At 56.7% G+C, this 57,671-nt stretch carries 49 protein-coding genes and 1 other RNA gene (2 of these 50 running past the window's edge); 26 read left to right on the forward strand and 24 right to left on the reverse strand.

Features of this window, described 5'->3' with window-relative positions:
• A protein-coding gene (locus AC1RKG_RS19105; protein ID WP_493183592.1) for an ATP-binding protein crosses the window boundary here: on the forward strand, positions 1 to 234 show its 3' end. The gene continues 1,173 nt to the left of window position 1, outside the view; only the last 234 of its 1,407 coding nucleotides appear in the window; the start codon falls outside the window, past its left edge; the stop codon is at positions 232 to 234.
• 6 nt (positions 235 to 240) lie between these two features.
• The gene (locus AC1RKG_RS19110) at positions 241 to 771 is read left to right on the forward strand and encodes a GNAT family N-acetyltransferase (protein ID WP_128865169.1); all 531 of its coding nucleotides are present in this window, start codon (positions 241 to 243) and stop codon (positions 769 to 771) included.
• Positions 772 to 775: 4 nt separating this feature from the next.
• Here the strand turns inward: AC1RKG_RS19110 and AC1RKG_RS19115 are convergent, their stop codons facing one another.
• The 9 genes from AC1RKG_RS19115 to AC1RKG_RS19155 all read right to left on the reverse strand — a co-directional run bounded on the left by AC1RKG_RS19115 (position 776) and on the right by AC1RKG_RS19155 (position 14,871).
• Positions 776 to 1,741, reverse strand: coding sequence for a quinone oxidoreductase family protein (locus tag AC1RKG_RS19115; RefSeq protein WP_149573844.1), 966 nt, complete (start codon positions 1,739 to 1,741; stop codon positions 776 to 778).
• Between the two features lie 135 nt (positions 1,742 to 1,876).
• Positions 1,877 to 5,161, reverse strand: coding sequence for an autotransporter outer membrane beta-barrel domain-containing protein (locus AC1RKG_RS19120; RefSeq protein WP_493183593.1), 3,285 nt, complete (start codon positions 5,159 to 5,161; stop codon positions 1,877 to 1,879).
• Positions 5,162 to 5,401: 240 nt separating this feature from the next.
• Positions 5,402 to 8,281 carry an aminomethyl-transferring glycine dehydrogenase gene (gene gcvP / locus AC1RKG_RS19125; protein WP_187961880.1) on the reverse strand — a complete coding sequence of 960 codons (2,880 nt, stop codon included), beginning with the start codon at positions 8,279 to 8,281 and terminating at the stop codon, positions 5,402 to 5,404.
• 86 nt (positions 8,282 to 8,367) lie between these two features.
• A complete protein-coding gene (gene gcvH, locus AC1RKG_RS19130; protein ID WP_020828494.1) occupies positions 8,368 to 8,754 on the reverse strand; it encodes a glycine cleavage system protein GcvH in 387 nt (128 codons plus the stop codon).
• Between the two features lie 44 nt (positions 8,755 to 8,798).
• Positions 8,799 to 9,896 (reverse strand): glycine cleavage system aminomethyltransferase GcvT, encoded by a 1,098-nt coding sequence (gene gcvT, locus AC1RKG_RS19135; RefSeq protein ID WP_048760857.1) that lies wholly within the window; start codon positions 9,894 to 9,896, stop codon positions 8,799 to 8,801.
• Between the two features lie 549 nt (positions 9,897 to 10,445).
• Positions 10,446 to 11,648 (reverse strand): FAD-dependent 2-octaprenylphenol hydroxylase, encoded by a 1,203-nt coding sequence (gene ubiI, locus AC1RKG_RS19140; protein WP_149573831.1) that lies wholly within the window; start codon positions 11,646 to 11,648, stop codon positions 10,446 to 10,448.
• Between the two features lie 86 nt (positions 11,649 to 11,734).
• On the reverse strand, positions 11,735 to 12,913 hold the full coding sequence (ubiH, locus tag AC1RKG_RS19145) for a 2-octaprenyl-6-methoxyphenyl hydroxylase (protein ID WP_493183594.1): 1,179 nt from the start codon (positions 12,911 to 12,913) through the stop codon (positions 11,735 to 11,737).
• Positions 12,914 to 12,917: 4 nt separating this feature from the next.
• Positions 12,918 to 14,231 carry a Xaa-Pro aminopeptidase gene (pepP, locus tag AC1RKG_RS19150; RefSeq protein WP_020828498.1) on the reverse strand — a complete coding sequence of 438 codons (1,314 nt, stop codon included), beginning with the start codon at positions 14,229 to 14,231 and terminating at the stop codon, positions 12,918 to 12,920.
• A gap of 61 nt (positions 14,232 to 14,292) precedes the next feature.
• Positions 14,293 to 14,871 carry a YecA/YgfB family protein gene (locus tag AC1RKG_RS19155; RefSeq protein ID WP_041414927.1) on the reverse strand — a complete coding sequence of 193 codons (579 nt, stop codon included), beginning with the start codon at positions 14,869 to 14,871 and terminating at the stop codon, positions 14,293 to 14,295.
• 321 nt (positions 14,872 to 15,192) lie between these two features.
• On the opposite strand from AC1RKG_RS19155, the gene zapA reads away from it, so the two are divergent.
• The 3 genes from zapA to AC1RKG_RS19170 all read left to right on the forward strand — a co-directional run bounded on the left by zapA (position 15,193) and on the right by AC1RKG_RS19170 (position 16,383).
• A complete protein-coding gene (zapA, locus tag AC1RKG_RS19160; RefSeq protein ID WP_012146623.1) occupies positions 15,193 to 15,522 on the forward strand; it encodes a cell division protein ZapA in 330 nt (109 codons plus the stop codon).
• Positions 15,523 to 15,563: 41 nt separating this feature from the next.
• A non-coding RNA gene (ssrS, locus tag AC1RKG_RS19165) (6S RNA) lies at positions 15,564 to 15,746 on the forward strand.
• Between the two features lie 28 nt (positions 15,747 to 15,774).
• Complete coding sequence (locus AC1RKG_RS19170) at positions 15,775 to 16,383, forward strand: 5-formyltetrahydrofolate cyclo-ligase (RefSeq protein WP_048760863.1); 609 nt, start codon at positions 15,775 to 15,777, stop codon at positions 16,381 to 16,383.
• 206 nt (positions 16,384 to 16,589) lie between these two features.
• On the opposite strand, the gene serA is transcribed toward AC1RKG_RS19170, so the two are convergent.
• Entirely contained in the window at positions 16,590 to 17,828 is a 1,239-nt protein-coding gene (gene serA / locus AC1RKG_RS19175; RefSeq protein ID WP_020828501.1) for a phosphoglycerate dehydrogenase, read from the reverse strand.
• A gap of 324 nt (positions 17,829 to 18,152) precedes the next feature.
• Positions 18,153 to 18,809 (reverse strand): ribose-5-phosphate isomerase RpiA, encoded by a 657-nt coding sequence (gene rpiA / locus AC1RKG_RS19180; protein WP_020828502.1) that lies wholly within the window; start codon positions 18,807 to 18,809, stop codon positions 18,153 to 18,155.
• 202 nt (positions 18,810 to 19,011) lie between these two features.
• On the opposite strand from rpiA, the gene AC1RKG_RS19185 reads away from it, so the two are divergent.
• Positions 19,012 to 19,905 (forward strand): LysR family transcriptional regulator ArgP, encoded by an 894-nt coding sequence (locus tag AC1RKG_RS19185; protein WP_020828503.1) that lies wholly within the window; start codon positions 19,012 to 19,014, stop codon positions 19,903 to 19,905.
• A gap of 438 nt (positions 19,906 to 20,343) precedes the next feature.
• Here AC1RKG_RS19185 and AC1RKG_RS19190 read toward each other — a convergent pair whose 3' ends face one another.
• The 3 genes from AC1RKG_RS19190 to AC1RKG_RS19200 form a co-directional block, all read right to left on the reverse strand.
• Positions 20,344 to 21,075: an oxidative stress defense protein gene (locus tag AC1RKG_RS19190; protein ID WP_071888896.1), complete on the reverse strand. Its 732-nt coding sequence runs from the start codon at positions 21,073 to 21,075 to the stop codon at positions 20,344 to 20,346.
• Positions 21,076 to 21,197: 122 nt separating this feature from the next.
• Positions 21,198 to 21,815 (reverse strand): arginine exporter ArgO, encoded by a 618-nt coding sequence (argO, locus tag AC1RKG_RS19195; RefSeq protein ID WP_493183595.1) that lies wholly within the window; start codon positions 21,813 to 21,815, stop codon positions 21,198 to 21,200.
• 122 nt (positions 21,816 to 21,937) lie between these two features.
• Positions 21,938 to 22,756, reverse strand: coding sequence for an IclR family transcriptional regulator (locus AC1RKG_RS19200; RefSeq protein ID WP_020828506.1), 819 nt, complete (start codon positions 22,754 to 22,756; stop codon positions 21,938 to 21,940).
• 362 nt (positions 22,757 to 23,118) lie between these two features.
• Here AC1RKG_RS19200 and AC1RKG_RS19205 point away from each other — a divergent pair, with 362 nt between their 5' ends.
• From AC1RKG_RS19205 to AC1RKG_RS19265, 13 genes are all read left to right on the forward strand, one after another.
• Complete coding sequence (locus AC1RKG_RS19205; RefSeq protein ID WP_115058081.1) at positions 23,119 to 24,672, forward strand: sugar ABC transporter ATP-binding protein; 1,554 nt, start codon at positions 23,119 to 23,121, stop codon at positions 24,670 to 24,672.
• The gene (locus AC1RKG_RS19210; RefSeq protein ID WP_493183596.1) at positions 24,665 to 25,747 is read left to right on the forward strand and encodes an ABC transporter permease; all 1,083 of its coding nucleotides are present in this window, start codon (positions 24,665 to 24,667) and stop codon (positions 25,745 to 25,747) included. Before AC1RKG_RS19205 ends, AC1RKG_RS19210 begins: the two co-directional genes overlap by 8 nt.
• A gap of 15 nt (positions 25,748 to 25,762) precedes the next feature.
• The gene (locus AC1RKG_RS19215; RefSeq protein ID WP_130015842.1) at positions 25,763 to 26,863 is read left to right on the forward strand and encodes an ABC transporter substrate-binding protein; all 1,101 of its coding nucleotides are present in this window, start codon (positions 25,763 to 25,765) and stop codon (positions 26,861 to 26,863) included.
• Between the two features lie 12 nt (positions 26,864 to 26,875).
• Positions 26,876 to 27,736, forward strand: a complete 861-nt coding sequence (locus tag AC1RKG_RS19220; protein ID WP_493183597.1) for an SMP-30/gluconolactonase/LRE family protein — start codon at positions 26,876 to 26,878, stop codon at positions 27,734 to 27,736.
• A 256-nt stretch (positions 27,737 to 27,992) separates the two neighbouring features.
• Entirely contained in the window at positions 27,993 to 28,991 is a 999-nt protein-coding gene (gene yiaK, locus AC1RKG_RS19225) for a 3-dehydro-L-gulonate 2-dehydrogenase (protein ID WP_046372691.1), read from the forward strand.
• A 13-nt stretch (positions 28,992 to 29,004) separates the two neighbouring features.
• A complete protein-coding gene (locus AC1RKG_RS19230; protein WP_122080152.1) occupies positions 29,005 to 29,475 on the forward strand; it encodes a NanQ anomerase/TabA/YiaL family protein in 471 nt (156 codons plus the stop codon).
• A 119-nt stretch (positions 29,476 to 29,594) separates the two neighbouring features.
• On the forward strand, positions 29,595 to 30,890 hold the full coding sequence (locus AC1RKG_RS19235; RefSeq protein WP_044553291.1) for an MFS transporter: 1,296 nt from the start codon (positions 29,595 to 29,597) through the stop codon (positions 30,888 to 30,890).
• Positions 30,890 to 32,368 carry an FGGY-family carbohydrate kinase gene (locus AC1RKG_RS19240; protein WP_493183598.1) on the forward strand — a complete coding sequence of 493 codons (1,479 nt, stop codon included), beginning with the start codon at positions 30,890 to 30,892 and terminating at the stop codon, positions 32,366 to 32,368. Before AC1RKG_RS19235 ends, AC1RKG_RS19240 begins: the two co-directional genes overlap by 1 nt.
• A gap of 9 nt (positions 32,369 to 32,377) precedes the next feature.
• Entirely contained in the window at positions 32,378 to 33,034 is a 657-nt protein-coding gene (gene ulaD / locus AC1RKG_RS19245; protein ID WP_493183599.1) for a 3-keto-L-gulonate-6-phosphate decarboxylase UlaD, read from the forward strand.
• Between the two features lies 1 nt (position 33,035).
• Positions 33,036 to 33,896, forward strand: coding sequence for an L-ribulose-5-phosphate 3-epimerase (locus AC1RKG_RS19250; RefSeq protein WP_044553295.1), 861 nt, complete (start codon positions 33,036 to 33,038; stop codon positions 33,894 to 33,896).
• A complete protein-coding gene (gene araD / locus AC1RKG_RS19255; protein ID WP_209639519.1) occupies positions 33,890 to 34,591 on the forward strand; it encodes an L-ribulose-5-phosphate 4-epimerase in 702 nt (233 codons plus the stop codon). The genes AC1RKG_RS19250 and araD overlap by 7 nt, the downstream gene beginning before the upstream one ends.
• A gap of 400 nt (positions 34,592 to 34,991) precedes the next feature.
• Entirely contained in the window at positions 34,992 to 36,287 is a 1,296-nt protein-coding gene (locus AC1RKG_RS19260) for an MFS transporter (protein WP_265557040.1), read from the forward strand.
• A 15-nt stretch (positions 36,288 to 36,302) separates the two neighbouring features.
• On the forward strand, positions 36,303 to 37,109 hold the full coding sequence (locus tag AC1RKG_RS19265; protein WP_493183600.1) for a substrate-binding domain-containing protein: 807 nt from the start codon (positions 36,303 to 36,305) through the stop codon (positions 37,107 to 37,109).
• Here the strand turns inward: AC1RKG_RS19265 and psrA are convergent.
• Together psrA and AC1RKG_RS19275 are read right to left on the reverse strand one after the other, a co-directional pair.
• A complete protein-coding gene (psrA, locus tag AC1RKG_RS19270; RefSeq protein ID WP_265557042.1) occupies positions 37,084 to 37,983 on the reverse strand; it encodes an L-proline-binding transcription factor PsrA in 900 nt (299 codons plus the stop codon). The two genes, AC1RKG_RS19265 and psrA, sit on opposite strands and share 26 nt — an antisense overlap.
• A gap of 247 nt (positions 37,984 to 38,230) precedes the next feature.
• A complete protein-coding gene (locus AC1RKG_RS19275; protein ID WP_404760910.1) occupies positions 38,231 to 38,968 on the reverse strand; it encodes an SDR family oxidoreductase in 738 nt (245 codons plus the stop codon).
• A 406-nt stretch (positions 38,969 to 39,374) separates the two neighbouring features.
• On the opposite strand from AC1RKG_RS19275, the gene AC1RKG_RS19280 reads away from it, so the two are divergent.
• Positions 39,375 to 40,724 (forward strand): MFS transporter, encoded by a 1,350-nt coding sequence (locus AC1RKG_RS19280; RefSeq protein ID WP_493183601.1) that lies wholly within the window; start codon positions 39,375 to 39,377, stop codon positions 40,722 to 40,724.
• A gap of 79 nt (positions 40,725 to 40,803) precedes the next feature.
• On the opposite strand, the gene mscS is transcribed toward AC1RKG_RS19280, so the two are convergent.
• On the reverse strand, positions 40,804 to 41,670 hold the full coding sequence (gene mscS, locus AC1RKG_RS19285; RefSeq protein ID WP_493183602.1) for a small-conductance mechanosensitive channel MscS: 867 nt from the start codon (positions 41,668 to 41,670) through the stop codon (positions 40,804 to 40,806).
• A gap of 205 nt (positions 41,671 to 41,875) precedes the next feature.
• Here mscS and AC1RKG_RS19290 point away from each other — a divergent pair, with 205 nt between their 5' ends.
• The gene (locus AC1RKG_RS19290) at positions 41,876 to 42,544 is read left to right on the forward strand and encodes a DUF1345 domain-containing protein (protein ID WP_044553305.1); all 669 of its coding nucleotides are present in this window, start codon (positions 41,876 to 41,878) and stop codon (positions 42,542 to 42,544) included.
• A 56-nt stretch (positions 42,545 to 42,600) separates the two neighbouring features.
• Here the strand turns inward: AC1RKG_RS19290 and fbaA are convergent, their stop codons facing one another.
• From fbaA to AC1RKG_RS19310, 4 genes are all read right to left on the reverse strand, one after another.
• A complete protein-coding gene (gene fbaA, locus AC1RKG_RS19295; protein ID WP_020828522.1) occupies positions 42,601 to 43,680 on the reverse strand; it encodes a class II fructose-bisphosphate aldolase in 1,080 nt (359 codons plus the stop codon).
• Between the two features lie 116 nt (positions 43,681 to 43,796).
• Positions 43,797 to 44,960: a phosphoglycerate kinase gene (gene pgk / locus AC1RKG_RS19300; RefSeq protein WP_020828523.1), complete on the reverse strand. Its 1,164-nt coding sequence runs from the start codon at positions 44,958 to 44,960 to the stop codon at positions 43,797 to 43,799.
• A 71-nt stretch (positions 44,961 to 45,031) separates the two neighbouring features.
• Positions 45,032 to 46,048 (reverse strand): erythrose-4-phosphate dehydrogenase, encoded by a 1,017-nt coding sequence (gene epd, locus AC1RKG_RS19305; RefSeq protein ID WP_020828524.1) that lies wholly within the window; start codon positions 46,046 to 46,048, stop codon positions 45,032 to 45,034.
• 323 nt (positions 46,049 to 46,371) lie between these two features.
• Positions 46,372 to 47,331, reverse strand: coding sequence for a LysR family transcriptional regulator (locus AC1RKG_RS19310; protein WP_185959367.1), 960 nt, complete (start codon positions 47,329 to 47,331; stop codon positions 46,372 to 46,374).
• Positions 47,332 to 47,410: 79 nt separating this feature from the next.
• Between AC1RKG_RS19310 and AC1RKG_RS19315 the strand changes: the two genes are divergently transcribed.
• The 5 genes from AC1RKG_RS19315 to AC1RKG_RS19335 all read left to right on the forward strand — a co-directional run bounded on the left by AC1RKG_RS19315 (position 47,411) and on the right by AC1RKG_RS19335 (position 54,135).
• Positions 47,411 to 48,490, forward strand: a complete 1,080-nt coding sequence (locus AC1RKG_RS19315; protein WP_493183603.1) for a tartrate dehydrogenase — start codon at positions 47,411 to 47,413, stop codon at positions 48,488 to 48,490.
• A 379-nt stretch (positions 48,491 to 48,869) separates the two neighbouring features.
• Complete coding sequence (locus tag AC1RKG_RS19320; protein ID WP_493183604.1) at positions 48,870 to 50,468, forward strand: BCCT family transporter; 1,599 nt, start codon at positions 48,870 to 48,872, stop codon at positions 50,466 to 50,468.
• A 41-nt stretch (positions 50,469 to 50,509) separates the two neighbouring features.
• A complete protein-coding gene (locus AC1RKG_RS19325) occupies positions 50,510 to 51,634 on the forward strand; it encodes an aromatic ring-hydroxylating oxygenase subunit alpha (RefSeq protein ID WP_020828528.1) in 1,125 nt (374 codons plus the stop codon).
• Positions 51,635 to 51,678: 44 nt separating this feature from the next.
• Positions 51,679 to 53,127: an NAD-dependent succinate-semialdehyde dehydrogenase gene (locus tag AC1RKG_RS19330; protein ID WP_493183605.1), complete on the forward strand. Its 1,449-nt coding sequence runs from the start codon at positions 51,679 to 51,681 to the stop codon at positions 53,125 to 53,127.
• Between the two features lie 42 nt (positions 53,128 to 53,169).
• Positions 53,170 to 54,135: a PDR/VanB family oxidoreductase gene (locus AC1RKG_RS19335; RefSeq protein ID WP_115058065.1), complete on the forward strand. Its 966-nt coding sequence runs from the start codon at positions 53,170 to 53,172 to the stop codon at positions 54,133 to 54,135.
• Positions 54,136 to 54,177: 42 nt separating this feature from the next.
• Here AC1RKG_RS19335 and AC1RKG_RS19340 read toward each other — a convergent pair whose 3' ends face one another.
• The 3 genes from AC1RKG_RS19340 to AC1RKG_RS19350 all read right to left on the reverse strand — a co-directional run.
• Entirely contained in the window at positions 54,178 to 55,248 is a 1,071-nt protein-coding gene (locus AC1RKG_RS19340; RefSeq protein ID WP_046372679.1) for an ABC transporter ATP-binding protein, read from the reverse strand.
• A complete protein-coding gene (locus AC1RKG_RS19345) occupies positions 55,241 to 57,010 on the reverse strand; it encodes an ABC transporter permease (RefSeq protein ID WP_020828532.1) in 1,770 nt (589 codons plus the stop codon). Before AC1RKG_RS19345 ends, AC1RKG_RS19340 begins: the two co-directional genes overlap by 8 nt.
• A gap of 82 nt (positions 57,011 to 57,092) precedes the next feature.
• Positions 57,093 to 57,671, reverse strand: the 3' portion of a protein-coding gene (locus tag AC1RKG_RS19350; RefSeq protein ID WP_369982361.1) for an ABC transporter substrate-binding protein. The gene runs 477 nt beyond the window's last position; only the last 579 of its 1,056 coding nucleotides appear in the window; the start codon falls outside the window, past its right edge; its stop codon occupies positions 57,093 to 57,095.

The raw sequence follows: 57,671 nt of genomic DNA on the forward strand, positions 1-57,671 counted from the left end.
ACCCTGCGTGACAATGGCCCCGGCGTGAGCCGGGAATACCAAAAACGCCTGTTTGAGCGTTTTTATCGCGTGCCTGGCGTCCAGCAGACCGGTAGCGGCCTGGGGTTAGCCATTGCCAAAAACCTGGCCGATAAAATCGGGGCGCAGCTAAGGATCACCGAAGGGCTTGATGAACGCGGCATCGGGTTTGTCATCGACCTACCGGAAAGTTACCTGATACCGACGGAGAACTAACCCCCCATGACCGATCCCATTTTACTGCAGCAGCACCAGCTTGATGCGCTGTGGCAGATCGACCGCAGTGAAATTATTGATACTCTTTACCGCCTGCAAGACGGGGAGTTACAGCCTTACAGTGACTATTACGATGTACGCGGCTGGGATCCACACGATCGGGAAACCTATACGCCGATCCATGAACAATGCTTTGCCCGCGGCGGGGCATTTTTCGCCCTGTTCGAAAAAGGTCAGATTGTCGCTGCTGCGGCGGTAGATACCTTGCCACGCGGCCCGCAACAGGACTTGCACCAACTGCTGTTTTTCTACGTCGGTGCCGCCCAACGCGGTAAAGGGCTGGGCAAAATCCTGTTCCGCCGTTGTCTGCAGCAGGCCAGAAAAGGCGGGGCTCAGGGGCTGTACGTCTCCTCAATCCCCAATAAAAACACCGTGGATTTCTACCTGTCGCAGGGCTGCCAGGTGATTGATCAGCCGGATGCAGAGCTGTTCGCCCGCGAACCGGAAGATATCCACCTGGTTTGCTATTGCCGCTAGCCGCCTATTGGGCAATACGGATCACCGAACGCACGTCGCTTTTCTTGTTCAGATCCCAGACTTCAGCGATCTCTGATAAGCCGTGCTCCTGGGTTTCGACCGAAATCTGCCCTGCCGCCGCCAATGCCAGGATTTCGCTGGCATATCTTTTCATTTCAGCCACCGGCGGGAAGTTGCCGGTGCCGCTGCCCATGATTTGTAGTTGATTACTGCGCAACACCGCCGCCGGCAGTCGGATATCCGGCCCGGCCATCGATCCGACGTTGACCAAACGTATGCCGCGTCCACCTGCGTAGGAAGACAAATCGTGGTTGTTAAGCGTCGCAAGCAAGGCTTCGGTCGCTGCCCCCCAGATATAATCGACAATCACCTGATAGCCATGCGGCCCCGCTGCGGCGGCGAAAGCCTGTGTCAGTGCAGCCCCTTCCAGTCCAAGATCGACCGTAGCATCAACGTCCAGTGCATCCAGCACGCTCTGGCGGCGACCGGCTGCGACAATTCGTCCCGCCCCCGCCTGACGTGCAGCCGCCACTGCCAGCTTACCTGACGTCCCGGTCGCGCCAACAATCAGCACCGTTTCACCGGGCTGTAACTCGGCACGCCAGTGCAGTGGCAGCCAGGCAGCAAACGCCGGGTTAATCAACGCGGCGGCGGTAGCATCATCCACGCCTTTCGGCACCGGTACCGTCCAGGAGGCGAGGCTACGTTCTGCCAGCGCACCGTGCGGTTGGCGGAAGGAGGCAAAATAGACCCGTTGACCGTCCGGCGCGTAGCCAACGCCATCGGTGCCGGGTACGATCGGCAAGATCTTCGGGCTTGAGTAATGCGTTCCGGCCACTATGGCGCGATCCAGTTGTTTGATGCCGGCCACGCTCACCGCGATCACCGTTTCCCCTTCACGCGCTACCGGTTCGTCGATATTGCCAAACACCGGTGCCTGCCCTAATGCGTTTACGATTGCTGCTCTCATCATGGATCCTCACGCCGTTCAGATGGCCCTGCGGCGATAATTGAAAAGGGACACTGCATCATGCCGTGTCCCTTGATAATACATCTAGCCGAAAAGTGTTATTGAAATTCACTCAGCGGCAAGCTGGTTTAAACATCAGAAGCGCCAGGTCACGGCAACGTTACCCTCTAATGAATGACTGCCCTGGCGTAACAGTTCGCTGGAAACGCCGGCGCCCAAAGAGACCGCCTGGTTGAGTTGATACTGCACACCGGCCTGTGCGGCCAACGTATCACGCCCGGCCAAGGTGCTTTCGCTATCAAAGGCAGAGGCGTTATACCCCACAAATTGAGCGCGCTGGGTCACCTTGTTGCTTAACAACTCATGCTGCCAACCCAGGCGCAAAGTGGCGGACAATGCCTGTGAGCCCTGCAACGGCTGCTGGTACAGTGCCTCCACGCCGAGCGTGCTTTGCAGCGAGTCGGCGTAACGCCCCTTAATCTGCAGCGGCGCGGTACCGAACCCGGACTCTTTGATTGTGCGATGAGTAGTCGCGGTATAGTCCAGCGCCGCGACCGGGCCGAGGCTGAAGGTATCGGTTAACGCAAAATGATAGCCGCCGCCCAAGGTCAATGACCCATTCCAGGCCGTCCAGTGACTTTTGCTGGTACCGCTGATGCCGGCAACATCAAACTGGCGCTTCATCTGATTATCCTCCGCCCCTATGCGGCCCAGACCGTAGGCGAAAGGCCCGGCCATCACGTCCTGCGCATAATTGAACTGCAAGCCAACATCAAATGAGGTGCTGTTCGTACGTGCCCGATCGGCGCTTTTGGCATTGACCGTTTGCCCGCCGACCGCCGCGTGGAACCCGGTGGTCAGACCCGCTACCAGCCCGTTACGTTTCTCGGCACCGAACAGCACGCCATAACGCGATGCGTTGTAACCGGCGATATTGCCCGTATTATTTTGCCAATTGCCACCGCCGTAAGGCAGAGCAAAGCTGATCCAATCTGGCTCGTCGCCGGTGGGTGCCAATGTCAGATTGCGTTCCGGCGCAGTCAATGCCCGGGTTAACTGGCGTTCGCGGTCAAATGAGGTCTGAATCAGGCTGTTATAAGCCGACGGCTCCAGTTGAGCCAACGCGCTATTCACCTGCCGGCCTTCGGGGCTGGAGAAGTCCAGCGCGGTCAGTAACGGCCGCAGGTCATCCCCCGCCGTCGCCGCAGCATGAGCTAACGCCAGACCCACATTTCGTTCATTCGCAGTCTGCGCGTACTGGCTGTAGGCCGATGCGTCACGGGTTGCGCTGATTTGATATTGCCCGGCCTCCAGTGGCGCCACCCGGAAACTCAGCGTCGGTGATGGTGCCTGAACGCTCAGTTGATCGAACTCACCGTTAACCTGGCCCAATTGCAGCAGGGAAGCACTGTTGATCTGCCAGTCCGAGGCATACCAACCTTTGACCGGCAGCAGCTCCAGAGCCCCGCCCAGACTGGATTTGCCGTTGATTTGTACTTGATCCCCCTGCCCCAGACTGTCAAATGTCAGTTGCAAGCGCCCCTGTGGTCCTTGAAGATAATTACCGTTGATTGACAGCTTGCCAAAAGAAGCCCCGGTAGTGAGTAAGCCATTGTTGGTAAACAACCCGGCATCCGACAGCACATAGCGGCTGTTGCCCGCCAACTGGGCGCCCGGTTGGATATCCACGCTATAGACCTGATGGTCGCCGTTCAGCGTGGTTTTCCCGCCTTCGGCCACCAGCGCAAGGTTATCCTTGCCGCGTATATTGCCGTTATAGGTGAAATCAAAACTGTTATCCGCCAGCGCAGTGACCTGCCCCTGCGCATCTGGCTGCAGGCCGAAGGTTAAGCGAGTGAGGCGAGCCTGGTTATTTTCGTCCCGTTGCGCATAATCGGAAATTATGTCGCCCTGAATATCGGCGCCGCGCATCACGTTAATCGCACCGGCCAATGCATTCACCGACTGGTAGATAGCCGCTTTGGCCCCTTTCAACGAGCCGGTGATATCGAAGTTAGACACCAGCGGCGCGGCGCGGTATTGGGACAGGTCGACCCCAGCCCACCGCCAAATATACGAGCCACGGTATTCGGTTTCGTTGCCCAGCAGGTTGTTGCCGAAATCCAGCCTGGCGGCGATGCCTTCTTTACCGGTCGCTTCCAGGCTGCCGCGTTGAATAATGCTGTGGCTATCTCCGTAAGCCACCAATAAGCCGGTGCCGTAATCGCCGTTGGCCTGCACCCGCACGCCAGGTGCAATACTGAGCGTATTCCCTGCGCCATCAATTCTGATACCTGCAGCGGCAACACCATCCGCCAAAATATCGCCGCGCTGCTCGACCCGATTATTACTGCCATAAATGTGCAACCCGACACCCCGGGCTGCGGTATTGGCCTTGCCGTCGATATACCCAGTACCTGCAGCGTTGCGCGCAAAATATCCTTGTTGGTTAACCATATCCAGACCGCTGCCGTACACCGAGTGACCAAAGAAGTTACGGCGGTCGATGCCGTACCCCATGTCCTGCAGCAGCGCCAGCTCGGCTTCCATCATTATGGTGTAATTGCGGTAGTCTTGGTGGCTCATCAAGCTGCGATCCAGTTCAATGTGGGACATGTAATCATCATCCAGATCGCCCAGCACACCGAGAATACGCACCGGAACACCCGGCATGGCGCCTGCCAATACCTCCTTGACGTGGCTACCGGCGAAATAACCCCGATCTTTGCGTACGTCAAAGGCCGAAGGGTCGTCCGGCCCCTCACACTTAGTACACAAGATAGCCTGCCCCGGCTGTGCAGGGTTGCCATTGTCATCAAACAGGTGCGAACTCCAGCTACCGAACGTCGGGCCAAATTGGGTCACACCACCAGCCACACCGGCATCAGCGCTGATGCCTAATGCATGAGCTATTTCATGAAAAATGATGACTTCCAGATCGGCACGGTGATCGGTGGGGATCAGTGCTGGCGAAGCCTGGCCAGGGGTAAAATCCATTTTCCCGATCTGGACGACGGCATGGGCACCGCTGTTCAATTCGCCGGCATCCTGGCCCTGCAACACTGCCTGAAGCTGGGTCAGGCTAAATGCGGCATCACTGACGTCTGGGCTTATCGCTCCCGCATTCTCGTCGTCAAAGGTGCCGACGTTGATTACGCCCGGCAATTTGCCTGGCAGGGGTTTGATAATATCGGCCCAGCGTTGCGCGGCGCTGATCACCTGAGATTTTTTAGCATCATCCAACACCCGGGTGGAGTGTTTTGGAACGCCATCATCATTTAAATAACTGCCATCGGTTGGACCGTAGAAGTTCAGTTTAAACACCGTTTGGCCGCTGTTATTCCGAACGTCATAAGTCTCAATTGCCTGCGCGGAACACAAGGGTAAAGCCGCAACGATTGCGATAGCCAACTTTTTCATAGTGCACTCCCTGTCAGTAAATCTTCCCTGCAAAATAGTTTGCTGATGACAATTTAGCCGCAGGGGTTTAAACGGAAAGTAAACTGGAGAGAGTCTTAAACGATCGGGGTAACAAACTGAAGAAAAATAAAATAACCAGTAATTAATCAAATATATAAGCAAGAAAACCCTCAGGGTTTAGCCATAAAAAAAGCAGCGCATAATGCGCTGCTTCCTGATGGCAAACCTCGCCGAATAAACTTATTCGTAATCGCTCATCGGCACGCAGGAACAGAACAGGTTACGATCGCCGTACACGTCATCCAGACGCTTCACGCTCGGCCAGTATTTGTTCTCACGTACTCCGGCGATAGGGAACACCGCCAGCTCACGGCTGTAGGCGTGCTGCCAATCGCTGACCAGCTCCGCCTGCACGTGTGGGGCGTTTACCAGCGGGTTATCTTCCAGCGGCCATTCACCTTTTGCTACCCGGTCAATTTCTGCGCGAATCGCCAACATCGCATCGATAAAGCGATCCAGTTCAACCTTGCTCTCCGACTCGGTTGGCTCAACCATCAGCGTGCCCGCCACCGGGAACGACATGGTCGGCGCATGGAAGCCGTAGTCGATCAAACGTTTGGCGATATCCATTTCGCTGATGCCGGTTTCTTCCTTCAGTGGACGAATGTCGAGAATACATTCATGCGCCACGCGATGATCGCGACCGGTATACAGCACTGGGTAAGCGTCCTTCAAACGGGTCGCAATATAGTTGGCATTAAGGATTGCCACCTGGCTGGCCTGCTTCAACCCTTCCGCGCCCATCATGCGGATATACATCCAACTGATTGGCAGGATAGAAGCACTGCCGAACGGCGCAGCGGAGACCGCGCCCTGCTGGGTGGTCACGCCGTCGATCTGCACCACACTGTGGCCTGGAACGAACGGGGCCAGGTGGGCTTTCACGCCGATAGGGCCCATGCCTGGACCACCGCCGCCGTGCGGGATACAGAAGGTTTTATGCAGGTTAAGGTGCGAAACGTCCGCCCCGATGTAACCTGGGGTGGTGATGCCCACCTGCGCATTCATATTGGCGCCGTCGAGGTAGACCTGGCCGCCGAACTGGTGAACGATCTGGCACACTTCACGGATGGTTTCTTCGTACACGCCGTGGGTCGACGGGTAGGTCACCATGATGCAAGACAGTTCTTCGCCCGCCTGTTCTGCCTTGACCCGCAGGTCATGCAGATCGATGTTGCCGTTCTTGTCGCAGGCGACCACCACCACGCTCATGCCCGCCATTTGCGCGGAAGCAGGGTTGGTGCCGTGCGCAGAGCTTGGGATCAGGCAAATATGACGGCCCGCTTCATTGCGGCTTTCATGGTAACGACGGATCGCCAGCAAACCGGCGTATTCACCCTGTGCGCCGGAGTTCGGCTGCATGCAAACCGCATCATAACCAGTCAGTTGCACCAGCCACTGCGACAGTTGGCCAATCATTTGTTGGTAACCTGCCGCCTGCTCCGGTGGACAGAACGGGTGCAGTTCGGAGAATTCAGGCCAGGTGATCGGGATCATTTCCGCCGCGGCATTGAGCTTCATGGTGCAGGAGCCCAGCGGGATCATCGCCTGATTGAGCGCCAGGTCCTTGCGTTCCAGACGGTGCATATAGCGCATCATCTCGGTTTCGCTGTGATAACGATTAAACACCGGGTGAGTCAGGATCGGATCCTGACGCAGCATGGCTACCGGGATCGACTGGCTGTTTTTACTCACCGCGGCGTCCAGCGCGTCGATGTCCAGGCCGTGATCGTCACCCGCCAGCAAGGCAAACAGCGTCTGCACGTCTTCACGTGAGGTCGCTTCGTCCAGCGTAATGCCTACGGCACCGTGAATGTCGGTACGCAAGTTGATGCCGAAGCTCAATGCACGTTCCAGCACCGCGGCCTTGTCTTTCACTTCTACCGTCAGGGTGTCGAACCAGGTTTTATGGCGCAATGCCAGCCCGGCTTGTTGCAGCCCGGCGGCCAGAATATCGGTCAGACGATGGATGCGCCCGGCGATGCGTTGCAGGCCCTGCGGGCCATGGTACACCGCATACAGGCTGGCTATGTTGGCCAGCAGCACCTGCGAGGTACAGATATTCGAGTTGGCTTTTTCGCGGCGGATATGTTGCTCACGGGTTTGCATCGCCATGCGCAGCGCGGTGTTGCCGGCGGCATCGCGGGAAACGCCAATGATACGACCCGGCATTGAGCGTTTGAATTCGTCGCGACAGGCAAAGAAGGCGGCATGTGGGCCGCCGTAGCCCATCGGCACGCCGAAACGCTGTGCAGAACCGAACACCACGTCGGCTCCCTGTTTGCCCGGAGCGGTCAGCAGCACCAACGCCATAATGTCGGCTGCCACGCTGGTGCCGATTTTACGGTTCTTCAGCTCGGCCAGCAGTGCGCTGTAGTCGTGCAGTTCACCGGTGGTGCCGACCTGTTGCAGCAGCACGCCGAACACGCCTTGCAGCTCCAGAACTTTCTCGGCTTTATCCACGATCACTTCGAAACCGAAGGTTTCGGCGCGGGTACGCACCACGTCCAGCGTCTGAGGATGTACGTCATCAGCCACGAAGAAACGGTTGGCGTCTTTCAGCTTGCTGGCGCGTTTGGCCAGCGCCATCGCTTCGGCAGCCGCAGTGGCTTCGTCCAACAGCGAGGCGGACGCCAGATCCAAACCGGTCAAATCCAGGGTCAGGGTTTGGAAGTTCAACAGCGCCTCAAGACGGCCCTGGGATACTTCTGGCTGATACGGGGTATAAGCGGTGTACCAACCTGGGTTTTCCAGCATGTTGCGCAGGATCACCGGCGGCGTCAGCACCGCGCTGTAGCCCATACCGATATAGGATTTGTAGCGCTGATTCTGCGAGGCAATCGCCTTCAGTTCGGCCAACGCCTGATGTTCAGTTGCCGCATCGCCCACCGGCGGCGGCGCAGGCAGTTGAATGTCTGCCGGCACAATCTGTTGGATCAGCGCGCTGAGCGAGCGTGCGCCCACCGCTTCCAGCAACTGCTGCTGTTGTTCTGCAGAAGAGCCGATATGACGTTCGATGAACGCTTCGCTGTGTTCAAGTTGGCTGAGTGTCTGAGTCATTGCTACAAATTCCTGAATTCTGGCGTGGTACGGGATATAGCCTGAACTAAAACGCCCCGGCAGAAAGACCTGGGGCGTTGCATGGATTACTCGTCGATAGAAGCCTGATAAGCACCGGCGTCCAGCAGGTTCGCCAGCTCGCTCTCGTCTGATGCTTTAATCTGGAACAGGAAACCTTCACCGTAAGGCTCGCTGTTCACCAGCTCCGGAGAACCTTCCAGTTCAGCGTTTACCGCTACGATTTCGCCGCTGATTGGCGCGTAAATGTCCGATGCCGCCTTAACGGATTCCGCCACGGCGCAATCTTCGCCTGCGGCAACGACACGGCCCACTTCTGGCAAATCAACAAACACCATATCGCCCAGCAGTTCCTGCGCGTGTTCGGTGATACCTACGGTGTAAACGCCGTTACCTTCTGAACGAACCCACTCGTGGGAGGATGCGTATTTCAATTCTGTTGGCACATTGCTCATCGCCAGCTACTCCTTCGAAGAAATAAAGAATCAATAAACAAAAATTAATTAATCAGTGACTTACCGGCTCGCACAAAGCCAGGTTTGGTGACCCTGACCGGCATTTCACGGTTACGAATCTGTACGATAGCCTGTTCGCCGATACCGGCAGGGACGCGGGCCAGGGCGATGCTGAAGCCCAGGGTCGGTGAAAATGAACCGCTGGTGATCACCCCTTCATGCGTCTGGCCTGCCGCATCGGTGAAACGCACCGGCAGCTCATTACGTAATACGCCTTTTTCCGTCATGATCAAGCCGACCAGTTGTTCGGTGCCCTGCTCACGCTGTTTTTCCAGCGCGTCACGACCGATGAACTGACGATCTTCCGGCTGCCAGGCGATGGTCCAGCCCATGTTGGCGGCCAACGGCGAAATACTTTCATCCATCTCCTGGCCATACAGGTTCATGCCAGCTTCCAGACGCAGCGTGTCACGCGCGCCCAGCCCGGCTGGCTTAACGCCCGCCGCCAGCAGTTGCTGCCAGAAATCCGCCGCCTGCTCTTTCGGCAGGGCGATTTCATAACCCGCTTCGCCGGTATAACCGGTGGTGGCGATAAACAGATCCCCTGCCTGCACGCCGAAGAAAGGCTTCATGCCTTCAACCGCGTTTTTTTGTTCCGGGGTGAATAAGGTAGCCGCGCGTTCTTTGGCCTGTGGGCCCTGCACTGCAATCAGCGCCAGATCGTCACGCACCGTCAGCGTTACGCCATACGGCGCTGCGTGCTCTTCGATCCAGGCCAGGTCTTTGTCGCGTGTGGCGGAGTTCACCACCAGGCGGAAATAGTCTTCAGTAAAGAAGTAAACGATCAAGTCGTCGATTACGCCGCCGGACGCGTTCAGCATGCCGGTGTACAGCGCTTTGCCAGGCTGGGTGAGCTTGGCGACATCGTTCGCCAGCAGGTAACGCAGGAATTCGCGGGTACGGGCACCGCGCAAATCAACAATGGTCATATGGGAGACGTCGAACATACCGGCATCCTGACGCACGGCGTGGTGCTCATCGATCTGGGAGCCATAATGCAGCGGCATCATCCAGCCATGAAAATCTACCATGCGCGCACCGCACGCCACGTGCTGGTCGTACAGTGGGGTTTGCTTTGCCATCTTTTCCCTCATTCCACTCAGAAGCTGAAGATAGGGTGCTGCTACGCAATACGTCAGATTATGGCTCGTGGCCGGATTGCGTGGCGCACTGACTGCCCAACAGAAACGCTGCGTCGAAATTGACAAAAACTGCGGCAAATCGCCGCGACGCAAACGATACCTTTGCTCTGACGTTATCACCGAACGACCACATTAACCATAAGTTAAAATAGGCTGGGCGGCGTTCTGCGCCAGTAAAAAGCTGGGCTAGTGTGCAGAGTTTTAAACTGGAAAACTGCGCTTTAAGGCACAAAACCAACAATTAGAGCACCAAAAATCCGAAGTTATATAACAAACCCACGGCCAGAGACGGAATTTCGACTTTTGATAACCGGTTATGGAATTAGAAAAAGTAATGGTAAAAACAGCCTGAAATTAGATTATTTCAAATGAAGGGTTATATAAGGAAAAGCTATGGGCATAAGGCGCAGATCTGCGCCTTTGGAGAGCGATAACGCTACGGGGAAACAAGACAGAAAGACCGGCAAACCGGTCTCTCTCAGGCGGTGATCAGGCCAGCCAATCCGGCAGATCGTTCAGGCCCATAGCCTGGCGCACCAGCTTCGGCTTCACGCCCGGCAGGCTGTCAGCCAGCCGCAGCCCGACATCGCGCAGCAACTTCTTCGCCGGGTGATTGCCGTCAAACAGTTCGCGGAACCCTTGCATGCTGGCCAGCATGACCGCTGCACCGTGTTTGCGACGACGCTCATAGCGGCGCAGATACAGGTGTTGACCGATGTCCTTGCCCTGACGTTGCAGGCGGCGCAATTCGGCGATCAGCTCGGCGGCGTCCATAAAGCCCAGGTTGACCCCCTGGCCAGCCAACGGATGTACGGTATGGGCAGCATCGCCCACTAATGCCAGACGGTGTGCAGCAAAGCTACGCGCATAGCGCCCGGTCAACGGGAAGGTCTGGCGTTCGCTTTCCAACTGGCAGGCGCCAAGGCGCAGATCGAAGGCCATCGCCAACTCACGGTTAAACTGCTCGGGCTCCAGTTGCCTGAGGCGTTCGGCCTCTTCAGGAGCAACCGACCAGACGATGGAGCTTAAATGCGGATCGCTGAACGGCAGAAATGCCAGAATGCCGTCGCCGTGGAATACCTGACGCGCCGTCGCCAAATGCGGCTCTTCGGTGCGAATGGTGGCCACCAACGCATGATGGCGGTAGTCCCAGAAGGTCAACGGGATATCGGCATGCTGACGCAGCCAGGAGTGAGCGCCGTCGGCGCCGATCACCAGCCGGGCAGTCAGCATGCGGCCGTCCTCAAGGGTGATAAACGCGTCGTTTTCGCCCCAGGCTACCTGTTTGAGCGCCGCCGGGGTAATCAGCGTGACATCGCTCAGGCTTGCCGCCCGTTTCCACAACGCCTGCTGGATCACCGAGTTTTCAATGATGTGGCCGAGGTGGCTGAAGCCGCATTCGTCACCGCGGAAGGCAATCTTGCCGAAGCTGTCGCGATCCCACACTTCCATCGCGTTATAGGCACTGGCGCGCAGGTTGAGGATCTCGTCCCAGACGCCAATATGCTGCAGCAGGCGCTCGCTGGCGGCGTTGATGGCGGATACGCGCAGTGCCGGCTGTGGCGGCGGCGGTGTCATATCCGGTTGCTGATGCTCCAGCACCGCAACGCGCAGGCCGCTGCCCTGCAATCCGCAAGCCAGTGCCAGCCCCACCATACCGCCACCGGCGATAACCACGTCAAATGATTGCATGCTGCTTAATTTCCTTAAATGACGCGCTGCGCAGTGATTGCCCAGCGCTTTTGGGCGCAACACGCTGCGCCGCTACTGATTATTGCCTAGCGATCTACCCAGCCCAAAGTCCGCTTGGCAAAGGCATCACGCACCGCCGGCAATTGGGCCATCGCCATCAGACCGAGATTACGTCCGACCACCAAAGGACCGTAACGGTTGGCGAACAGCCGGATCAAACCGTCGGTGACGCCAATCGTCGCTTGCTGATCCTGCTGGCGGCGTTGTTGATAACGACTCAACAACGTATAGCCACCGGGATCTTCCCCGTCCTGCTGTGCCTGGGCCAGCGTTTCCGCCAGCGACATCACGTCGCGCAGGCCAAGGTTGAACCCCTGACCGGCGATCGGATGCAACGTCTGGGCGGCATTGCCCACCAGAGCCAGCCGATGGCTGACGTGCTGATTAGCGGTCAATAGGCTGAGCGGATAGCTGTGGCGCTTACCGGCACGCAGGATCCGCCCCAATCGCCAGCCGAACGCCTGCTGCAATTCATTGATAAAGCGTGCATCGTCCCACGCATCAACCTGTTCACGATCTTCGCGTGCATGGCACCACACCAATGAGCTACGCCCCTGGGACATTGGCAACAGCGCCAAAGGCCCGTAGCGGGTGAAACGCTCAAAGGCACGCCCTTGCGGATGCACTGCCGTGGTTACGTTGGCGATGGTGGCAAACTGCGGATAGTCACTTTGCTGCCATTGCAGATTACAGGCCTGAGCCAGCGCCGAGCGCGAGCCGTCCGCTGCCACCAGCAGTTTTCCACTGATACGCCGACCATTATCCAGTAATACCTCGGCCTGCTCCGCCGTGCGCACCACATCGACCACTCTGGCCGGACAATGCAGCGTGACGCCGGGTGCCTTGGCCAGCAACGCAAACAACCGTTGCCCGGCGTCGTGCAGTTCAATCACCTGCCCTAGCGCGTCAACCTGATAATCTTGCGCGTACAGATTAACGAACCCGGCGTGACCGCGATCGCTGACGTGTACCTCGGTGATGGCCGTCGCACAATCGCGCAATGCCGGCCAAACGCCGATACGCGTCAACTGTTGGCAGGTGCCCTGCGCCAAGGCAATGGCGCGGGCGTCAAATCCCGGATGGCTACGATCGTCCGGTCGGGTGGCTTCGACCAGATCAACCGCCATTCTTCCCTGAGTGAGCGATGAAATGGCCAGCGCCAAGGTCGCGCCCGCCATGCCGCCGCCAACAATAATTACGCTCATGCCGTTACCTTGCCGCCGCCATCAGTGCTTCGATGGCGTCAGCGTCTTTCACTACGCTGGCGGTCAGGTTTTCATTACCGTTGGCAGTGATCACAATGTCATCTTCAATGCGAATGCCCATGCCGCGGTACTCTTCCGGCACGTCGGCATCCGGCGCGATGTACAGCCCTGGCTCGACGGTAAACACCATGCCCGGCTCCAGCGTGCGGTCGCGGTTTGGCGTGCCGTAATGCCCGACGTCGTGCACATCCAGCCCCAGCCAGTGGCCAAGTCCATGCATGTAGAACTGACGATGGGCCTGTTCGGCAATCAACTGCTCCACTTCGCCCTTCAGGATCCCCAGTTCCACCAGCCCGGTGATCATGATGCGTACCACCTCATCATTGACCTCACGGATACTGGTACCCGGTTTGAACAGCTCCAGGGCACGCGTCAGCGATGCCAGCACGATGTCATACACCGCACGCTGTGGCCGGCTGAACTTGCCGTTGACCGGGAAGGTCCGAGTGATGTCACCCGCGTAGCCTTTATACTCACAGCCGGCGTCGACCAGCACCAGATCGCCATCGCGCAATTCACTTTCATTTTCTGTGTAGTGCAAAATGCAGGCGTTGTCACCGCCGCCGACAATGGTGTTGTAAGACGGATAACGAGCGCCAAAGCGGGTAAATTCGTGATGAATTTCCGCTTCAAGCTGGTATTCGAACATGCCGGGGCGGCATTTCTGCATCGCGCGGGTATGGGCCAGCGCGCTGATTTCACCGGCGCGGCGCATGATCGCCAGCTCTTCAGACGATTTGAACAGGCGCATTTCATGCACCCATGGACGCCAGTCGGTCACGGTCGCCGGTGCCTGAAGATTCTGGCGGAAACCCTTACGCAGCTTGTCCAGCGCGTCGAACAGGATTTTATCGGCGTAGTCGTATTGGCCCTGCCCGTGGTAAACCACGTCCAGGCCATTGAGCAGCAGGGGTAATTGATCGTTGATTTCATCGAACGGCAGCGCGCGGTCCACGCCCAGTTTCGCCGGAGCCGCTTCTTGCCCCAGGCGACGGCCAAACCAGATTTCCGCCGTCAGGTCGCGCACCCGGTTGAACAGCACGCTGTGGTTGTGCGTCTCGTCGCTCTTGACCAGAATCAACACCGAACCCGGTTCGTTGAAGCCGGTCAGATACCAGAAATCGCTGTTCTGACGGTAGGGATATTCGGTATCTGCACTGCGCGTCACTTCCGGCGCAGAGAAAATAATTGCCGCGCTGGCCGGAGCCATTTTAGCCAACAGCGCCTGACGGCGGCCGTTGAATTCCTGCTGAGTCATCACCTTCTCCTGAAATCAATCTGCCTGTGCTCACGGCCGCTAAGGACGTGAAATCGGGTGTTTAGTGCAAGGTCGGTTTGGCATTTTCCGGCGCCGTCGGCTTATGGCGGGTAAATTCGGTGTGGCACAAAATGGCCGCCACACGCACGTACTCCACCACTTCCTCCAGAGAGTGCTCAAGCTCTTCCTGGTCTTCGTCTTCGTCATAACCGAGCTGAGCGATATTGCGCAGATCGTCGATCGCCTCGCCCACTTCGTCTTTCACCTGCGCCAGCTTGGGCTGCATCATGCCCAGCCCCAGCAGGAAATGATTCACCCAACCGGCCAGCGCATCGGCGCGGTCAAACACGCTGACGGTTTCGCCTTCCGGCATCATCAATTGGAACATGAAGTCGTCGTCTTCCAGCGTTTCACGCGTGATTTCATGAAGTTGCTGTAACGGCAGGCTGAGCGCCTGCGGGAAGGCCACGCCTTCATTGGTCAGATCGTAGACCAGCGATTGCCAGCCGGCGTCGCGGCTGCCACCGCACAGCAGGCCGCTGATCAGGCCGTGCATTTCTGCTGCGGTTAACGCCACCGCTTGCTGGTTGAGAGCAACGGTCAAAGATTGGTAACTTGGAAATGTATTCTGTATAGACATGCGCATTCGTCATCGTTGGCAGGATAAGTTCGTGTTATGCTACCACCAAGGTCCGTCGCTGTACCAGATAAGCGCGACACCTCAGTGGCTAGTTATAATCGTGATGTGTCAGAACTCACACGCTGCCGGCAGGGGACGAAATGACGCTAAATACGCATTTTGAAACCCTTTTTTGACTGGTAATGTCTGACGCAGTAGATTACAACCAGGTACTGAAAAAGGGGTTGTATCTTGGTACCGAGGTATATATAGTGGCGCCCGCTTTGGTAGGCCCGGTCAGGGCAAGCTGGGGCTGGCGCGAAATTTAGGCAGGAAGGTGGCATGTCTGCACAACCGGTAGATATTCAAATTTTTGGTCGCTCTTTAAGAGTCAATTGCCCGCCAGAACAACAAGATGCGTTGAACATGGCCGCGGTCGATCTTAACGAACGGTTGCAAGATCTTAAAGTTCGCACTAGAGTCACAAATACTGAGCAGCTCGTTTTCATCGCAGCATTGAACGTTTGTCATGAACTTGCTCAAGAACGGTTGAAAACCCGTGATTATGCGTCCAATATGGAACAACGCATTCGCATGCTGCAACAGACCATTGAACAGGCTTTGCTTGAACAGGGTCGCATCTCTGAACGTCAGGATGCACAATTCGAATAACTTAAGTTGCTGAAACCTCAGGTTTTGGCAATGAGTAAAAAATTTCTCTGAGATGTTCGCCAGCGGGCCAGTCCCCTGAGCCGATATTTAGTACCAACAGAATGTGATGATCCGCGATCGGTGTGCATGCTCGGCCCGCCGAGAAGCCTTAAGATTGCGACAGCACGTTCACCTTGAACCATGGGTTCAAGGGTTACAGCCTGCGACGGCATCTCGGAGATTCCCCCTTCCTCAGCGGTATGTGTGCTGACTATGTCTTTTCAAGCCCAGTATGCCCAGCAGCGGCAAAATATCCGAAATCAAATCCGTCAGCGTAGACGCGCTCTAACGCCTGAACAACAACAACAATCCTCCCTGCAGATAGCTGAACGCATCGCTGCACATCCACGCATCCTGGCAGCGCAGAATATCGCGGTATTTTTGTCGTTCGACGGTGAGCTAAATACCCGCCCGTTGATTGAACGGCTGTGGCAGTTGGACAAGCAGGTTTATCTGCCCGTGTTGCACCCGTTCAGCAAGGGTAATCTGTTATTCCTGCATTACACCCCTGAAACGCCGCTGGTGCACAACCGCTTCAATATTCTCGAGCCCGAGCTCGACGTGCGCCACGTGCTGCCATTGGGCTCGCTCGACGTGGTACTGACGCCGTTGGTGGCCTTTGACAGCGCGGGCCAGCGCCTGGGGATGGGGGGTGGCTTCTACGATCGTACGCTGCAAAACTGGCAACACCGTGGCCCTTATCCGATAGGCCTGGCCCATGATTGCCAGCAGGTCGAACAGGTGCCGGTGGAACACTGGGATATTCCGCTGCCGGAGATTGTGACCCCCGCGCAGAATTGGGTTTGGCAGATCGTTAAATAGCAAAAGGCCGGATAAATCCGGCCTGAGACTGCTGACAAACATATAATGTTTGGCGGCAGGCGCTAAAGGTTTTGAAAATAAACCAGGAAAATCAATTTGTTGATTTTCGGCTAATAACACAAAGGGGGAAAACCACGCTTTTATCCCCCTTTGTCAATAACCTGAGGCCGGATAAATCCGGCCTTTATTCGTTACAGCACGTTCAATCAGAACAGCAAGCGAGCACGGATAGTGCCGTCAATCGCCTTCATACGTTGCAATGCCGCATCGGCACGCTCGGTTTCCGCTTCAATATCGATCACCACATAGCCGATTTCCGCACCGGTTTGCAGGTACTGCGCGGCGATGTTCACCCCTTCTTCAGCGAAGATCTGGTTAATCTGCGTCAGTACACCCGGACGGTTTTCATGGATGTGCAGCAGGCGGCTGGCGTTAGGCCCATGCGCCGGCAGGGACACTTCCGGGAAGTTTACCGCCGACAGGGTTGAGCCGTTGTCGGAATATTTCGCCAGCTTGCCGGCCACTTCGTCACCGATATTCTCCTGCGCTTCCTGAGTGGAGCCGCCAATGTGCGGGGTCAGGATCACGTTATCAAATTCGCAAAGCGGTGAGTTGAACGGCTCGCTGTTGGTCGCAGGCTCTTCCGGGAAGACGTCGATCGCCGCGCCGGCCAAGTGCTTGCTGGCCAATACCTTGCACAGTTCCGGAATATCCACCACGGTGCCGCGCGAAGCGTTGATCAGAATCGAGCCCGGCTTCATCAGTGCCAGCTCTTCTGCACCCATCATGTTTTTGGTTGATGGGGTTTCCGGCACGTGCAGCGTCACCACGTCGCTCATATTGAGCAAGTCTGACAGGTGGCGCACCTGCTGAGCATTGCCCAACGGCAGCTTGTTCTCAATATCGTAGAAGAACACTTTCATGCCCAGGCCTTCGGCCAGGATGCCCAGTTGGGTACCGATATGGCCGTAGCCGATAATCCCCAACTTCTTGCCGCGCGCTTCAAACGAGCCCACGGCCAATTTTTGCCATTCGCCGCGGTGCGCTTTGGCGTTGGCGGATGGAATGCCGCGCAGCATCAGCAGCAGTTCGCCCAGCACCATTTCGGCCACGGATCGGGTATTAGAGAAAGGTGCGTTAAACACCGGAACGCCGCGTTTGGTCGCCGCCTTCAGATCAACCTGGTTAGTGCCGATGCAGAAACACCCTACCGCCACCAGCTTTTCTGCAGCGGCGAAGACTTCTTCGGTCAGATGCGTACGCGATCGGATGCCGACGAAGTGAGCATCGCGGATGGATGCCTTAAGCGCTTCGGTGTCTAACGCACCTTTGTGATATTCAATGTTGGTATATCCGGCTGCCAGCAGATTATCTACCGTGCTCTGATGAACCCCTTCCACCAACAGGAATTTAATCCTGTCTTTCTCCAATGATACTTTTGCCATTTACCCGACCCTATGTTCAGACTTCAGAAGCGGCTGTTGTTAACAGCACGCATCCAACATAACAAAAATAACGCGGGCGGCAATACAAACGATTGCCCGCCCGTCAGTACAAGGCTCAGCGATGTTGGCGGTTTGTGGCAGAAAATGCCATAGGGAAAGAAATAGACAGAAGCTTTGTGGAGCTAACGCTGACAATGTGACATATGTCACCAAATTTGGCGCTTTAAAGAAAAGATATTTTAGCCAGTGAATTATGCGGTCCGCTGGGATCCAAGATTGTATTCCAGAGGGGCGCCATGGCGACGCCCCTGCTAACACATGCGGTTATTCGACGACTTTCACACCTTCAGGCGTGCCGACCAACGCCACATCGGCGCCGCGGTTGGCGAACAAACCGACGGTCACCACGCCGGCGATACCGTTAATTTTGTTTTCCAGCGCGATGGCGTCGACGATGCTCAGGTTGTGCACATCGAGGATCACGTTGCCGTTATCGGTCAGCACATTCTGACGATATTCCGGCAGGCCACCCAGCTTCACCAGTTCACGCGCCACATAGGAACGCGCCATCGGGATCACTTCGACCGGCAGCGGGAACTTGCCCAGCACGTCGACCTGCTTGCTGGCATCGACGATGCAGATAAATTTGCGCGCGATGGCGGCAATGATTTTTTCGCGAGTCAGCGCGGCACCGCCGCCTTTGATCATCTGCATCTGGCGGTTGATTTCATCCGCACCATCAACGTAAATATCCAGAGAATCCACTTCGTTGCTGTCGAACACGTGGATGCCGAGGCTTTTCAGCTTGGCGGTGGAGGCGTCGGAGCTGGACACCGCCCCTTCGATTTGGTGCTTGATCGAGCCGAGCGCGTCAATAAAGTGGGCGGCGGTGGAGCCGGTACCTACCCCAACGATGGTGCCAGGGGTTACGTAATCCAGCGCGGCCCAGCCAACCGCTTTTTTCAGTTCATCCTGCGTCATAATATGTCCATTGCCTCTGTACGAAAACGTGTGCGTATTATAGGGTAAATCGCTATTTTTCACTCAGGCAGGATCACACTTCTTCACCCTAAGCCGCATTTTTAGGCGCGTCGAGGTAAAGTCGCGCGGTGATTTTCCACCTGTAAAACACCCCAGATGTGGCATAGTGCCTGTATCTATTACTGTAAGGGATATCTTTCCGATGAAACGCCCAGACTATCGAACGCTGCAAGCGCTGGACGCGGTGATCCGTGAGCGCGGCTTTGAGCGCGCCGCGCAAAAGCTTTGTATCACCCAATCGGCAGTATCCCAGCGCATTAAGCAGTTGGAAAACCTGTTCGGCCAACCGCTGCTGGTCCGCACCGTACCGCCGCGCCCGACCGAGCAGGGCCAAAAATTGCTGGCGCTGCTGCACCAGGTCGAGTTGCTGGAAGAGGAGTGGTTGGGCAACGACACCGGTATCGACACGCCGTTGCTGCTGTCGCTGGCGGTCAACGCCGACAGCCTCGCCACCTGGCTGCTGCCGGCGTTAAAACCGGTGCTGACGGACTCCCCCATCCGCCTGAACCTCCAGGTGGAAGACGAAACCCGTACTCAGGAACGCCTGCGGCGCGGTGAAGTGGTCGGCGCGGTGAGTATCCAACCGCAGCCGCTGCCGAGCTGCCTGGTAGACCGGTTGGGTGCGCTGGACTATCTGTTTGTCGCCTCGAAGGGTTTTGCCGAGCGCTACTTCCCGAACGGCGTCACGCGTTCTGCGCTGCTAAAAGCGCCGGCGGTGGCGTTCGACCATCTCGATGACATGCACCAGGCTTTCCTGCAGCAGAACTTTGATCTGTCGCCGGGCAGCGTTCCCTGTCATATCGTGAACTCATCGGAAGCCTTCGTGCAGTTGGCTCGGCAGGGCACCACCTGCTGTATGATCCCGCATCTGCAGATTGAGAAAGAGTTGGAGTCGGGCGAGCTTATCGACCTTACACCAGGCCTGTTCCAGCGCCGCATGCTGTTCTGGCACCGCTTCGCGCCGGAAAGCCGCATGATGCGTAAAGTGACCGATGCCCTGCTGGAGCATGGTCGTCAGGTTCTGCGTCAGGATTAAAAGGTAAAAAGGTTCGCCGCAGCGAACCTCAGATTACTAACAAAGCTGTTTTAAGTCCGAGATTCCCGGATCTCGCGTACCGAGGGGCTATTACGGGATGCATCCCTGTATCCCATCCTCCGGGCTGACTGGAAGTCATTCCAATTTGCTCCCGGCAAATTGGTCAACGGCCAAGGTCGTAACGACCACGTCAGCACGATCTCGCTAATAACAGGTTTTATCAGCAGTTTGAAAAGCCTGACTTATACCCTAGATAATTGGAGTTGCATCACAACAAAACCAAGGGTTTTGTTGTGATGCGCTTGCGTTGGCCCCGACGGGGCGAGGCTTTGCCGAGTAACGCGGCCAGGGCGGGAGTCCCCAGTCACTTACTCAAGTAAGTGACTGGGGTGACTGCCTGCAGCCAACACAGATGCAGCTTCAAGTATGACGGGTATGTTACTGCGCCGTGTTGCGCTGCAGCTCGAAGACTACATCGACCTGATCGTCAAAGTGAATGCTCTGTTGCTCGTAGGTTTGCGCCACGTCGCTTTCCGCAGCGGCTCCCGCCGCTTTGTACATGCGCGCTACCGGCATCGGCTGGTAGTTGGCGACGTGATAACGAATGCTGTAAACCGGCCCCAGTTTCGCGTTGAAGCCTTTCGCCAGTGAAGCCGCCTGCTGCGTGGCGTTCTCGATGGCTTTCTGACGCGCCTGTTCGCGGTAAACATCCGGTTTGGCTACGCCCAACTCAACGGCGCGGATCTCGTTCAGGCCAGACTTCAACGCGCCGTCCAACAGCTCGTTCAACTTATCCAACTGACGCAGAGTAACCTGCACCTGACGAACTGCACGGTAGCCTTTCAGCACCGACTCACCGGTTTTCAGGTAATCGTATTCCGGCTGGGTGCGCAGGTTTGCGGCGCTGATGTCTTTCTTCTCGATATTGTTTTTCTGCAGGAAATCAAAATATTGCGCTACGCGCTCATCGACCTGCTTCTTCGCCTGTGCCGCGTCTTTAGAAGAAACGCTGACCTCGATCGCCAGGGTGGCGATATCTGGAGTGGCGTCAACGCTTGAAGTGCCAGAGGTCACCACGTGCGGCCCTTCCGGCACTTCAGCCGCTTGCAACGCCAGCGGTAACGTCCCTAATCCAATCATTGCGGCCATAGCCAATGCTTTAAGCTTCACAGAGTCTCCTTGATGACAGGCTGTAACTGATTACCGGCCTTTCTCGACTGAAAACGGCCGGTTCCTTGGCATCAAACGTAGCATATCGCACGGGCTTTTGAATTCGGATTAGTGACAAATTCTTATAAACTTGCGCCCTGCCAGGCCAATTGCAATGCGATGCCCCACATCACCACGCCGACCAGCGTATTGATAACGCGCTGTGCCATTTGGGTCTTCAACCAGGGTGCCAGCCAGGAAGCCAACAGCGCCAGCGCGAAGAACCAAAGAATCGACGCGCTCACCGCCCCCAGCGCAAACCAGGAACGAACTTCCGGCGCCAACTGACCGCCCAGGCTGCCCAACACCACAAAAGTATCGAGATAAACGTGCGGATTAAGCCAGGTTACCGCCAGCATGGTCACCACCAGCCGCCAGCGACTCTGCTTCAGTTCCTCGGCCGTTGCCAGCGCCAATTGGCGGCTGAACGCGGTGCGAAACGCCCCCCAGCCGTACCACAACAGAAAGGCAACCCCGCCCCAGGTGACCAACGCCAGCAGCAACGGCGAACGACTCAACAACGCGCTCCCGCCGAAAATCCCCCCGCAAATCAACACAACATCGCTCAATGCGCACAGTGAGGCGACCATCAGATGATACTGACGGCGGATGCCCTGGTTCATGACAAAAACATTTTGCGGGCCCAGCGGCAGGATCATCGCGGCGCTCAGGGCAAAGCCCTGCAGAAAGACAGCTAGCATGGTATTCCTCACAGAAAGAGTGCGCCGGTCAGCGGCGCGTGTCGGTCAACACGCGCATCATAGGAGGAAAAAATTATTAGGTGAAATTGATATTTCTAATCAACTATCAGCAATGCTAATAATCAGGCGGGAATGACAAAACCCAGCTCCTGAGAAATGCGCTGCGCGGTTGCCAGCACTGGCTTAATCAGGGCTTTAACGCCGATTTGCTGCAGTTTGGCGGTCGGCAACGATACCGATACCGCGTAGGGTACCCGCTGTTGAATATCAAACACCGGCGCCGCTACGCAAGACACGCCCAGCTCATTTTCTTCGCGATCCATCGCCATGCCCTGTTTGCGAATGTCGGCCAATTCCTCATACATCTTCGGTAATTCGGTAATGGTATTGCGCGTCAGCGTCTGGATCTCATGCTGATGTGTCTGCCAGTAGTGTTCCGGATAATCACTGTTGCCGTAGGCCATAAATATCTTGCCCATCGCCGAGCAGTACAGCGGCATATGCTGACCGATATAGGCACGAGTGCGCATCATGCCGGTGGTGGGCTCCAGCTTGTAGATCAAAATAACGTGGTCGTCTTCACGGCTGGAGAAGTTTACCGTCTCCCCCACCTCAAGATTGAGCTGCTCCAGATGTGGTGCGGCAACGTGGATAATATTCAGCGAAGAAAGCGCTTTCTGGCCGACCGAAATGAACTTGGTGGTCAGGCGATAGCTGCCGGGCGACGGCGCCTGTGTCACATATCCGCTGGTATGCAACCCTTGCAGCAGGCGATGGACGGTGCTTTTGTTCATGCCGGCCAACTCAGACAGATGCGCCAGTGGGCAGCCGTTAGGGAAGTTGCTCAGGATCTCAATCAGTTGCAATCCGCGGAACAGGCTTTGACTGCCCAGGGGTTTGTCTTTCTTGTCATCTTTCTCTTCGACAGCTTTCAAGCTCATTGCGCAATTTCTCCAGTGTCGAACCGCCAGCCAACGCCACGGCGTGGCAAACGGCCCCTTTGCCGGGAATGTTACCCCAAGGCCCGCATCAGGTGAAGACGGAACGCCGTTTCATTGTCAGCAGCAGGTTAAAAATGCGCAACACTCTGCTAACCCCTGAAGTGAGTTGTACGTCACAATTCCGCAAAGACATAAATAACCAGTTGTTTTAAAACAAGAATTAAAACACCTCCGGCTTTGCTTTAGATTGGCGTTCGGCATATTATTTTTGAAATTGAATTTCGCATATTGAAATTTAACGGACATATAAACACCAGAAAGCATAAATCCGATTGCGTATTTCACTATCAGGGGCGCATCACATGACACCAGATAATGCGGAACAACCCATTCTAACCCTCAGCCATATCGTTAAGCGCTTTGGCGGCAACGTCGCGGTAAACGACGTCAGTCTGCAGGTGATGCCGGGCGAAGTCCTGGCCCTGCTGGGCGAAAATGGCGCCGGCAAATCGACGCTGATCAAAGTGCTGGCCGGGGTGTATCCACGCGACGGCGGCGACATTCAGTTCCAGGGCACCAGCATAGCCTCCGCCGCGGCGATAAAAAGTGACAGTCGCCAGCCTATTGCCTTTATTCATCAGGACCTCGGGCTGATCGAATGGATGACGGTAGCGGAGAACATGGCGCTGGTGATGGGATTCCCACGCCGCTTCGGCCTGATCGACTGGCGAGCCATTCGCCGCCGCGCCGCTCAGGCGCTGCAGGATGTCGGCATCGCGCTGGATCCCGACGCCAGGGTGTTCGAACTGTCGCGCACCGAGAAATCCCTGCTGGCGATCGCCCGGGCGGTGGCCGTTAACGCCGAACTGCTGGTGTTGGATGAACCGACCGCCTCGCTGCCCGCCAACGATGTGCGTCATCTGTTTGCCGTCATTAACCGGCTGCGCGACAAAAAGGTCGGCATGATTTACGTCACCCATCGGCTGGACGAAGTGATCGAGATTGCCGACCGGGTATGCGTCATGCGCGACGGCCGCTATGTGGCGGGCGGCAATACCGCCGACTATTCGCTGCGGGATCTGGTGCAGATGATCGTCGGTGAGGCAATGGCAGAAGATCAGCGCGAGCCCCTGCCGGAAAATCAGCCGCCGGTGTTGCAGCTCAATCACGTGGTGGTGGGCGATATCGGCCCGGTCAGCTTTAACCTGCAGCCCGGTGAAATGCTGGCGCTGGCCGGCCTGCGCGGCGCAGGCCAAGAAGAGATTGGTCGCCTGCTGTTCGGCCTGCGTCATGCCGATGAAGGTGAAATCCGCTTTCGCGACCAACCCTATAGCGCCAGTAGCCCACAACAGGCCATGGCCTGCGGCGTTTCGCTGGTGGCGGGTGACCGTACCGGCGAAAGCCTGGTGATGTCGATGAGCGTGCGTGAAAACCTGTTTATCAACCCTTGTGCCAGTGGCCACAAGCTGCTTTCCCGCTACAGCCGCCGGGCCGAAATCGGCGCCAGTTGGTGGAAAGTACAGCTGTTCGACGTGCGGCCCAAGGACGTCAATATCGATATCAGCGCCCTGTCCGGCGGGAACCAGCAAAAGGTGGTGATGGCGCGCTGGATGCACCTCGGTGCCCCATTACTGATCCTGGAAGATCCCACCGCCGGTGTAGACGTAGGGGCCCGGGCGGAAATCTACCATCTGTTAAATAAATCCCTGGCTGACGGCATCGCGGTGTTGGTGATCTCCAATGACTTTGAAGAGATCGCCCATATCTGCAACCGCGCACTGGTATTCAACCGGGGAAAAGTGGTCGGCGAGCTGAAAAATCAGCAGGTGTCATTCGCCAATTTATTGGAGCTGGCCTCCGCCAGCTCCGGGGAACCCCTCGCGACAACGTTAGAATCTGAGGTAGGCCATGTCTAAAACATCTGTTAAATCAACGGCACTGGAGCAAAGAGTCAGCCTGTCGCAGGACGGTGCCGGCCCCTGGCTGATGCAGGTTCTCACCCGCTACGGCCTGCTGCTGCTGTGCGTTGCGCTGGTGGTGCTATTTTCGCTGATCGCACCGTCTTTCGCGTCCATGCTGACGCTGCAGGCAATCCTCTCCAGCAAAGCCAAGATTGCGCTGCTGGCACTGGCGGCGACCATCCCGATGATCGTCGGCAAAATTGACCTTAACGTCGGTTTCGGCATCGTGCTGTGGCATATCCTGGCCATCACCCTGCAGGTGGAATACGGCTTTTCGTGGCAGATGGCGGTACTGACGGTGCTGACCCTTTCCGCTCTGTACGGCCTGCTGAACGGCATTCTGGTGGCACTGGCGGACATCGACAGCTTCGTCGCCACGCTCGGATCCGGCACCGTGCTGTATGCCATTGCGCTGTGGCACTCCGGCGGGCGACAGATCGTCGGCGATCTGCCGGATGCTTTCATCGCCCTGCACCATACCGAGATCGGCGGGATCCCGATCGTCGCATTCTACGTGCTGATCGTCGCCGTGGTGCTGTGGTTGATCACCGAACATACCCCGCTTGGCCGCTGCATGTACGCCGTGGGCGGCAATCCGGCGGCGGCACGGCTGAACGGCATCTCGGTCAATCGCTTCACCATTGGCGCCTTTATCGCCTCCAGCGTGCTGACCGGCTTCAGTGGCATACTGATCGCCGCCGAACAGGCCGTTGGTCAGGCCAGCGTCGGCATGGACTACCTGCTGCCGGCGCTGGTCGGCGCCTTCCTCGGCAGCACCACCATTCGCCCAGGCCGGGTTAACGTCTGGGGCACCGTGGTTGGCATTGCCATTCTGGCTATCGGCATCGCCGGTATCCAACAGTTCGGCGGTGAATTCTGGGTCGAGCCACTGTTCAACGGTGCGACGCTGTTGCTGTCGATCACCCTGGCGGGCTATGCCCAACGCCGCCGGTTACTCAATCAAAAAGCGGTACAACGCAGCCCAGCCGCTACGGCTGATAAAAATAACCAAAAAGCGATCAATCCTTAACCAGGAGTGCACCGAATGAAACGTATTTGGATATTACCGACCACCCTGCTGCTGGCCAGCGCTGCTTCATCCGCCTGGGCCGACGCCTATCTGGATCAGGCCACCGCAGCGGTCGCCAAGGCGACTGCCAGCGTGACTCAGTGGGACGGCCCCACCAGCGGGCCACAGCTGCAAGCCAACAAGAAAATCATCTTTATCGCTTCGGACATGAAAAACGGCGGTGTGCAAGGGGTGCAGGAAGGGCTGAGCGAAGCGGCGAAAGCCGCGGGCTGGAAGCTGGAAACCCTCGACGGCGGTGGCTCGGTGAAAGATCAGCTGGCCTCGCTCAATCAGGCCATTGCCCAAAAGCCGGACGGCATAGTGATCGGCGGCTGGAACCCTAACGTCGCCAAGATCCCGCTGAAAAAGGCCATTCAACAAGGCATAGTGCTGACGGCCTGGCACGCGGTGCCGGAGCCGGGGCCAATCGCCAAGTACAGCGTGTTCTATAACGTCACCTCTGACTCTAACGAAGTGGCGCGCATTGCCGCCCAATATGCCGTGGTGCAGTCCGGCGGCAAAGCCAGCGTGCTGATCTTCACCGATTCGCTGTACCAAATCGCGCTGGACAAGGCCAACGTGATGAAAGAGGAGATCGGCAAATGCAGCGGCTGCAAGGTGGTTGAGTTTATCGATACCCCGCTGGCGGACACCGCCAACCGCATGCCCGCCATGACCTTCAGCCTGCTGCAGAAATACGGCGATCAATTCCAGTACGCACTGGCGATTAACGATTTGTATTTTGACTTTATGGCACCGGCGCTGAAAACCGCCGGTAAGGGCGGTACCCATGCGCCATACAGCATTTCCGCCGGCGACGGCTCGATTTCGGCCTATCAGCGCATTCGTTCCGGCGGCAGCCAGTCGGCGACGGTGCCGGAGCCGCTTAAACTGCACGGCTGGCAACTGCTGGATGAGTTCAACCGTGCCTTCGCCAAACAGCCACCTTCCGGCTACGTGACCCCGGCGCACCTGGTGACCCGCGACAACATCACCGCCGACGGCGGCGCCAGTAACCTGTATGACCCGCAAAATGATTATCAGGGCCATTACAAAGCCATTTGGGGCGTGAAGTAAGCGGAGGTCAGCATGAACGAACTGATGGCGGGCCCGCCGCTCGAACGCCTGTGCTCACCGGCCATTTGGGCCGAGGGGCCGGTGTGGCTGCCCGCGCAAAACGCGGTGGTGTTCAGCGATGTGAAAGGCAATCGCATGTTCCGCTGGTCGCGACAGGGGGAACTGAGCCTGTGGCGCTCCCCGTCGCATTATGCCAACGGCAACGCACGGGATGCCGAAGGCCGCGTGGTCAGCTGCGAGCACGGACGACGCGGCATCAGCCGAACCGAAAACAACGGTGAGGTGCAAATGCTGGTCGATCGCGTTGACGGCAAGCGTTTCAACTCACCCAACGATCTGGCGGTACGTTCCGACGGCACCCTTTGGTTTACCGATCCGCCCTACGGCATTATCGGTGACGAAGAAGGTTACAAGTCGGAAAGTCAGATCGTTGGCTGTTACCTTTACTGCTTCGATCCCCGCGACGGTTCGCTGAACATCGCGGCCAGCGATCTGCAGCGCCCTAACGGCCTGGCGTTCTCGCCGGATGAGTCTCTGCTGTACGTGGCGGATATGTCGATCGTCGATTTCCCAACCCTGGGCCGCAGAGAGCTGCGGGTGTATCAGGTTAACGGACGTGAATTAAACGCCGGACGCCGTTTTGCCACCGTGGCCCCCGGCTTCCCGGACGGCTTTTGTGTCGATGCGTTTGGAAACATTTTTTGCAGCTGCGCCGACGGCATACTGATCTTCGACAGTCAGGGAACACAGCTCGGTAAGATCGAAGTGCCGGAGCGGGTTTCCAACTGCACGTTTGGCGGACCAGACGGCAATGAGCTGTACATCACCGCCACCACTTCGCTGTACCGCAAGATACTGAATATGCGAGGGTAATTAGTCATAACGGCCAAAGCAGAGCGGGCAGTTACCGCTCTGCTTTGCCACGCCTAAAACACCGCAACGGCCAAAAACGTGTCTGCGATCACAAAACCACCAAGTTAATTTAACCACTTGTTTTATATAAATAACTTTCTCTTCCCTCGCTTTGACTTCACCTGGCCGCAGGTATAGCATTTATTTGAAATGCAATTTCGCATATTGAAATTTAAAGAACACAAAACAAACAAAAATGCCGTAGCGGAGAACCAGCATGAGAGTGAGTTACACCGATCTGAAACAGGAATTCAAACGCGTGCTGCTGTCGCGGGGCGTGGCGGAAGCCACCGCCGATGACTGTGCGGGCATGTTCGCCGACACCTCTGCCAACGGCGTTTACTCCCACGGCGTTAACCGTTTCCCACGCTTTATTCAGCAGTTGGACGCCGGCGATATCGTGCCGGACGCCGAACCCAGCAAGCTGTTGTCACTCGGAGCCATTGAACAATGGGACGCGCATCAGGGTATCGGTAATCTCACGGCGCGCCGGATGATGGATCGCGCCATGCAGTTGGCCGACAGCCACGGCATAGGCCTGGTGGCCCTGCGCAATGCCAACCACTGGATGCGCGGCGGTGGTTTCGGTTGGCAGGCGGCGGAGAAAGGTTATATCGGTATCTGCTGGACCAACTCAATTGCCGTTATGCCACCCTGGGGCGCCAAGGAGTGCCGGATCGGCACCAACCCGCTGATCGTCGCGGTGCCGGGCAACCCCATCACCATGGTGGATATGTCGATGTCGATGTTCTCCTATGGTGCTTTGGAGCTAAATCGGCTGGCGGGCAAAACGCTGCCGGTGGACGGCGGTTTCGACAACGACGGTCAATTGACGCGCGATCCGGCCACCATTGAAGAGAACCGCCGCATTTTGCCGATGGGCTACTGGAAAGGATCCGCGCTGTCGATCGTGCTCGATATGATTGCCACCCTGCTGTCTGGCGGATCCTCAGTGGCGGAAGTGACCGAAGACAACCGCGAAGAGTATGGCGTGTCGCAGGTCTTCATCGCCATTGAGATCGAACGCTTGATCGACGGCGCCACCCGCGATGCCAAACTGCAGCGCATCATGGACTACATCACCAGCGCAGAACGCGACAACCCGGAGATAGCCATTCGCCTGCCGGGCCATAAATTCCCACGTATTCACGCGGAAAACATGCGTGACGGCATTCCCGTGGATGAGCGCGTCTGGGCGCGTATTCAGGCGCTTTAACAGGAGAGTCACCATGATATTCGGCCATATTGCCCATACTTCGCCGGAGCAGTACCCGGCGCCGGTGGCCAAAGCCATCGCCTATCTGCAAAGCACCGATTTCAGCGCCCTGCCCACTGGTCGGTATCAGGATCCTGCCACCGGCTACGTGGTACAGGTGCTGGATCTGCAGACCCACCAGCCGAGCGATCTGCGACCGGAGGTACACCGGGAAAACGTCGACGTGCAGTTTCTGGTCAGCGGCACCGAATTGATCGGTGTGGCGGCAGATCGCGGTAATAACCCGATCCACCAGGATTTGCTGGCGCAGCGCGACATTCTTTTTTATCAGGACGTCGCCGATGAATCCTGGTTAACCCTGCGGCCCGGAAATTTTGCGGTATTTTTCCCGCAGGATGTGCATCGCCCGGCCTGTATTAACCAACAGCCCGGCGATATTCGCAAAGTGGTGGTGAAAATACCGCTGGCATTATTTAGCGCTTAATTAGCAGCAAACGAAAACCTGCAAAAAACACCGGTCCTCAGGCCGGTGCGGGCGCCCTTGTGCCCAACGCAAACCAAAACAATAAAGCCCGACCCTACAAAATAGCGAAAGGTGTATAGATGAATACAGCCTCTGTTTCCGTTAGCCGCAGCCAGGTCATTCCCAAATTACGCTGGTTGAGAATAGTGCCGCCTATTCTTATTACCTGCATCATCTCCTACATGGACCGGGTGAATATTGCCTTCGCCATGCCCGGCGGCATGGACGATGAACTCGGCATCACCGCTTCCATGGCCGGCCTGGCCGGCGGCATCTTCTTTATCGGCTATCTGTTTTTGCAGGTGCCGGGTGGCAAGCTGGCGGTGTACGGCAACGGCAAGAAATTCATCGGCTGGTCACTGCTGGCCTGGGCGGTGATCTCGGTACTGACCGGGCTGGTCAGCAATCAATATCAGCTGTTATTCCTGCGTTTCGCGCTGGGCGTCTCCGAGGGCGGCATGCTGCCGGTGGTGCTGACCATGATCAGCAACTGGTTCCCGGACAAGGAGCGCGGGCGCGCCAACGCCATCGTAATTATGTTCGTGCCCATTGCCGGTATTCTCACCGCGCCGCTGTCCGGTTGGATCATCACCGCCTGGGACTGGCGCATGCTGTTCCTGGTGGAAGGCGCGCTGTCGCTGGTGGTGATGGTGCTGTGGTATTTCACCATCAGCAACCGCCCGCAGGAGGCCAAGTGGATTTCACAGGCTGAAAAAGACTACCTGATCAAAACGTTGCATGACGAACAGCTGCTGATCAAAGGCAAAACGGTGCGTAACGCCTCGCTGCGCCGGGTGCTGGGCGACAAGATCATGTGGCAGTTGATCATGGTGAACTTCTTCTATCAAACCGGGATCTACGGCTACACCCTGTGGCTGCCGACCATCCTCAAGGGGCTGACCAACGGCAACATGGAGCAGGTCGGCATGCTGGCCATCCTGCCCTATATCGGCGCCATCTTCGGCATGCTGATCATCTCCACCCTGTCCGATCGTACCGGCAAACGCAAAGTGTTCGTCGCATTGCCGCTGGCCTGCTTCGCCATCTGTATGGCGCTGTCAGTGCTGTTAAAAGATCACATCTGGTGGTCTTACGCGGCGCTGGTCGGCTGCGGCGTCTTTATCCAGGCCGCCGCCGGGGTGTTTTGGACCATTCCTCCCAAACTGTTTAACGCCGAAGTGGCCGGCGGGGCACGCGGCGTGATCAACGCACTTGGCAACCTGGGCGGCTTCTGCGGCCCGTACATGGTCGGCGTCTTGATCAGTCTGTTCAGCAAGGATGTCGGCGTTTATAGCCTGGCGGTATCGCTGGCCATCGCGTCGGTACTGGCACTGATGTTGCCGAATAAATGCGACCAGAAAGCGGGGGCCGAATAATGGAATATTGGTTGGGGTTGGACTGCGGCGGCACCTTTATCAAAGCCGGGCTCTATGACCGCCGAGGTAGCGAGCTGGATATTGCCCGCCGCAATCTTGAGATTATCGCGCCGCAGCCCGGCTGGGCGGAACGGGATATGCACGCGCTGTGGAGCACCGCCGCCGAGGTAATCCGGGAAGTCTTGGCCCGCAACGAGGTTGCCGCCGGTGATATTCAGGCAATCGGCATCTCGGCACAGGGCAAGGGCGCGTTTTTATTGGATAAACGCGGCCTGCCGCTGGGCAACGCCATGCTGTCTTCCGATCAGCGCGCATTGACACTGGTGCAGGAGTGGCAAAAACAGGGCGTGCCGCAGGCACTCTACCCGCAGACCCGACAAACGCTGTGGACCGGCCATCCGGTGTCATTGCTGCGCTGGGTCAGGCAACACCAGCCGGAACGCTATCGCCAAATTGGCAGCGTTTTGATGGCGCACGATTATCTGCGCTACTGCCTGACCGGCGAGCTGGCCTGCGAAGAGACCAATATCTCCGAATCCAATCTTTATCAGATGGCCGACGGCCGCTATGACCCGGCGCTGGCGCAGTTGCTGGGGATTGGCGACATCATGCCCGCGCTGCCACCGATCGTCGGTTCCGCCGAAATCGCCGGGCGCGTCAACGCTACTGCTGCCGCCGCGACCGGGCTGCTGCCGGGAACGCCGGTGGTTGGCGGGCTGTTTGACGTGGTGTCCACCGCACTGTGCGCCGGGCTGCAGGACGAAACCCGACTCAATGCGGTGATGGGTACCTGGTCGGTCACCAGCGGCATCACCGACCGCATTACCGCAGGGTTCGATCATCCCTTTGTTTATGGCCGTCATGCCGAAGCCGGCAAATACATCGTGCATGAAGCCAGCCCCACCTCCGCTGCCAACCTGGAGTGGTTCTGCCGACAATGGGGCCTGCAAGACTACGCCCAACTCAATGACTGGGTAGCGGCGTTGCCCAAGGCCGACAGCAGCCTGCTGTTCGCGCCCTTCCTGTATGGCTCCAACGCCGGGCTGGGCCTGAGCGCCAGCTTCCACGGCCTGCAGGCTTTCCACCAGCGCGAGCACCTGGTGCAGGCGATTTACGAGGGGGTGGTGTTCTGCCATATGACCCATCTCAACCGCATGCGGCAACGTTTCCCTGCGGCCACCGCGCTGCGCGTCACCGGTGGCCCAGCCAAGTCAGTGCCCTGGATGCAGATGTTTGCCGACGTCAGCGGCCTGCCGGTCGAACTGCCGCAGGTGGAAGAAACCGGCTGCCTGGGCGCCGCGATGGCGGCGATGGTCGGCAGCGACGCATTCAGCGACTTCACCGCTGCCCAACGCGAGCTGGCGCCACGTATTGAGCGGGTGTTGCCGGATACTTCAGCAAGTGCGGCCTACGGCAAAAAACACCAACGTTATCAGGCGCTGATTGCCGCGCTGCAAACGCTGCAATCCACACAGTAAGGAGGCTTTATGAGCAATAAACCGCGCCTGCAGCTGGCGCTCGATCACACCCGGTTAGATGCCGCTCTGCAGACGGCAGAACGCCTGCGGCCCCACGTCGACATCATCGAGGCCGGCACCATCTTATGCATCAGCGCCGGTATTCAGGCGGTGAGCGCACTGCGCGAGCGCTGCCCGCAACATACGCTGGTGGCCGACCTGAAAGTGGCCGATGCCGGTGGCACGTTGGCGCAACAGGCCTTCGGCCACGGTGCCAACTGGATGACCGTCATTTGCGCCGCCCCGTTGGCCACCATGGACAGTGCGCTGGAAGTGGCGCAACGACACCAGGGCGAGATTCAGATTGAGCTGTTCGGCCGTTGGACGTTGGAGGATGCCCAACAGTGGCGCGACCTCGGTATCCGCCAGGCGATATACCACCGTGGCCGCGACGCGCAGGCCAGCGGGCAAACCTGGAGCCATCAAGATTTGGATCTGATGAAGGCCTTGTCTGATCTGGGCATTGAATTGTCGGTGACCGGCGGAATCACGCCGACCGATTTACCGCTGTTTAAAGACATCGCCGTGACCGCTTTTATCGTCGGCAGAGCGCTGGCGGAGGCTGCCGATCCGCTGGCCGCTGCCGGTCAGTTCCGCTCGGCCATTGATGACATCTGGAGAAGTTGATATGCGTCAGCACCCCTTGGGAATTTATGAAAAAGCCTTGCCGAAGCACCTGACCTGGCCCGAGCGGCTGGCGCTGGCCAAGGCCTGCGGTTTTGATTTTGTCGAAATGTCGGTGGATGAAAGCGACGAGCGGCTGGCACGTCTGAGCTGGAGCAAGGAGCAGCGGTTGTCGTTGGTCAGCGCCATGCTGGAAACCGGCATCAGCATCCCGTCGATGTGCCTGTCCGGTCATCGCCGCTTTCCCTTCGGCAGCCATGACGATGCGCTGCGTCAGCGTGCTTTCGAGATGATGGAACAGGCGATTCAACTGGCGAAGGACGTCGGCATCCGCACCATTCAGCTCGCCGGTTATGACGTCTATTACGAGCCGCAGGACGAAAGCACTCTTGCCCGCTTCACCGAGGGTATGCAGTGGGCAGTCGAGCGCGCCGCCGCAGCGCAGGTGATGCTGGCGGTAGAGATCATGGACACCGCCTTTATGAACTCCATCAGCAAATGGAAGGCCTGGGACGCCTGCCTGGCCTCCCCCTGGTTCACGGTTTATCCGGACGTCGGCAATCTGAGCGCCTGGGGCAATGACGTGGCCCAGGAGTTGGCGCTGGGCATTGACCGCATCGCCGCCATCCATTTGAAAGACACTTACCCGGTTACCGATAGCTCGCCGGGACAGTTCCGCGACGTGCCGTTTGGCGAAGGCTGCGTCGATTTTGTCGCCGTATTCCGCACCCTGAAACAGCTTAACTACCGCGGTGCTTTCCTGATTGAAATGTGGACCGAAAAAGCCGAAGAGCCAGTGGCCGAGATTGTGCAGGCCCGCCGGTGGATCGAACAGAAAATGCAACAAGGGGGTATGACATGCTAACGCTGCCGCAGCTTAAACAACAGGTGCTGGAAGCCAACCTAGACCTGCCGCGCCATAACCTGGTTACCTTCACCTGGGGTAACGTCAGCGCCGTGGATCGCGAACGCGGGCTGGTGGTGATCAAACCTTCCGGCGTGGAGTATGAACACATGACCGCCGAGGACATGGTCGTGGTCGATCTCGCCAGTGGCCAAACCCGGGAAGGCACCAAAAAGCCCTCTTCTGACACCGCCACCCATCTGGCGCTTTACCGTGAGTTTGCCGACATTGGCGGCATCGTTCACACCCACTCACGCCACGCCACCATCTGGGCCCAGGCCGGGTTGGACATCCCCGCCTGGGGTACCACTCATGCCGACTACTTCTACGGCGCGATTCCCTGCACCCGCCTAATGACCGAAGACGAAATAGAGCATGAATACGAACTGGAAACCGGCAAGGTGATTATCGACACCTTCCGCCGCCGCGGTATCGATCCAAATGCCATTCCGGCGGTATTGGTCAATTCACACGGGCCCTTTGCCTGGGGCAAGGACGCACACAGCGCGGTGCATAACGCCGTGGTGCTGGAAGAGATTGCCTATATGGGGATTTTTTCACGTCAGCTGACGCCCGGTATTCACAGCATGCAACCGGCGCTGCTGGATAAACATTACCTGCGTAAGCACGGTAAAAATGCTTATTACGGACAGTAAGTCGGATTAACCCCACTCACAGGCAACCCTTTTCATAAATATCCTTCGTGGCAGACGCCGCCAGGCGTCTGCCAGACATATCAAAGCGCGAGAATTGCGGCCGGTTCTTCAAAACCGGGGGACACCTCCTCTTTCTCGCCCTCTTAGCATCTTTCAACCTCAACCCCTCGTATGATCCTTATCACAAAACACACACGCAGTTTTTAGCGTGCTACCAGCAAAGTAAAACAAGGTACGTGTGTTAATGGCACGTTACAGCTTGTCGCGCGCAATTGTTAATATCAATTCATGCGTTACACGCATCAGTTTATGAGTTTAATGCGCTTATTTACTTCATTTTCCTGATCCAGTCTGCAGTAACAGGCGCAGTAAAAGCGTCAATGACAAACTGGAGATAAAGATGCATCCCCCTAACGCACCAATGACGACTCGGGCAAGAACCAGCGCGATACTGCGCGTTACCTCTGGCAACTTTCTGGAGCAATTTGATTTTTTTCTGTTCGGATTTTATGCCACCTACATCGCTCATACATTCTTTCCGGCCAGCAGTGAGTTTGCCTCACTGATGATGACCTTCGCGGTCTTTGGCGCGGGTTTTCTTATGCGTCCTATCGGTGCCATCGTACTGGGGGCGTACATTGATAAAGTCGGCAGACGTAAAGGGCTGATTGTAACCCTGTCGATCATGGCTGCTGGGACCTTTCTGATTGTCCTCATCCCGTCCTATCAGACCATCGGCCTGTGGGCGCCACTTCTGGTACTGGGCGGCCGTTTATTGCAAGGCTTCTCAGCGGGGGCTGAGCTGGGCGGCGTATCCGTTTACCTGGCTGAGATTGCCACACCAGGCCGTAAAGGATTTTACACCAGCTGGCAGTCAGGTAGTCAGCAAGTGGCCATTATGGTGGCCGCGGCTATGGGGTTCGCACTGAATGCAGCCATGGAAGAAAGCGTCATTCGCGAATGGGGCTGGCGTCTGCCTTTCCTGTTCGGCTGCTTGATTGTGCCTTTCATTTTTTTCCTGCGCCGTAATCTGGAAGAGACCCAAGAGTTTAACGCCCGTCGCAAGCATCTGGCGATGCACGATGTGTTTAAGACCCTCTTGGCAAACTGGCAGGTGGTTATTGCCGGCATGCTGATGGTCGCCATGACCACCACCGCGTTTTATCTGATTACCGTGTATGCACCCACCTTCGGTAAAAAAGTGTTGATGCTCAGCGCCTCTGACAGCCTGCTGGTGACCCTGCTGGTCGCGGTATCTAACTTCTTCTGGCTGCCGGTAGGGGGTGCGCTATCAGACCGTTTTGGCCGTAAGTCGGTGTTGATTACCATGGCGTTGCTGGCGCTGTTCACTGCGTATCCGGCCCTTAGCCTGCTTGCTGAAGCCCCCAGTTTTTCCATGATGCTCAGCGTATTGCTGTGGCTGTCCTTCATCTATGGGCTCTACAACGGTGCCATGATCCCGGCGTTAACAGAGATCATGCCTACAGAGGTCCGGGTTGCCGGTTTCTCGCTGGCCTACAGTCTGGCAACCGCTGTCTTTGGCGGATTTACGCCAGTTATCTCTACCGCACTGATCGAGTACACCGGCGATAAAGCCTCCCCCGGCTACTGGATGAGTTTTGCTGCTCTGTGTGCCTTACTGGCGACGCTGTATTTGTACCGTCGTCGCACGTTATCACTACAAACCGCACGTTAAATCAGGGATTTCGTCATGAAAAAAATTTATCGCCCACTCTTCGCCACCCTGGTGCTCCTCTCTGTCAGCACGGGTGCGATGGCCAAAGAGGTGACCGTCATGATGTCAGGAGGCTTTAAAGCCGCACTGGAAAAACTGGCTCCGCAATTTGAAGCAAAGAGTGGCGACAAAATCATCTTGGTGTCCGGTCCCTCTATGGGCAAGACGCCCCAGGCGATCCCCGCGCGCCTGGCTCGCGGAGAAAAAGCCGATGTAGTGATTATGGTGGGTGATGCACTAACGAATTTGGAAAAGGATAACTGGATCCAACCGGGTTCGCGCGTGGAACTGGCCGATTCACCGATTGGTATGGTGGTTAAGCAAGGCGACCCTAAACCCAATATCAAACAAGAAGCAGATCTGCGCAAAACCCTGCTACAGGCTAAGTCCATTGCCTATTCTGACAGTGCCAGCGGCCTGTATATCAGCAACCAGCTATTCAAAAAGCTGGGTATTGAAGACAAGGTGAAAGAAAAAGCACATAAGGTTGAACGCATTCCGGTGGCCAGCGAGGTAGCAAAAGGGAAATATGCGATAGGCTTCCAGCAAGTCAGTGAGTTGCTCCCTGTTCCGGGCGTCACCTTTATTGGTGAATTGCCTGAAAATGTCCAGTACATCACCCGCTTTGCCGGCGCGGTCATCCTCAAGGCAGAACATCGTCAGGAAGGCAAAGCGCTATTGGACTTCCTGTCTTCCGCCCAGGCGCAAGACATTATTCGCGCCACCGGGATGAGAACGGTGAAGACTGCGCCACCCGTTAAGCAGAGTGATACTGTTCAGTGATTAGCTTTTCCAACTCGGCGGCAACATAGGATTGCATACGCCCGCTGCGCCTGATCAGGCCAACCGTGCGCTTCACTACCGGATCTGTCAGTGGCAGGTGTGTCAGTACCGAATGCTCTGAGGCAGGCATCGACATGGCGGGTACCGCAGCAATGCCTATCCCCGCTTCAACCATACCCAGCATGGTCGTGACATGCCGGGTTTCGCAGATGCTGGGGCGCTCAGGAATGATGTGCTCCAGCATCTGATCGAGCAAATTGCGATTACCTGACGTCTTATCCAGCCCTACATAGTCTTGCTGATAAAACTCGCGCCAGGTCAGACTTTTTTTACCGGCGATGGGGTGATCGCGCCTGCAGGCAGCCACATAAACATCCGCGACCAACGGCAGAAACTCGATATTGGATTGCAGGGTTCTGGCAAAACAGATACCGAAATCAGCCTGCCCACTGGCAACGGCTTCAATGACGTTACCTGCACTGCTATCGATAAGCTTAACCCGTACCCGAGGATAGCGGGCCTGGAAACTGCGAATCACGTCAGGCATAAAATAGTAGGCCGCCGAGGGCACGGTCGCGACCGTTACCAGCCCAACGCGATCCTGACTGACCTTATTGATATCTGCCAGAACCAGCTCAACATTCATCAGTAGCTGATCTGAGCGCTCGGCGAAGGTTTGCCCATAAAGTGTCAGCGTAACGCGCCTGGTTGTTCTGTCGAACAACTTAATACCCAGCGCAGATTCCAGCTTCTCTATCCTGCGGCTCAATGCTGACTGTGAAAGGCAGATGGACTCTGCGGCAAGCCGAAAATTACCGTATTCAACCAACGCACGGAAAGCATAGAGATCGTTCAGATCAAAATTCACGGGCATAGCGGCAGGCAATCCTTTCAGGGCAGTTTAAAGAAAAGATGATAGCCACATCTTGGACAACAGCAACTTTTTAAAGATTGACCTGCCACCCTCATCGCCGACACCTTACATACTGGCGGCCATGACTGGAAATGACCACCTGCCACACGATGAACACCTGATGACACCCCAAAAAGCATGATACTGGCGGTCAGCTATAGCGAGAAGTGGACGTTGAGTGCTCTGTTCAACATCGCCAAACTCAGCCTCAAACATTCAGTTTTTCGCGAGTTGGACCTTCAAAGTAGATGCTACTGATATGGCAACTACGCGGTTGAGCCAGCACAAAACGAATTGTTTCCCAGATCGAGCGCCCATTCATTAGACGTTCCCCCATTCTGGGCTGGCTATCGACAAATGTATCTAATCCGGTTAGTTCAAAATCCGGGGGATACAGCCCGGTCACACGTATATTCTCTTCAGACAACTGGTTAGAAAGTTTAGTTGTAAAGCCGCTAAGCCCGTGTTTGCTAGCAAAAAAAGCGGGGTGCGCAATTGAATCTGTAAAATTCGGGATCCCACATGAAGATATAATTGAGACGATATCCGCGCTTTCAGAACGTCTTAATCCAGATAGCAAAGCCTGAGTCAGTAGAATTGAACCTGTCAGGCCTGAACTGACGGTATTGATGATTTCTGTATCGGGTTGATCGTCTAACGTGCCTGACAGCCACTGAGCGGCATTGAGAATTAAAATGTCTATGGGCTTGTCGGAAAATAACAGCTGTGAAGAAAACTGAGAAATGGATTCAGGCTGGGTTAAATCACAGATATACCCTTTTGCAATCCCACCTTCAGCCGTGATGATGCTGCAAGTTTTTTGAATATCATCAGCACGCCTCGCGGAAAAATGCACCTCGACGCCTTCTCGCGCCAACCACACGCACAGCGCTTGCCCAAATCCCGCGCCGCCACCGGTAATCACAGCTCTTTTACCTCTCAGCATCTCCATCCATCCTTTCATAATGACTATGTGTGGATGTAGATATACATGAGGCGATGGACTGGCATCTTTCAGTTAGTGCCATTTTTCATGAGAGGCAAGAATAAGCCGCACCGCAATCTGTTTAATCGTGTTCTAGGGGACATGCAACATCTGTTTCTGGCACTGAGCTGACGCTAGGATTTGAGGCTGCCGGGTTGGTTACGTGTCAGAGTAATTGCCAGTCACTGCAAGCTCACCCGCATCATCTCCCCCACGCCCCCTCTCAACGTCTCCTCTCTGAGGTATACTCGTATTTCTATACCACGCCAGCCAAAGCGGCTTTGGATCAGGCCCGTTTCAGAAGGAACCTGACGCCTACTCTGCCCTCCAGCCAGCTCCACACAAGCCTAATTAAAGTGGAACCCCCATGAGCCAAAACACCGCTCGTATCAGCGAGATCATCGACAACGCGAAAATCTCGCCCTATCAAATCCTGATCCTTACCCTGTGTTTCCTGATCGTCCTGCTGGACGGTTTTGACACCGCCATCATCGGCTATATCGCCCCGGCGTTACGCGAAGAGTGGCAACTGCTGCCTGCCCAGCTATCGCCGACGTTTGGCGCGGGATTGTTCGGCCTGCTGCTCGGCAGCCTGATCTTCGGCCCGGTTGCCGATGCCATAGGGCGCAAGCGCGTGCTGCTCGCCTCCATACTGATCTTTGGCGGAGGCACTCTGGCCTCGGCCTATACCAGCTCAATCGAGTCGTTGACCCTGCTGCGTTTAATCACCGGTATCGGTTTAGGCGGTGCGATGCCCACCTGCATCACCCTCAGTTCGGAGTACTCGCCGGCGCGTCGCCGTATGATCATGGTCACACTGAGTTGGAGCGGCTTTACCGCCGGTTTGGCGCTGGGTGGCCTGCTCGCCGGGCAAATTATCCCTGCGTTCGGTTGGCGTGGCCTGTTGATGTTCGGCGGCATTGCCCCGCTGCTGTTGCTGCCGCTGCTGGCCTGGCAAATGCCCGAATCAGTACGCTTTATGACTGCCAGCTCAAAACATGCCGATCGCCTGCGCCAGGTGGTCGAGCGTATCACCGGCAAAAACTGGGCAGGCGTAACGATTGTCGATGACGAACGTCCAGTACAGGCCAGCTCGCCGATATCGCACCTGTTTATCGAAGGCCGTGCGGTGCGCACCCTGTTGCTGTGGGTGGCGTTCTTCTGTTCGCTGTTCGTGTTTTACCAGCTCACCAGTTGGCTGCCGAGCATTCTCAAAGATGCCGGTTACGATATCGTTCACGCGTCGCGCATTGGGGCAATGGTGCCACTGGGCGGGACGCTCGGAGCTATCCTTATGGCGCTGCTGATGGACCGCGTCGGCCCCTACCGGGTATTGGCTCTGTCCTACCTGGGTGCAGCGCTGGTTGTCGGCGCCACCGGTTACCTGATGGGGGATGTCTACACGCTGGCGACTACGGTGTTCCTGATCGGTTTCGGCGTGGCTGGTGCACAGAACGGCCTGAACCTGGTGTCCGCCACGATCTATCCCACCGCGGCCCGCGTCACGGGGGTCAGCTGGGCGATGGCGAGCGGGCGCTTCGGTTCAATCGTGGGATCCATGCTCGGTGCCTGGATGATTGTCACTGCGGGTTCGTCTGAGGTGTTCTTTATCTGGCTGGCGATGCCGGTGTTGGTGGGTTCTGCCGCCATATTCCTGCTCTACCGGCTCAGCTCGCACCGCCGCGTACCCACGTCAGCGTCCGCTTTGCCACACTGATCCAACAAAAAAGCCGAGGCGACATCCCTGGGATCTCGCCTCGGCCTGCAGTAAAAAAGGGGCCGTGGCCCCTTCTCACTTATTCTGCTTTCGCTGTGGTCGCATCGTTGCGGTACAGATGAACATCCATCTGCGGGAACGGAATGCCGATATTGTTGGCATCCAGCGCGCGCTTGAAGTTCTCCATCAGATCGAAGTATACGTTCCAGTATTCCGCATTGGTGGTCCAGGAACGGGTGACAAAGTTCAGTGAAGATGGCGCCATCTCGTTCAAGCGTACGGTTACGCCTTTGGCGTGCATGATGCGCTTGTCGGCAGCGATCACATCACCCAACACTTTTTTCACCACGTCGATATCGGCGTTATAAGCCACGCCAACCACGATGTCTACGCGGCGGTTTGGCTCGCGAGAATAGTTGATGATGTTGCCGGCGATGATTTTGCCGTTCGGCACCACGATGGTTTTGTTGTCTGCGGTACGCAGCGTGGTGGAGAAAATCTGCACCTGGTCGACGGTACCGGCTACGCCGCCCAGATCGACATATTCACCGGCACGCAGTGGACGGAAGGCCACCAGCAGCACGCCTGCAGCGAAGTTGGACAGTGAGCCCTGCAGCGCCAGGCCGACGGCCAAACCTGCGGCACCCAACACGGCGATCACCGAGGTGGTCTGAACGCCAACGCGCCCCAGCACGGCGATAAAGGTGAAGGCCAGAATGCCGTAACGCGCCATGGCAGACAGGAAGTCGGCAACCGTGGCGTCAATACCGCGCAGCTTCATCACCCGGCTTAATGCATTGCTGACTACGCGTGCAATGATCGAACCGATGATGAAAATAACGATCGCCGCGACGATGTTCACCGCGTACTGAATCAATAAGTCCTGGTTCTGCACCAGCCAGTTACCGGCACCATTAATGCCATCTACTACATTCAGATCTTTCATTCGTGTCGTCCTAACTTGTCCCTAAGGGGATAAACTCGCAAAAAAACTGACATCAGCCGTCAGTCGGAAACCACCGCCTTAGGTTAACCAACATTTCCACCGCATGCCAACCGTAAGCGTCAAAAATAGCCGAAACAGCCGCCACGCTTCTTCTATGCTGAACACAGCGCTATCGCCTTTATAACGATAAGGAACTTCATCGGTTATGCACATTCCATCGTCAATCAAACACTACTGGCAGGTTCGGCCAAGGCTGCTGCTGTCCGTCGGTGCGGGCATCTTGTGCTACCTGCTGCTGCCCGCCACGCTTTCTGAGCTGCAGCGACTGATGCTCGGCTGGAACGTTTTGGCCTGGTGCTATCTGCTGTTTCTCTGGCGACTGATGCTGATCAGCACGCCAAAACACATCCGCCAACTGGCACGGGCACAGGATGAGAGCGCCAGTATGGTGCTGGCACTGGTCAGCATCGGTTGTCTGGTGAGCATTTTATCCATTCTGTTTGAGCTGAGCACCGCCAAACAGGTCAGCGATTCTCTGAAGACGCTGCATCTGGCGCTGACCGGCGCGACGCTGGTGGTGTCCTGGTTACTGCTGCCCACGGCATTTACCATGCACTATGCCCATCAGTTTTATCGTCAGGGTGCACAGCAGGATCCGCTGCCGCTGCTGTTTCCCGGCGAGCTCAAAGAACCGACCTATTGGGACTTTGCCTATTTCTCGTTTACCATCGCGGTGGCTTCGCAAACTGCCGACGTGGCCGTCGGTGCGGCCGAGGTGCGCAAAGTCGCTCTACTGCAATCGGTGATTTCCTTTGTTTTCAATCTGGTGATCCTGGGGCTGTCGATTAACGTCGGCGCCAGTCTGTTGGGCTAGCAACAAAAAAGGCTCCCCGAAGGGAGCCTTTCAATATGGCTAACAGCTGACCGAGATTACAGAACGTCTACTGCGTTCAGATCTTTGAAAGCCTGTTCCAGACGAGTAATCATGGAAGTCTGGGCTGAACGCAGCCATACGCGTGGATCGTAGTATTTCTTGTTCGGCTGGTCGGCGCCTTTCGGGTTGCCCAACTGGCCCTGCAGGTAAGCTTCGTTCGCTTTGTAGTACTGCAGGATACCGTCCCAGGTTGCCCATTGGGTGTCGGTATCGATGTTCATTTTGATCACGCCGTAACCTACGGATTCTTTGATCTCTGCGTCGGTAGAACCGGAACCGCCGTGGAACACGAAGTTCAGGCTGTTGTGCGGCAGATTGAATTTCTTGGACACGTAGTCCTGAGAATCACGCAGGATGGTCGGAGTCAGTTTAACGTTGCCTGGCTTGTATACGCCGTGCACGTTACCGAAGGACGCTGCGATGGTGAAGCGTGGGCTGATGGCGTTCAGTTTTTCGTACGCGTAAGCCACGTCTTCCGGTTGGGTGTACAGAGCGGATGCGTCCATATGGCTGTTGTCCACGCCATCTTCTTCACCGCCGGTGCAGCCCAGTTCGATTTCCAGGGTCATACCGATCTTCGCCATGCGAGTCAGGTATTTGCTGCAAATTTCGATGTTTTCTTCCAGGGACTCTTCAGACAGGTCGATCATGTGAGAAGAGAACAGTGGCTTACCGGTAGCCGCGAAGTGTTTCTCGCCAGCGTCCAGCAGGCCGTCCAGCCATGGCAGCAGTTTCTTCGCACAGTGGTCGGTGTGCAGAATAACCGGCACGCCGTAATGCTCAGCCATCTGGTGAACATGATGTGCACCAGAGATAGCGCCCAGAATTGCTGCACCCTGAGGAACGTCAGTCTTCACGCCTTTACCGGCGATGAACGCGGCACCGCCGTTAGAGAACTGTACGATTACCGGAGCACGCACCTTCGCTGCTGTTTCCAGCACGGCGTTGATGGAGTCGGTACCTACGCAGTTCACTGCTGGCAGAGCAAAGTTGTTCTCTTTAGCTACTGCGAATACTTTCTGAACGTCATCACCAGTGATGACACCCGGTTTTACGAAATCAAAAATTTTAGACATGTTACTTTGTCCTGTTTCGTCGGCCGTAGATGGATGTAAATCGATTTTTCATGCCGCGCCGCATTATGCCGCGCGGTATAAAACAAACGGGCGGCTTTCGCCTCCCGTTGTCTGAATTACTGCTTAGCGCGCTCTTCCAGCATCACGACCGCCGGTAACGCTTTACCTTCCACGAATTCCAGGAAGGCGCCGCCGCCGGTTGAGATGTAGGAAATCTTGTCAGCAATGCCGAACAGGTCGATTGCTGCCAGGGTGTCGCCGCCGCCTGCGATAGAGAAGGCTTCGCTGTCTGCGATAGCGCGAGCGACAATTTCGGTGCCCTTACGGAAGTTAGGGAACTCGAATACGCCAACCGGGCCATTCCACAGAATGGTTTTGGCGTTCTTCAGGATAACGGCCAGACGCTCGGCTGAGACGTCGCCCATATCCAGAATTTGCTCGTTGTCCTGAATTTCGTTCGCCTGCTTCACGGTTGCAACCGCAGTTTCAGAGAACTCGGTCGCCACGCGCACGTCGGTCGGAACCGGAATGTCGCAGGTTTCCAGCAGTTTCTTGGCGTTGTCGATCAGATCAGGTTCGTACAGAGACTGGCCCACGTTGTTGCCCTGCGCCGCCACGAAGGTGTTGGCGATGCCGCCACCGACGATCAGCTGATCGGCGATTTTGGACAGGGAATCCAGTACGGTCAGTTTGGTGGAAACTTTAGAACCACCCACGATGGCAACCATCGGACGGGCTGGGTTGCCCAGCGCTTTACCCAGCGCTTCCAGCTCTGCAGACAGCAGCGGGCCGGCACAGGCAACAGGCGCGAACTTGCCCACACCATGGGTGGAAGCCTGTGCACGGTGTGCGGTGCCGAAGGCGTCCATCACATACACGTCACACAGTGCCGCATATTTCTTGGACAGGGTTTCGTCGTCTTTTTTCTCGCCCTTGTTGAAACGGACGTTTTCCAGCACGACCAGCTCGCCTTCTGCAACATCAACGCCATCCAGGTAGTCTTTAGCCAGACGTACCGGGTTTTTCAGGTGTTCTTTCAGATAGTTGACAACAGGCAGCAGGGAGAATTCTTCGTTGTACTCGCCTTCGGTAGGACGACCCAGGTGGGAAGTTACCATCACGCGGGCGCCTTGTTTCAGCGCAGCTTCAATAGTCGGCAGGGAGGCACGGATACGTGCATCGGAAGTCACTTTACCGTCTTTCACTGGAACGTTCAGATCGGAGCGGATCAGAACGCGTTTACCTGCCAGATCCAGATCGGACATGTTAATTACAGACATGGTGAACCCTCTTGGTTGATTCTCTATAAAGTTGCCTGAGCGGCGCACCGGCCAGTGCCGATGCCGCCGTACTAGAAACCGCTTGCGGCCATTGCCCGTGTTGTATCCAACATCCGGTTGGCAAAGCCCCATTCATTATCACACCAGACCAAGGTCTTGATCAGGTGTTGTCCGCTGACCCGAGTCTGCGTACCGTCGACGATAGCGCTGTGCGGGTCATGGTTAAAATCGATCGAGACTAATGGTAGTTCCGTATAGTCAACTATACCACGAAAAGATCCCCGTGCGGCCATTTGCAACAGCTGGTTGACCTCTGCCACTTTCACCGCCGAACTGACGCTGACGCTGAGATCGATGGCCGTCACGTTGATGGTCGGTACACGTACGGAAATCGCTTCAAAACGATCGCAAAACTGCGGAAAAACGCGGGTAATACCGGCGGCCAGCTTGGTGTCGACCGGAATAATCGACTGGCTCGCCGCGCGGGTGCGCCGCAAATCCTGGTGATAGGCGTCTATCACTGGCTGATCGTTCATTGAGGAGTGAATGGTGGTCACCGTGCCCGACTCGATGCTGTAGGCATCGTCCAGCAGTTTGATCACCGGAATAATGCAGTTGGTGGTGCATGACGCATTGGACACGATGCGGTGTTCCGCCAGCAGCGTCTGATGGTTGACGCCAAACACGATGGTGGCGTCCAGATCGTTGCCGCCGGGGTGAGCGAACAACACTTTTTTCGCCCCCGCCGCCAGATGGGCCTCGCCATCCGCCCGACTGCCGTACACGCCGCTGCAGTCCAGCACCACGTCAACGCCCAGCTCGCCCCAGGGAAGCTGTTCCACCGCCGGCTGATGCAGCAAACGAATGGTATCGTCCCCGACGGTCAACATGTCGCATTCCTGGCGAACATCCCAGGCAAAACGGCCATGGCTGGAGTCGTATTTCAGCAGGTGGGCCATCCCCTCGGCGTTCGCCAATTCGTTGATCGCCACCACGGAAATTTCCGCTCTTCGTCCCGACTCATACAGTGCGCGTAAAACGCTGCGGCCTATGCGGCCAAAGCCGTTTATCGCTATGCGGATTGTCATGCTGCTCCTGAAAAAGGGCCTTCTCACACCGGGCATGCTCACCCTATCTGAGAGAGCGCTGATAGGTTATCAAGCTCACTCGCATAGAGTACTTTAGCGCACCGCCTGCTGTGAATCGCCACGTCGCATTATTCCTTCCATCAGCCGCGTGTTCATCACCTTCACTCCGGCGTTTCAGTTGAATCCTGATGCAACTGAAACGCTTCAGCTGAGCATAAACCAAAGTTTTGCCAAAAGGAACAGATGCGACAGCTCGCCTGACAACTGATCGACACTTTGCGGGAATAAAATGATCTGGCGCACACTTTTGCCTCCTCCTTGCCCTAGCGACGCGCCAGGTATTCCGACAACAACGAGGCTTCGCCATAGTGTTGGCGGAAATAATCGCGCAAAAATTCGACGGTAACCCTGACCTTGGCCGAGGTCGCCAGGCGTGAAACGTACACCGCCCAAATATCTGCCGGCTGGTAGTAGTCCGGCAGGATATGCACCAGCCAGCCATTTTCAATACTCTCTCGTACGTCCCAGAAAGAGCGTAGCGCAACGCCCTGTCCGTCCAGGCACCATTGATGCACAATTTCACCGTTGTTGGATGACAGCCCGCCGGTCACCTTCACCGCCTCCTCCCCTTGCGGCCCCTGCAGTCGCCACAGCCCAAAAGGATGGTCACGCTCTTTAATTGCCAGACATGCGCGTCCGGAAAGCTCGCTCAAGGTTTTCGGTGTGCCGTAACGCTGCAGGTATTGCGGAGACGCGCACAAAATGCGTTGGTTCTGCGCCAGCTTGCGGGCAATCAGATTGGGGGCAATGTCATCACCGATGCGGATATCCAGGTCAAAACCTTCGCTGACCAAATCCACCAGCCGATCGGAAACGTCCAGCCGCAGTTCAAGCGCCGGGTATTCCAGCGCCAGCGCCGACAGTGCAGGGCCGACAAAACGCCGACCGAAGCCGAAACTGCTGACAATACGCAACGTACCTTGCGGTGCCTGACGGGCGTCGGAAAGCTCATCCATCATTTGATCGACGTCGTTCAGAATGCGTTGTGCCCACTCGTAAATGCGCTCGCCATCTTCGGTGATCGCCACCCGGCGCGTAGTGCGGTGCAGCAACGACACGTCCAGCGCCTTTTCCAACAGCGCAATACGTTTGCTGATGAATGCCGGTGAAACGCCCAGCTCGTCGGCGGCGGCGGCAAAACCGGCGCGGCGCGCCACCAACACAAACACCCGCAGGTCACTCAGGATAGGTAGATTATTCATGATTCGTGTTTTATGTTTCACCGTTTCCAGCATTGATTAACAGTTAGTCAATTATAGGATGGAAGGGATGTCAATCGCCCCTCTTCACAAGTGAGATCCTATGAGCAAAAGCTATAAAATCGCCGCCATACCGGGAGACGGTATTGGCCAGGAAGTGATGCAGGAAGGCATTCGGGTGTTGCAAGCTGCTGCCGCGCGTTGGGATTTGTCCCTGGAGTTTGAAACCTTCGAATGGGCCAGCTGCGATTATTACCTGCAGCACGGCCAGATGATGCCGGACGATTGGTTCGAGCAACTACAAGGCTTTGACGCCGTCTATTTTGGTGCCGTCGGCTGGCCGGACAAGGTGCCGGACCATATCTCGCTGTGGGGCTCATTGCTAAAATTCCGTCGCGATTTCGATCAGTACGTCAACCTGCGTCCGGTGCGCTTGTTCCCCGGCGTGCCCTGCCCGCTGGCAAATAAGAACCCGGGGGATATCGATTTTTACGTGGTGCGTGAAAATACCGAAGGGGAGTACTCGTCGCTCGGCGGCCGAATGTTTGAAGGCACAGAACGCGAAATGGTGATCCAGGAGTCGGTGTTCACCCGCCACGGCGTCGACCGCATTTTGAAATACGCCTTTGAACTGGCGCAACAACGCCCGCGCAAGACGCTCACCGCCGCCACAAAATCCAACGGAATGGCGATCAGCATGCCGTATTGGGATGAACGCGTAGCCGCCATGGCGCAGCAGTATCCGGACATTCGCTGGGACAAACAGCATATCGATATTCTTTGCGCGCGCTTCGTGCTGCAACCCGAACGTTTCGACGTGGTGGTGGCCTCCAACCTGTTCGGCGACATCCTGTCCGATCTTGGCCCGGCCTGCGCCGGCACTATCGGTATCGCGCCTTCGGCCAACCTTAACCCCGAGCGCAATTTCCCTTCACTGTTCGAGCCGGTGCACGGTTCCGCACCGGATATTTTCGGCAAAAACATCGCCAACCCTGTCGCCATGATCTGGGCCGGTGCCATGATGCTGGACTTCCTCGGTAAGGATGAACCACGCTATCGCCAGGCGCACGACGGTATTCTCGCCGCCATCGAACAGGTTATCGCCTGCGGACCACGTACCCCGGACATGCACGGCGATGCCACCACCCAGCAGGTCGGTCAGGCGATCGCCGCCCTGCTTTAACCTAAACATTCACACCATAAATGACCATGCAGAGCGATATATATCGCTCTGCATAGTCACGTGCTAATTTTGTATTCCTCCATAAATTCTCATCGTAATTCGCTGAAAAACCCCCGAAAACCCACACTAATTCTCCGGTCAAGATCACAACAAATTATTTACATACCGTGTTTTATCCCTTCACAGATACCTCAATTGTGGCAGTTGGGTAATTTGTGCACACTCTCAAATGTTAATGAAGGGTAAAAACTCATGACATCTAGCGTGTCGAGATACCTGCCCTACGTGGTCTAACAAACGGCTTAACGCCAATCAATAAGGCCGATAAGCGTGCTGATTGCACGCAACGGCCAACCACAAATAACAGGAGTTCACTCCCATGCAGAGCACGCCTAAAAAGGATGTCATGCTCATCGCGATCAGTCTGTGCAGCATCACGCTGATCGCTATCTGCCTGATGCTATTTCCAACACAATCCGCACTGGTAGCCACCACCATTTTTAACGCGGTCACCCGCCTGTTCGGTTCGACCATTCAGGTGCTGGTACTGATGGCACTGCTGGTGGTGCTTTATCTGGCCTTAAGCAAATATGGCAATATCCGCCTTGGTGAAGGCAAGCCGCAGTACTCCACTCTAGCCTGGGTGTTTATGTTCATCTGCGCTGGGCTGGGTTCCTCAACCCTGTACTGGGGCGTAATGGAATGGGCCTATTACTATCAAACGCCCGGGCTGAATATCGCACCACGCACGCCAAAAGCATTGGAATACAGCATCAGCTACTCGTTCTTCCACTGGGGGCTGAGTGCCTGGGCAACCTATGCCTTGGCCTCACTGATCATGGCCTATCACTTTCATGTCCGTAAAAATAAAGGCTTGAGCCTGTCCGGCATTATCTCGGCCATCACAGGTGCACGCGCCGACGGCCCTATAGGGCGAGCGGTAGATCTTATTTTCCTGGTTGCTACCGTGGGTGCATTGACTATTTCACTGGTGTTAACCGCCTCCACCTTCACCCGCGGGCTGACGGCATTAACCGGTATTCCAGACACCTTCGCATTACAGGCCACAGTGATCCTATTGGCCGCAGTAATTTTCTGCCTCAGCTCGTACATTGGTATCGACGGCGGCATGCAGCGGCTGAGCAAAATGGTCGGCTGGGGGGCGTTTATCTTCGCCGCACTGGTACTGTTGGTCGGCCCGACCGAATTCACCATTAATAACACCGTTAACGCTATCGGTCTGACGGCGCAGAATTTCCTGCAGATGAGCCTGTTTACCGACCCCATGGGAGACGGCAGCTTTAGCCGCAGTTGGACAGTGTTCTACTGGCTGTGGTGGATTTCCTATACGCCTGGCGTGGCCATGTTTGTGACCCGGGTTTCTCGCGGGCGCAAGATCAAAGAGGTGATTTGGGCCCTGCTGCTCGGCAGCACCCTCGGTTGCTGGTTCTTCTTCGGTTCGCTGGAAAGCTTCGCCATGCATCAATTCATCAGCGGGCAGTTGAACGTACCGGAGATCCTCAACGTTCAGGGCGGAGAAACGGCGGTGCAAATGCTGCTGATGTCGCTACCACTCGGCAAACTGTTCCTGGCGGGCTACCTGTTTATCATGATTATTTTTCTGGCGTCGCATATGGATGCCGTCGCTTACACCATGGCGGCCACCAGCACCCGGAATCTGCAAGAGGGGCAGGATCCCAGCCCGATGCTGCGCCTGTTCTGGTGTGTGGTGATCACGCTGATCCCGCTGTCGATTCTGTTCACCGGTGCCTCGCTCGACACCATGAAAACCACCGTTGTCCTAACCGCCTTACCGTTTCTGTTGGTGCTATTGGTCAAAACTTACGGGTTCGCCCGCTGGCTGAAACAGGACTACGCCGCGATACCGGCACACCTGATCGACGTCAGCCGGCCGACGTTGAGCACACCGTCAGAACCTCCGGCCGTTAACCCGTTAAACAACACAACCGTCGTCTGAAACACTCCCGTGGAATAAAAATAAAGAAGAGGAAGGTTATTATGAGCACAGTAATCCCCGCATTGACGTTACCCAAAGACTTCTGCGCCGATGCCCGCGAGGCGTATACCATTCCGGCTCAGTTTTATACTCACCCGGCCGCATTCGATCATGAAAAAGAACGGGTGTTCGCCAACAGCTGGATCTGCGTGGCGCACGGCAGTGAAGTGGCGCAGCCGAATGAATACATCACCCGCGAGATCATCGGCGAAAATATCCTGGTGGTACGCGGTCGCGACAAGGTGTTGCGCGCCTTTTACAACGTTTGCCCACACCGTGGGCACCAATTGTTGTCCGGCGACGGCAAGGCCAAAAACGTCATTACCTGCCCGTACCACGCCTGGGCGTTCAAGCTCGACGGCGAACTGGCCCATGCGCGCAACTGCGAGAACGTGCATAACTTCAATAAAGACATCGCCCATCTGACGCCGGTACGGGTAGAGGAATACGGCGGATTTATTTTTATCAATATGAACCCGCAGGCCGGCAGCGTAGAAGATCAACTGCCCGGCCTGGCGGCCAAGGTGCGCGAGGCCTGCCCGGCGGTAGACGACCTGAAGCTGGCAGCACGTTTCACCACCCTCACCCCGGCCAACTGGAAGAACATCGTCGACAACTATCTCGAGTGCTATCACTGTGCCCCGGCGCACCCCGGTTTCGCCGATTCGGTGCAGGTCGATCGCTACTGGCACACCCTGCACGGCAACTGGACGATGCAGTTTGGCTATGCGCGCCCTTCCGAGCAGTCATTCAAATTCGAGGAAGGCAAAGACGCCAGCTTCCACGGCATCTGGCTATGGCCATGCACCATGTTCAACATCCCGCCGCTGGAAGGCATGATGACGGTGATTTATGAGTTCCCGGTCGATGCGGAAACCACCCTGCAACACTATGACATTTATTTCACCAACGAGGAGCTGACCGCCGAACAACAGAAGTTGATCGAATGGTATCGCGACGTGTTTCGCCCAGAGGATCTGCGGCTGGTGGAAAGTGTGCAGAAAGGGCTGAAGTCACGTGGCTATCGCGGGCAAGGACGCATCATGGTTGACGGTGCGGGCAGCGGCGTTAGCGAACATGGTATCGCGCACTTCCACAACCTGCTGGCGCAGGTCTTCCAACCTTAAATGTACAGGGGCCCCTCGGCCCCGTTAACCCATGAGGTCATCCGGTGAATATTTCCGATCAATTACTGTTCCGCCAGCAGGCGTTTATTAACGGCCAATGGTGCGATGCATCCAATCACGAAACCTTGCCGGTCAGCGATCCGGCGACCGGCCAACTTATAGGCCAGGTGCCGAACATGGCACAACCCGAAGCACAACACGCCATAGCCTGCGCACAGCAAGCGCTGGCAGGCTGGCGTAGTCTGCCAGCCCAACAACGGGCACTGCATCTGCGCCGCTGGTTCGAATTGATGCTGGAGCACCAGCAGGATCTGGCGTCGCTAATGACGCAGGAACAAGGTAAACCGCTGGCAGAATCGTTGGGCGAAATCCGCTATGCCGCTTCGTTTGTCGAGTGGTTCGCCGAACAGGCAAAGCGCACCAACGGCGATATCATTCCTTCACCCAGTGCTGACAAGCGCCTGATGGTGATCAAACAAGGCATCGGCGTTTGTGCCGCCATTACGCCGTGGAACTTCCCAGCGGCGATGATCACCCGAAAAGCGGCACCGGCACTGGCGGCCGGCTGCACGCTGATCGTTAAGCCCGCCAATGAAACGCCTTATTCGGCGCTGGCAATGGCGGAGCTGGCTAACCGTGCGGGCATTCCCGCTGGGGTTTTCAACGTGATCACCGGCAATTCACAGATCATCGGTGCCGAGCTGACCAGCAATCCGCTGGTCCGTAAGCTGAGCTTTACCGGTTCCACCCCGGTTGGCCGCGTGTTGATGCGCCAAAGCGCCGACACCATCAAAAAGGTCTCTCTGGAACTGGGTGGCAATGCGCCCTTTATCGTGTTCAAGGATGCGGATATCGACGCTGCCGTTGAGGGTGCATTAGTCGCCAAATACCGTAACGCGGGGCAAACCTGTGTTTGCGCTAACCGTTTCTATATCCACCGTGACGTTTACCCGCAGTTCACAGAAAAATTTGTCGCTCGGGTAGCGGCGCTGAAAGTGGGTAACGGCTTCGATCACGATGTGCAAATAGGTCCGTTAATCAACCGTAAAGCACGAGACAAGGTCATGGAACTGCTGAACGATGCACAAAACAAAGGGGCCATCCTACTCACCGGCGGTCATCCGCACCCGCTGGGCGGCAATTTCTTCACGCCGACGGTACTGGGGGACGTTCAAGCCGGCTCACTCTTGCTGGAAGAAGAGATTTTCGGCCCGGTCGCACCGCTGGTGGTCTTTGACGATGAAGCAGAAGTGCTGCAACGCGCAAATGACACGATCTATGGGCTGGCGGCCTATTTCTACACGCGCGATGCTGCGCGCATCTGGCGGGTTTCGGAGCAGTTAGAATACGGCATGGTAGGCATCAACACTGGCCTGATATCCAACGAGGTGGCACCGTTCGGTGGCGTCAAACAGTCCGGTCTGGGGCGTGAAGGCTCCACCTATGGCATAGACGATTATCTGGAACTGAAATATCTGTGCCAGGCGGTATAACCTGTTATGCGCGGGCGCAGCCCGTGCTCTGGAGTGAATAACATGTCCAGTTATCGGATGTTTGATGTCCGCGTGATCGAAATCGAAACCATTACCGCGCAGGTAAAGCGTTTTACTCTGGCGGACCCGATGCAGCGGCCGTTGCCGGCCTTCAGTGGCGGCAGCCATATCATCGTGCAGATGCAACAGGGGGAACAGCGCTACAGTAATGCCTACTCCCTGCTCAGTTCCCCTTTCGACTTGCAGCACTATCAGATAGCCGTACGGCGCGAGTCGCCCTCGAAAGGCGGGTCGAATTTTATGCATGACAACCTACAGGTAGGCGATACGCTGACCATCAGCACGCCGAACAATCTGTTTGCATTGGCGCCGATGGCGGAACAACACCTGCTGATTGCCGGCGGCATCGGCATTACGCCGTTTATGGCACAACTGCATGAACTGCACCAGCGCGGTCAACGTTACCGGCTGCACTATTGTTTCCACAGCGAAGAACAGAATGCTTTTCAGGCACAGCTGCTGACTTCCCCCTTTGCTGAACATGTCCACTGCCATGTTTCCACCCAGGGTAGCCGTTTAGATTTGGCACGCCTGCTGGCAGACATCGAACCTGCAACCCATATTTACGTGTGTGGCCCACCGGCGTTGAACGATGCGGTATTGCAGGCGGCTTCCGCGCACGGGATTGAGAAGGCACGTCTGCACCGCGAGGCCTTTGCCGTCACTGACAGCCAAGGGAAAGCCTTTACGCTGGTGTTGGCTCGCTCAGGGATTGAGCTGGAAGTGGCACCAGAGATGACCATTCTGCAGGTGCTGGAAAACAGCAAGGCAGCGAAAGTGGAATGCCTATGCCGGGAAGGTATTTGCGGCACCTGTGAAACGCGAATTATTGAAGGGGAAGCTGACCACCGCGATCAGTATCTGAGCGAGGAGGAACGAGAAGCGCAGCAGAGCCTATTGATATGCTGCTCAAGGGCCAAGGGGCAACGGCTGGTACTGGATTTGTAGTTCAACCAACCGCGCCCGCCACAGGCGCGGTTATTGTTGAAGCTAGGCCTTGGGGAAAATCCACAGGTGCTCTGCCGGCAAGGACAGCCGGCAAAGCGTCTGTCCACGCACTTCGGTGCCATAAGCCCGCACCACGAAATCTTCAGCAACGGTGCGGAACAGGTATTCCCAACGATCGCCCAGGTACATGCTGGTCAGCAGTGGCAACTCCAGTTGGTTGCCCTGGGGATCCTCACCCAGGCGCACGCGTTCTACCCGGATCACCGCCGTGGCTTCATCGCCAACCTTTACCCCTGCGCCTGCCATGCCCCACAGCGCCCAATCTTTCCCTTCGATGCGCGCCTTGCCCTCGCTCATCTCGGTGATTTTGCCGAACAGGCGGTTATTGCTGCCCATAAACTCGGCGGTAAACAGGGTCGAGGGGGAGCCGTACATTTCCTGTGGCGTGCCCTGCTGTTCGATCTTGCCGTTGTTGAGCAACAAAATGCGATCGGAAATGGCCATCGCCTCGTTCTGATCGTGGGTCACCATCAGCGCCGACAACCCCAGCTTGATAATCAGTTCACGCAGGAACACCCGCGCCTCTTCGCGCAGCTTGGCATCCAGGTTGGATAGCGGCTCATCCAGCAGGATCACCGGCGGGTTGTACACCAACGCCCGACCAATCGCCACGCGCTGCTGCTGGCCGCCGGACAGCTGATGCGGATGGCGTTTGCCCAGATGCCCCAGTCCCAGTTGATCCAGCACCCCTTGCACCCGCTGGGTAATTTCCGCCGTGGAAACTTTGCGTAATTTCAGCGGATAGGCGACGTTCTCAAACACGGTTTTATGCGGCCACAGGGCATAGGACTGAAATACCAGCCCGAGGTTGCGCTCCTCCGCCGGGATCTCGCTGCGCGCAGTGCCGTCATACACCTTATTGCTGCCAATGATAATGCTGCCCTGCGTTGGCTTCTCCAGCCCGGCGACCGCCCGCAACAGCGTCGTTTTACCGCTGCCCGACGGCCCCAGCAGCGAAACCACCTCGCCGCGCTTTAGCTGCATCGAAACGCCTTTCAGCACCGGGTTGTCGCCGTAGGTCAAATGCAGGTTCTCTACCGAAAGTTCAATCATGTAATTTCACTCCAAAGCGCAAGGCGATCCCCAGCCCCAGCACCACCAGCAGGATGTTAATGAAGGAGAGCGCGGCCACGATATCAATGGCACCCGCCGCCCACAGCGAAACCAGCATCGAACCTATGGTTTCGGTGCCTGGAGACAACAGGTAAACCCCGGTGGAATACTCTCGCTCGAAAATCAGGAACATCAGCAACCACGAGCCGATCAGGCCATAGCGCGACAGCGGAATAGTCACATGACGAGTGATCTGCCCACGGGAGGCACCGGCACTGCGCGCCGCCTCTTCCAGTTCAGGGCCGACCTGCAACAGCGTCGAGGAGATCAACCTCAGGCCGTAGGCCATCCACACCACGGTATACGCCAGCCAAACGCTGAAGATGGTGCTGCGTAAAGAACGTAGCCAGACAATCAGGTTTTCCCGCAGCCATTCGGCGACCGGCAGGGCCGATAACCAGCCCTCTTTCAGCGACTTGTCCAGCCACATCGGCAGGAACAGGAACACCCACAGGAACGCCAGCCCCGCCAGCAAACCCGGCACCGCACGCGGTACCAGCACGCTGTAATCAAGAAAACGGGTAGCACCGTCGGGTTTGCGGTGCATGGCAATGCCGATGAACAGATAACAGACTACCGCCAGAGCACCGCCGATCACCCCTATCGCCATCGAGTTGACGATGGCTCGCAACAGGTTGGGTTGCTGCCAGATGGTGCGGAAGGTATTGAGCGACAGCTCGTCCCAGATAGAAACACCCACGCCCCAGTTGGAAATAAAGGCACGCAGCACCACGCCCACCAGTGGCACACCTATGGTCACCGTCAGCCAAAACACCACCACCGCACCGGCGACCCAGCGCCATTTGCCCAGCGGCAGCGCCCGCGCCTGCGACGCCTTGCCCTTGACGGTGACGAAACGGTTGGCGGTACGCATCAGACGGCGCTGCAACATCACCAGCGGAATGGTGATGCAAATCAGCACCACCGCCACTGCCGCCATCAGGTGGTAAGACGGCGTGCCCAGCTTGTTGGTCAGTTGATACAGGTAGGTCGCCAGCACCAGGTTCCCTTCCGGATCGCCCAGCACCAGCATCAGGCCGAACACCTCCAGCCCGAGAAAGAACAGCAATACGCCGGCATACAGAATCGAAGGGCGTACCATCGGCAAGCTGACGGCCGTCATGACCTGCAAGGGCGAAGCGCCTGCCGTACGAGCGGCCTCCTCCACGTCGGAGCCGACGCTGCGCAAGGCCGAGGAAATATAAAGATAAGCGTGCGGCACGTGGGTTAATCCGGCAATGACCACAATGCTGGCCATCGAGTAGATATTCCAGGGCACAAAGCCCAGCAGCGATTCCGCCCATAGCGAGAAGAAGCCGACCGGCCCGGCGGCCACCACGTAGCCAAAGCCCAGCACCATCGGTGAGACAAAGATCGGCACCAGGATCAGCGGTTCAATAAACCGACGACCGGGCAAATCGGTTCTGACCATCAAAAAGGCCAGAATACCTCCCAGCGGAATGGCGATCACCACTAAGCCAAAGGCCAGGATAAAGCCACTTTTCAGCGCCTTGTAAAAGTCGGGATCGGTGAAAATAAACTCGAACGCCTCAAGGCTAAAAACCTTGGAGGGCGAAAAAAAAGGTGCGGAGAGAAAACTTTGAATCACGATAAATGACAGCGGCACATAGATAACCAGCGCGGTTATCACCACCACCAAGCCACGCGGCAGGCTCTGCCACTTTCTGCGCCATGTATTCATAATCTATCCCAATGGTTGTAAACATCGACCACCAAAGGGCGCGCGCCTCCCTGGCAGACGCGCGTCCGGAGCCTGTCCTAATTTATTTTGCCGCGGCGGTACGCCATTGCTTGATGTAGTCCAGTCGTTTGGCTGGCTGCAGGTACTCCAACAGGCTCTCGTCCACCGGAATAGGCTTCAGCGCGTTGCCAAGCATTTTGGTCATGCCGTCGATGTCGTTTTTGCCTTCAATGTCATTACGGATAGAGGGAATATCCGCCTGGTTGGCGAGAATGCTCTGGCCCTTTTCCGACAAGACGTAGTTAAGCCAAAGTTTTGCCGCGTTGCTGTTGGCAGCCTCTTTGCTGATAAAGGACACGCGCGACAGCACCAGGGTGTAATCTTTCGGGTAAGCAATGCCCAGAGAAGGGTCAGTTTTGGCGCGGGCTTCGGCGTAGGAGCCCAGAATGTTGAAACCAATCAGGTTTTCACCGGACGATACCCTTTCCATCATGGTACCGGTGGACGACTGCACGGCCAGACCGCCTTTGGCAACGTCAGCCAGCGTAGCGAAATAGTTCGGATCGGCCTTGAAGTCCTGCACCGACAGCATGAAGCCCAACCCTGATTTTTCAATGTCATAGGTCGTGACTTTCTTTTTAAACTTGTCGGTTTGACTGGC

The sequence above is a fragment of the Serratia sp. GW822-FHT06D09 genome, assembly GCF_058799515.1.

Excerpts from the sequence above, each read along its gene's own strand:
- fbaA (WP_020828522.1), bottom strand. The coding sequence starts at position 43,680 with ATGTCTAAAATTTTTGATTTCGTAAAACCGGGTGTCATCACTGGTGAT.
- rpiA (WP_020828502.1), bottom strand. The coding sequence starts at position 18,809 with ATGACGCAGGATGAACTGAAAAAAGCGGTTGGCTGGGCCGCGCTGGAT.
- gcvT (WP_048760857.1), bottom strand. The coding sequence starts at position 9,896 with ATGGCAAAGCAAACCCCACTGTACGACCAGCACGTGGCGTGCGGTGCG.
- AC1RKG_RS19185 (WP_020828503.1), top strand. The coding sequence starts at position 19,012 with ATGAAACGCCCAGACTATCGAACGCTGCAAGCGCTGGACGCGGTGATC.
- AC1RKG_RS19110 (WP_128865169.1), top strand. The coding sequence starts at position 241 with ATGACCGATCCCATTTTACTGCAGCAGCACCAGCTTGATGCGCTGTGG.
- yiaK (WP_046372691.1), top strand. The coding sequence starts at position 27,993 with ATGAGAGTGAGTTACACCGATCTGAAACAGGAATTCAAACGCGTGCTG.
- gcvP (WP_187961880.1), bottom strand. The coding sequence starts at position 8,281 with ATGACTCAGACACTCAGCCAACTTGAACACAGCGAAGCGTTCATCGAA.
- pgk (WP_020828523.1), bottom strand. The coding sequence starts at position 44,960 with ATGTCTGTAATTAACATGTCCGATCTGGATCTGGCAGGTAAACGCGTT.
- AC1RKG_RS19155 (WP_041414927.1), bottom strand. The coding sequence starts at position 14,871 with ATGTCTATACAGAATACATTTCCAAGTTACCAATCTTTGACCGTTGCT.
- AC1RKG_RS19280 (WP_493183601.1), top strand. The coding sequence starts at position 39,375 with ATGAGCCAAAACACCGCTCGTATCAGCGAGATCATCGACAACGCGAAA.
- AC1RKG_RS19230 (WP_122080152.1), top strand. The coding sequence starts at position 29,005 with ATGATATTCGGCCATATTGCCCATACTTCGCCGGAGCAGTACCCGGCG.
- araD (WP_209639519.1), top strand. The coding sequence starts at position 33,890 with ATGCTAACGCTGCCGCAGCTTAAACAACAGGTGCTGGAAGCCAACCTA.
- AC1RKG_RS19210 (WP_493183596.1), top strand. The coding sequence starts at position 24,665 with ATGTCTAAAACATCTGTTAAATCAACGGCACTGGAGCAAAGAGTCAGC.
- AC1RKG_RS19340 (WP_046372679.1), bottom strand. The coding sequence starts at position 55,248 with ATGATTGAACTTTCGGTAGAGAACCTGCATTTGACCTACGGCGACAAC.
- serA (WP_020828501.1), bottom strand. The coding sequence starts at position 17,828 with ATGGCAAAAGTATCATTGGAGAAAGACAGGATTAAATTCCTGTTGGTG.
- AC1RKG_RS19215 (WP_130015842.1), top strand. The coding sequence starts at position 25,763 with ATGAAACGTATTTGGATATTACCGACCACCCTGCTGCTGGCCAGCGCT.
- AC1RKG_RS19315 (WP_493183603.1), top strand. The coding sequence starts at position 47,411 with ATGAGCAAAAGCTATAAAATCGCCGCCATACCGGGAGACGGTATTGGC.
- AC1RKG_RS19200 (WP_020828506.1), bottom strand. The coding sequence starts at position 22,756 with ATGAGCTTGAAAGCTGTCGAAGAGAAAGATGACAAGAAAGACAAACCC.
- AC1RKG_RS19220 (WP_493183597.1), top strand. The coding sequence starts at position 26,876 with ATGAACGAACTGATGGCGGGCCCGCCGCTCGAACGCCTGTGCTCACCG.
- AC1RKG_RS19205 (WP_115058081.1), top strand. The coding sequence starts at position 23,119 with ATGACACCAGATAATGCGGAACAACCCATTCTAACCCTCAGCCATATC.
- gcvH (WP_020828494.1), bottom strand. The coding sequence starts at position 8,754 with ATGAGCAATGTGCCAACAGAATTGAAATACGCATCCTCCCACGAGTGG.
- AC1RKG_RS19250 (WP_044553295.1), top strand. The coding sequence starts at position 33,036 with ATGCGTCAGCACCCCTTGGGAATTTATGAAAAAGCCTTGCCGAAGCAC.
- argO (WP_493183595.1), bottom strand. The coding sequence starts at position 21,815 with ATGCTAGCTGTCTTTCTGCAGGGCTTTGCCCTGAGCGCCGCGATGATC.
- ubiH (WP_493183594.1), bottom strand. The coding sequence starts at position 12,913 with ATGAGCGTAATTATTGTTGGCGGCGGCATGGCGGGCGCGACCTTGGCG.
- AC1RKG_RS19320 (WP_493183604.1), top strand. The coding sequence starts at position 48,870 with ATGCAGAGCACGCCTAAAAAGGATGTCATGCTCATCGCGATCAGTCTG.
- ubiI (WP_149573831.1), bottom strand. The coding sequence starts at position 11,648 with ATGCAATCATTTGACGTGGTTATCGCCGGTGGCGGTATGGTGGGGCTG.
- zapA (WP_012146623.1), top strand. The coding sequence starts at position 15,193 with ATGTCTGCACAACCGGTAGATATTCAAATTTTTGGTCGCTCTTTAAGA.
- AC1RKG_RS19170 (WP_048760863.1), top strand. The coding sequence starts at position 15,775 with ATGTCTTTTCAAGCCCAGTATGCCCAGCAGCGGCAAAATATCCGAAAT.
- AC1RKG_RS19240 (WP_493183598.1), top strand. The coding sequence starts at position 30,890 with ATGGAATATTGGTTGGGGTTGGACTGCGGCGGCACCTTTATCAAAGCC.
- AC1RKG_RS19290 (WP_044553305.1), top strand. The coding sequence starts at position 41,876 with ATGCACATTCCATCGTCAATCAAACACTACTGGCAGGTTCGGCCAAGG.
- AC1RKG_RS19120 (WP_493183593.1), bottom strand. The coding sequence starts at position 5,161 with ATGAAAAAGTTGGCTATCGCAATCGTTGCGGCTTTACCCTTGTGTTCC.
- AC1RKG_RS19260 (WP_265557040.1), top strand. The coding sequence starts at position 34,992 with ATGCATCCCCCTAACGCACCAATGACGACTCGGGCAAGAACCAGCGCG.
- ulaD (WP_493183599.1), top strand. The coding sequence starts at position 32,378 with ATGAGCAATAAACCGCGCCTGCAGCTGGCGCTCGATCACACCCGGTTA.
- AC1RKG_RS19335 (WP_115058065.1), top strand. The coding sequence starts at position 53,170 with ATGTCCAGTTATCGGATGTTTGATGTCCGCGTGATCGAAATCGAAACC.
- mscS (WP_493183602.1), bottom strand. The coding sequence starts at position 41,670 with ATGAAAGATCTGAATGTAGTAGATGGCATTAATGGTGCCGGTAACTGG.
- AC1RKG_RS19345 (WP_020828532.1), bottom strand. The coding sequence starts at position 57,010 with ATGAATACATGGCGCAGAAAGTGGCAGAGCCTGCCGCGTGGCTTGGTG.
- psrA (WP_265557042.1), bottom strand. The coding sequence starts at position 37,983 with ATGCCCGTGAATTTTGATCTGAACGATCTCTATGCTTTCCGTGCGTTG.
- pepP (WP_020828498.1), bottom strand. The coding sequence starts at position 14,231 with ATGACTCAGCAGGAATTCAACGGCCGCCGTCAGGCGCTGTTGGCTAAA.
- AC1RKG_RS19115 (WP_149573844.1), bottom strand. The coding sequence starts at position 1,741 with ATGAGAGCAGCAATCGTAAACGCATTAGGGCAGGCACCGGTGTTTGGC.
- AC1RKG_RS19325 (WP_020828528.1), top strand. The coding sequence starts at position 50,510 with ATGAGCACAGTAATCCCCGCATTGACGTTACCCAAAGACTTCTGCGCC.
- AC1RKG_RS19235 (WP_044553291.1), top strand. The coding sequence starts at position 29,595 with ATGAATACAGCCTCTGTTTCCGTTAGCCGCAGCCAGGTCATTCCCAAA.
- epd (WP_020828524.1), bottom strand. The coding sequence starts at position 46,048 with ATGACAATCCGCATAGCGATAAACGGCTTTGGCCGCATAGGCCGCAGC.
- AC1RKG_RS19265 (WP_493183600.1), top strand. The coding sequence starts at position 36,303 with ATGAAAAAAATTTATCGCCCACTCTTCGCCACCCTGGTGCTCCTCTCT.
- AC1RKG_RS19275 (WP_404760910.1), bottom strand. The coding sequence starts at position 38,968 with ATGCTGAGAGGTAAAAGAGCTGTGATTACCGGTGGCGGCGCGGGATTT.